The sequence below is a fragment of the Thioclava litoralis genome (assembly GCF_045278885.1).
In the GTDB taxonomy this organism is placed as follows: domain Bacteria; phylum Pseudomonadota; class Alphaproteobacteria; order Rhodobacterales; family Rhodobacteraceae; genus Thioclava; species Thioclava litoralis.
Genome location: NZ_CP135444.1, coordinates 245,001 through 302,671 on the forward strand (window position 1 = coordinate 245,001; position 57,671 = coordinate 302,671).

Consider the following 57,671-nt stretch of genomic DNA (forward strand, 5'->3'; position numbering starts at 1 on the left):
TCGAAGGCTAAGTACTCCTTACTGACCGATAGCGAACCAGTACCGTGAGGGAAAGGTGAAAAGCACCCCGACGAGGGGAGTGAAACAGTTTCTGAAACCGGACGCCTACAAGCAGTCGGAGGAGCCTCGAGCTCTGACGGCGTACCTTTTGTATAATGGGTCAACGACTTGGTCTTACGAGCAAGCTTAAGCCGATAGGTGTAGGCGCAGCGAAAGCGAGTCTTAAAAGGGCGACGAGTTCGTGGGATCAGACCCGAAACCGAGTGATCTAGCCATGTGCAGGATGAAGGTTGGGTAACACCAACTGGAGGTCCGAACCGACACCCGTTGAAAAGGGTCCGGATGACGTGTGGCTAGGGGTGAAAGGCCAATCAAACTCGGAGATAGCTGGTTCTCCGCGAAAGCTATTTAGGTAGCGCGTCGATTGTATTCTCCCGGGGGTAGAGCACTGCATGGATGATGGGGGCCCACAGCCTTACTGAGTCTAAGCAAACTCCGAATACCGGGAAGAACTGATCGGCAGACACACGGCGGGTGCTAACGTCCGTCGTGGAGAGGGAAACAACCCTGACCAACAGCTAAGGCCCCCAATTCGTGGCTAAGTGGGAAAGCATGTGGGACTTCCAAAACAACCAGGAGGTTGGCTTAGAAGCAGCCATCCTTTAAAGATAGCGTAACAGCTCACTGGTCTAGTCAAGAGGTCCTGCGGCGAAGATGTAACGGGGCTCAAGCCACGAGCCGAAGCTTTGGATGCACTGTGAAGTGCGTGGTAGCGGAGCGTTCTGTGATATAGAACGCTGCCTCCTTAGTATCCTCGGATACATTGGAGGCAATGTTCTGACTGTGAAGCCGGGCTGTAAGGCATCCGGTGGAGTGATCAGAAGTGAGAATGTTGACATGAGTAGCGACAAACAGGGTGAGAGACCCTGTCGCCGAAAGTCCAAGGGTTCCTGCTTAAAGCTAATCTGAGCAGGGTAAGCCGGCCCCTAAGGCGAGGCCGAAAGGCGTAGTCGATGGGAACCAGGTTAATATTCCTGGGCCGTGAGATGGTGACGGATCTGAACCGTTGTTCACACTTATCGGATTGTGTGGGCAGCCTACAGGTCCCTGGAAATAGCCTCTCTATAAGACCGTACCCGAAACCGACACAGGTGGACTGGTAGAGAATACCAAGGCGCTTGAGAGAACCACGTTTAAGGAACTCGGCAAAATGCCTCCGTAAGTTCGCGAGAAGGAGGCCCCATCGCTAGGCAACTAGTGGTGGGGGGCACAAACTAGGGGGTGGCGACTGTTTACTTAAAACACAGGGCTGTGCGAAGCCGTAAGGCGACGTATACAGTCTGACGCCTGCCCGGTGCCGGAAGGTTAAAAGGAGGGGTGCAAGCTCTGAATTGAAGCCCCGGTAAACGGCGGCCGTAACTATAACGGTCCTAAGGTAGCGAAATTCCTTGTCGGGTAAGTTCCGACCTGCACGAATGGCGTAACGATCTCCCCGCTGTCTCAAACGTGGACTCAGCGAAATTGAACTGTGTGTCAAGATGCACACTACCCGCGGTTAGACGGAAAGACCCCATGAACCTTTACTACAGCTTCACACTGGCATCAGGATTGTGATGTGCAGGATAGGTGGTAGCCTTTGAAACCAGAACGCCAGTTCCGGTGGAGGCATCCTTGAGATACCACCCTTCGCACTCTTGATGTCTAACCGCGGTCCGTTATCCGGATCCGGGACCCTGTGTGGCGGGTAGTTTGACTGGGGCGGTCGCCTCCCAAAGAGTAACGGAGGCGCGCGAAGGTGGGCTCAGACCGGTCGGAAATCGGTCGTTGAGTGCAATGGCAAAAGCCTGCCTGACTGCGAGACTGACAAGTCGAGCAGAGACGAAAGTCGGCCATAGTGATCCGGTGGTCCCAAGTGGGAGGGCCATCGCTCAACGGATAAAAGGTACTCTGGGGATAACAGGCTGATGGTGCCCAAGAGTCCATATCGACGGCACCGTTTGGCACCTCGATGTCGGCTCATCTCATCCTGGGGCTGGAGCAGGTCCCAAGGGTACGGCTGTTCGCCGTTTAAAGAGGTACGTGAGCTGGGTTTAGAACGTCGTGAGACAGTTCGGTCCCTATCTGCCGTGGGTGTAGGATACTTGAGAAGAGTTGCCCCTAGTACGAGAGGACCGGGGTGAACGGACCACTGGTGGACCAGTTATCGTGCCAACGGTAGTGCTGGGTAGCTATGTCCGGACAGGATAACCGCTGAAAGCATCTAAGCGGGAAGCCCCCTTCAAAACTAGGTATCCCTTGAGGGCCGTGGAAGACCACCACGTCGATAGGCTGGAGATGTAAGTGCAGCAATGCATTCAGTTGACCAGTACTAATTGCCCGATTGGCTTGATTTGATCCAGTAGTAGACAGACACTCCTGCAGATCAAAATCATGCATACAATTTGACTTGGACGCTCTTTATTCGGTTTGGTGGTCATAGCGCTGGCTATACACCCGGTCCCATTCCGAACCCGGCCGTTAAGGGCCAACACGCCAATGGTACTGCGTCTCAAGACGTGGGAGAGTAGGTCACCGCCAAACCTAATAAAGAGCGTCATTCATCTCTATAACGATAACATCCCCCAAATCAGACACAAAATAACGCGGGATGGAGCAGCCCGGTAGCTCGTCAGGCTCATAACCTGAAGGTCGTAGGTTCAAATCCTACTCCCGCAACCAGCTTTAGCGAACAAGCCGCGCCCGAAAGAGCTGCGGCTTTTTTGTTATCTGCAAAACTCAACATCTCCAACAACTTGCCCTCTATCTCGAGAGTGTGCCCAAGCTCTGCGTCGTGGCGGATCGTGATCCTCTCGATCAGTTCACCAAGGATCTCGGAGGCGCGATGCACGATAGAAGGGTCCGATAGTGTTTCCGCAAGGCTGTCAATTTGCGCGCGGTAAAGGTCGGCGATGTCGGGCGCGATCTCGGGTGCGGCGTTGCCGAGGGCTGCAGGCACAGCGTTACCAAGTTGGCGCATGCATTCCGACCAAGCTCCATGGAACTTATAAGTATCTGGAAAGGTCTGGATTCTCGCGCTTTCTCGGATAGTAAAATAGCGAACTGATCCATCCGCTCGACGCAACATGTTCTCACCACCTGGAACTCCATGCACTCCAGCCTTTAGTGTCTTGGAGGGATCATCGAGGTAGCTTCCAGTGTGTCCAGGATAGGTTCGAGCATTCGGCTGGAATCTATGGTTCGAGACGAAGTTTTCTGTTTCAGGATCTGGTAGATCGCCAATTGCGTCACGCGTGGTTCGCCAAGGGAGTGTGTCGGGCTTTTCTGTCACGGATAGGCGTTTTGATATCTGTAGCGAACGTCCTTCGTAAGCGTTGCATTTGAACCCTTCTGAGGGGCAGATCTCTCCCCTCGTCACTCTGCTAGGATCCTCGAAACACGAGGTATCATGCATGAATGACTTTCCAAAGATTCGGAACCACTATGGCTTTGCGATCGAGTTGCATCCAGGAGGCCGTCGCGTTTGGCCGCCGAGCTTCAAAAGGTTTATACGCGAGAAAATCGAAACAGGTCAACTGAGCGTCGAGGAAGTGCGAGAGGAATGCCGGGTTTCCAAATCCCTCGTGTACAAATGGCGCGATGATGTCGCGAAGGGGCGGGTTGCCGCTTCCGCGCCTGAATACGACTCTGACGAGCCGCTATTCTCGGAAATTTTGGTCCAGAATGACGAACCTCTACCGACAGGGGATGCGGCGCCCGAAAGCGTCATCACGCTCAGCGGAGAAGTCGTCAATCTGACGCTCCCAGCCAACTACCCTCTGAACGATCTGGTCGTTCTTATCCAGACGTTGGAGCGCGGATAGATGTTTGCGCCTGCTGGGAACTTCAAAATCTATCTCGCCAGCCAGCCTGTCGACTTCCGGAAAGGAATGGATGGTCTCGCAGGGATTATACAGGCGGAATTCGACCTCGACCCGTTCTCGGGCGCAATCTTCGTCTTCCGTTCGAAACGCAGCGATCGTCTCAAGCTGATCGTTTGGGACGGTACAGGGCTTGTGTTGGTGCACAAGCGCATCGAGGGGGCTGGTTTCCGCTGGCCGAAGAGCCAGAACGGGGCAGTCAGCCTGAGCAAGACCCAGTTCGAGGCGCTTTTCGAAGGTCTCGACTGGCAGCGTATCGTTCCACGCCATGCTAAACGTCCAAGCTTCCGATGAGCGCAGCTCGGACGTCAGGCGGCCAGCCCCTCATTCAATGCTCTGACGATCTGGATGATCTCGCGCGTCTGATCGCGGTCGAATATGCCCGCGATCCCCATGTCATCGAGGTCGGTAAAGGGGCTTTCGTAGAAGCATTCCGGATCAACATAACCCGTTTCCGTAAGGCTGTTGATGATGAGATCGAGAAACTCGGTCTGATCAGCGTTCAGCTGATGCAAACCAACGAAAGCGCTGAAGGCATCTTTGGCGGCTGCCTTGTCGAGACCGGTCAGTGACCGCAGGAACCGCGCGAGGCCGCCTTCCTCCTCCAACCCTGCCAGCAGGCTATCATCAGCGATCTGCTGTTCGATCAGGATACGCTGCAACTCGTCGAGATCCTGCTGCGTCAGAGCTTCCCCGCGTCTCACCTTGATGAGCGTGATGTGGTCGCGGTGTTCTTCGATGAAGCGGCGCACCTTCATCTTGAACCGTGCCTTATCCACGCCGCTGCCAACCTGGGGCATGGTCACTTCTGTGCCGACCCCGATCTCATCCTCGAAATCGGTAATGACGATCTTGCGTTCAAGGGGTTGGATCAGCCCGGTCAGATCGCGAAGCTTGCGCCGGATGGTCTCGAGCATCTCGGGCGTAATGTCTTCCCAGAAGAGATCGGTCTGGATCTCAAGGATCAGTTCCATCTCCTTGGCCACAAGAGGGACATTCTCCAACCCCTCAAGAGCTGCGGCAAAGCTGATGATCCGTGTCTGAAGCCTCAGGAAACCACCTGTTTGCCTCAGCAACTCCAATTGGGCGTTCAGCATCAGGAGATCGAACTGCTTGGCGGGCAGATTGCCATCTTCATAAGCCGTGGGCAGGCCCGCGACCTGTTCGATCAGCGCGAGGCGGTCATCCAGCGAAAGGCTGTTCCAGTTCTTGGGATCGCGGAATTGCTCCACGCTCCGGCGCTTGGCGCGAACGATGAAGTTGTCGAGCGGCATGCCAAGCACTTCGTCATGGAGCCGCGTTTTGATGTCCTGGATCAGTTGCTCATGCGGTTCTTCCGCCTCGGCCAATGCCTCGATCAGTTCCACGCGGTTGGTGAACAGGCGCTCGCCTAGCGGGCGAGCCGTCGGCCCATCCGTTTTGTTCGGGTTCTCTTGGAAGAACTCGAGGTTCTGGCAGAAATCGAAGATGACGAATTCACTCTTATCCTCGCCCGGGCCGAACAGTCCTGGGCTCAAACGCGTCCCACGCCCCACCATCTGCCAGAACTTGGTCTTGGAGCGGACGATCTTGAAGAACACCAGATTGACGACCTCTGGCACATCAATGCCCGTATCCAGCATATCGACCGATACCGCGATATGCGGCGCCTTTTCGGCCTCCGAGAAATCGTCGATCAGAGACTGCGCATAGGTCACGCTGTAATCGATGAGCTGCGCGAACTTGCCGTTGTAATGCGGATAGTTCTCGTTGAACCGCTCGACGATGAACTGGGCATGTTTGCTGTTCTTGGCAAAGATGATCGACTTGCCCAGACGGTCGCCGCCCAACACCTTGATGCCGTTACGCATCAGATGCTCGAGCACCTTATCGACGGTATCCTTGTTAAAGAGCCATTTGTTCAGATCAGCGCTTTCGACACGGTCTAGCTGGGTGCCCTCATCATCCCATTCGATCGCATCCCAGTCTTCCTTTTCTTCGTCGGTCAGCTGGCTATAGTCGATGCCTTCGCGCTGGAACTTCAGCGGCACCGAAATTGTCGTCGGCGGCACCAGATAGCCATCCGCCACCGCATCATCGAGATCATAGGCGTCGGTCGGCACGCCCTTCTCGAGCCCGAAAAGCGAATAGGTATCCTTGTCGATCTCGTCGCGGGGCGTCGCGGTCAACCCAACAAGCAGGCTGTCGAAATACTCGAAGATCGCGCGGTATTTACGATAAACCGAGCGGTGCGCCTCATCGATGACGATCAGGTCGAAATGGCCGGGGCCGAAGCGCTTCTCGCCGCCCTTCATCTCTTCGATCAGCCCCATCATCGTCGGATAGGTTGAAAGACATACCCGCGCACCGGCGTGATCATTCTTCTTGCTGTCATGCTTCTCGATCAGATTGGCCGAGGGCGTGGCAGGCAGGTGCTTTTTGAATGCCTCATTCGCCTGCCGCACCAGCGCAACCCGATCCGCCAGAAACAGCACGCGCTTCACACGGTTGGCCCGCATCAGCTGGTCGATCAGCGCAATCACCGTCCGCGTCTTGCCGCTGCCGGTCGCCATGACCAGAAGCGCGCGGCGCTGCTTGTCACGCTCGATCGCCTCGCCCACACGGCGTATTGCCCGCTGCTGGTAATGCCGCCCCGCAATCTCGGGGTCCACATCCACCTTCGCCAGCGCCCGCATATTCTCGCGCCGCTGCAACAGAAGCTGCAGCTCGTCCTTTTTCAGAAAGCCCGAGATCCGCCGCGGCGGATAGGCCAGATCATCCCAGATCCAATGCTCATAGCCATTGCTGGTGAAAATGACCGGCCGCCGCCCGTAACGCGCCTCGAGGCAATCCGCATAAAGCTTCGCCTGTTGCTGCCCGTTGCGGCTGTCCTTCTTGCTGCGCTTGGCCTCGACCAAGGCCAGCGGCTTGCCATCATCGCCCCAGAGCACATAATCGACATAGCCCTCGCCGCTCTGGCTCGGCATACCCACCACCGGAAACTCTCGGTCGCGGTCCTGATCCAAGGCCCAACCCGCCTCATGCAGCAACAGGTCGATGAACTTGTCGCGGGTCTCCGCCTCGCCATAATCATGGTCATCTTGCACCGCGCTATTGGCCTTGCGCAGCGCCAACACCTCGGCCCGCACCTTCGCCAGCTCGGCATCAAGCGCGGCGCGCCCCTCTTCCGACTCCTGCAGCGCCTTCTCGGCCTCATCCGCCCGCTTCCGCTCGGCCTTGATCTTCTCCTCGACCTTCTTGATCTCGGCCACAGTGCTGGCCGTAATGGTCAGGGATTTCTGCAGCTTGCCCGCGTCAAAGCTCAGCGCCGGATCGGGGCGCGTGGTCTTGGCATAGGTCCGCGCCAGCCAGTAGCAGACATGGAACAGCTCGCGCACCGTGGCGCTGGCATCATGGGCGGTCAGCGGCTTGCCGCTATCATGCGCCGCGCGATTGCCCTGATCCTTGATATAGCGCGCCTTCACGGTGATCGCGGGGCCGGTCAGCGTGGTCAGGCTTGGCTCGGCGATCATCGCGGCCAATGTCTCGGTATAGACTTTGCGCAGCGCGGGATCGCGGCGATAGAGCCATTTGAGCGCCATCTCCAGCGTCAGCCTTGCCCAGAAACACGCCCCGCGCGGATCGGAAAGCGCATGGGTCTCGGCCTTGCGGGCCGTCTGCAACAGATCGGGAAAATCACTCTCGAGAAAGGCGAATTGGGACATAAGCGCACCTATTGTAATGCGATCACTTTAAATCAGGAAACGCGGTTTGGAAGGCCCCTTTTGCCTCGGCCCATTTTGCGGCGCCGTCATCCGAGAGCGCCCATTTACAGCCCACGCTGTTCATCACCTCATAGCCGCCCGCCTTCATCCCGTCGCAAAGCAGCTTTTCCATAACCGCGACCTGATTGCGCAAAGGGATATGATGCGCCATCAGCGTGGCGCGATCCGCGCCCTCGATATGGATCTCGGGATAGATCGGCCCATGAGAATATAGCTCGAACCGGAGACAGTCTTCAGGGCGCAGGCCACGGGCCGCCAGTTGCCGCCGCAGGGCATTCTGGGTTTTGGCCTTTCCAAGATGCTGACCCATGCGGCTATAGGGGGCGGAGGCATGCGGGCTCGAATTATCCCCCGTTCGCCCGACATAATAAAGCGGCGGGGCATCAGGGCGCAGCACCTCCCAGATATAAAGCCAGAAACCGCGCTCGAGCATCTGCGCAGGAAGCGACAGGCGATGCAGCGCGGGGCCCATCTTACAGCTCGCCCCTGAAAGCGCAGTGTTGGAGGGAGGCGAAGAGCTTTTTTGCGCATTCTAAGCTTCGCCGAAGTCGGGATTCTTCAACGGTCAACGCGTTCACTGCGGCGTCAAATGCTTTCTGCCGAGCGATAGGTGGGACGCGAACCTCGAAAGATTGGCACGCCGGAAGGGGCAGATGTTTGACCGTCGAGCCGGAGCCCGATTGGCTGAACTGTAAACTAAAGTAAGGGGACATCATTTGGTATGATAGGAACTCTGGCGACATGATGTCAGGGTTGGGTCGATACAAGAACAAACGCTGCCCCAAAAATACACCGTTCTCACGAAGTACACCGACTTCACCAACGGGGGCCTCTCTCGTCAGCAGAACATCACCGGGCCGAGGCGTGAGTCTTCGGTTCCAACGTTCGAAAGTTACTTCCTCCACATACCGCACAGTGTCGAGGTTAACCACTCCGTGCCTCACGTTAGTGGTTCTAATCATCCGCCATGGGGTTGGGCCATCAACAACCGGCGCTGTTCGGTTGACGCAGTCAACCATAGCCTCGCAAACTTCGTCTATTGGCTTCGTCTTCCATTCCTCGGAATTGTCTCGCAGATCCCCGAACATCTCATGAAAGATGGCTTGGCCGAGGGTGTTGAGTTTTTCGAGGGCGCGGGTGCGGAGGCGGCAGAGCTCTGCCGCCTGATCCAATATCCCCGCAATCCGCTTCTGCTCCTCCAACGGCGGCAGGGGGATTTCGAGGCGGTTGATCATCTCTCTCGTAATAACGCCTTGGGCCATGCCCTGAGCTTCAGAACGCAGAGAAGCAGTTTGCAGCTGCATAAAGCGGTAGATGTAACCATGATCGAGTACGTCAGTATTTGGACGAACTGCGGCAACCGACCTCCCGATTGCGCAGTCTATGGCGTCATTCACTTTACCAGCGGTAGCCCCGACAACACAGACTAGGACATCGCCCTTCTTGGCATGTTTCTTTGGCGAAGTGGTCCACTCCCGAATAATTGGGAACCTCTCTGAAAACTCGCCTGCTTTGACGAAGGGCGTCCCTTGGCCCTCTTTGTTACAGTCTTTTCCGGCTGGCGCTTGTCCCATGACCAAAGTGGTTAGCTCGCCCAAGGGTACAGAGATCATCCCAACATCTCCTCAAGCCGATCCAGTCCCTCGGCGATATCGGCTTCCAGCGCGCGCAGCTCGGCGATGATATCGGCAGGGGCGGCATGGGCCACCTCCTCATGCTCGATCTCTTTGTAGCGGTTGAGCGACAGATCCCATGCGCCGGTGGCGATGATATCGGCGGCAGGCACCATGAAGCTTTGCGCGGTGCGCGGGCGCGCGTCCTCCCCCGCAAGATCCGCCCAGCGGGCCAGAATATCGGGGAGGTTGTTCTTGGCGTGCTCGTCCTCGGTCAGCGCGGCCTCTGGCGTGGCGCCCAGCTTTTCTGGGTCCAAAAGCGGGCTGCGCTTGTCATCAAGGCTGAAGCCATCCGCCGCCATGTCATAGAACCAGACATTTTCCGTCCCGCCGACGCCGGTCTTGGTGAAGACCACGATGGCGCAGGACACGCCCGCATAGGGGCGGAAGACGCCCGAGGGCAGCTTGATGATGGCGTCAAGCTTGTGCTCTTCGACCAGTAGGCGCCGGATTTCCTTATGCGCGGTGGACGAGCCAAAAAGCACCCCATCGGGCACAACCACCGCCGCACGCCCGCCAATGCGCAAAAGCCGCAGGAACAGCGCCATGAACAGGAGTTCGGTCTTCTTGGTTTTAACGATCTTCAACAGATCCTTGGCCGTGGTCTCGTAATCGAGCGATCCGGCGAAGGGCGGGTTGGCGAGGATCAGGGAATAGTCGCCCGCATCCTCGCCATGTTCCTGCGCGAGGCTGTCGCGATAGGAGACATCGGCATTCTCGACGCCGTGCAGGGTCATGTTCATCGCGCCGATCCGCAGCATGGTCGCGTCGAAATCAAAGCCGTGGAACATGTGGTTGTGGAAATGCTCGCGGCTGTCCTTGCTGCGCAGCATCTGAGGGTGATGGTCGCGCAGATATTCGCCCGCCGCGACAAGGAAGCCGCAGGTGCCCGCCGCCGGATCGCAGATCGTGTCACTGGGCTGCGGGGCCATGAGGTTGACCATCAGCTCGATGATATGGCGGGGAGTGCGGAACTGGCCGTTGGTGCCGGCGCTGGCGATCTTGCCCAGCATATATTCGTAGACATCGCCCTTGGTGTCGCGGTCGTCCATCGGGATGTCGTCAAGGAGCTGCACCACTTTGGCGAGGAGGTTGGCGTTGGAAAAGCCCAGCCGCGCGTCCTTCATATGGGTGCCATAGGAGGAGCCTTCCTCGCCCAGCTGGCGCAGGAAGGGGAAGACATGTTCGTCGACGATGCGCATCATCTCGCGGGCTTCGAAATGCTTGAAGCGGGACCAGCGGAGATTGTCGTAGGGCTCGCCTTTGTCGTTAGCGCCCTCGGGGAAGATGCGGCGGGCCATCGGGAGACCGAGGTCTTCGGCCTTACGCTCTTCGACCGTATGCAGATCGTCGAGCCGCTTGATGAACATCAGGAAGGTCAGTTGTTCGATCACGGAAAGCGGGTTCGAGACGCCTCCGGACCAGAATGCGTTCCAGATCTGATCGATCTGATTTTTGATTGTACCGGTAATCATTTAGGGGCCCGCCTTAGGTTTGGCGCGATGATAAACTGTGTAGTGATACGCGCAACCGGCAACCTTCAGGGCAGTCGCCTAGTGGGTGATGAAAGCGAGAAATGTGGAATTTCCAAGTAGCTTATGAGCGTTCAATGCTTGGCATAAGTAATTGAAAAATATGCACTTTAAACCGATTTTATCCTTGACCGGCTGGATTCAACGCTACAGAATCGAGTGGAATGACCCAACATGTGAGGCCAAGGCCCTATGACCACGATCGCTGAACGAGAGTTTGTCAAATCCCAGCTGCGGATTGCCGGATCATCGATGGCGGCCGTAGGGCGTGAGCTTGGTCTGACGCGGAGCACCGTAGCCGGAGTGGTTGCCGGCACATGCAGGTCGGCGAGGGTCGAGCGAGCGGTTGCCGAGAAGATCGGTATGCCACGCGAGCAGCTTTGGCCAAGCAGGTTTATGGATACTGGAGATGACGATGTCCTAGATATCAGATGACAGGGCTCTGAAATAGGTTGAGGCCCCGGACTGCAATCCAAAGGGCCTCGTAAAATCGCGCCGTGCGATACCTATACCATCCCCCCGCAGGTTCGAGAAGTCAAGCGCCGCGTTCGTCTGAACGCGCGGCTCGACTTATGCCGTTTGCGGCCATGTTGCCGCCCGATCGGGATGTTGAAATCCATGGACGCAATACAGGAGGCCTGCGAGCTGCTCGCGGGCCATCAGGACAGTTCTGTCCAAGAGGTTGCATCGGTCATATCCACGCATGATCTGGCGCGCGATCGCGAGATGGTCGTCCTTCAGGCGCGGCTTTCGACGGCGACTGCGCAGATCAAGACGTTGCGCGCCGAAGTCAGGCGCCAGGCAGAGATCATTGCAAAGTTAAAGGCCATGCATTTTGGTCAAGCTTCTGAAAAAACATCCAAACGGAAGCGGGATGTGCCCCCTGAAGACCAGCCTCAGGCGCCTGAATTTGATGAACCGGAGGACGACGCCGAGGATAGTGCGAATAATGATGCTCCCCAAGAAAACTCAGAACTCAAAAAGGCTCGTGGCAAGCGCGGGCGTCAGCAGGTATTAATCCCCGCGCATCTTCGGCGGGAGACGATCGTCATTGAGCCTAAAGACGGGCCGCCGTGCATGTGCGAGCGGGGCGCTTCTTTGGCTGGGGAGCAGAGGGTCGAAAGGCTCGCCTATAAGCCTGCAGAAGTGTATGTCATTGAAGAGGTTTACCCCAAATACTGCTGTCGAAAATGTAGCACGTTTTTTCAGGCGAAAGCGCCGGAGCGGGTGTTCGATTATTCCCGTTTCGACGACACGATGTCCCTTGCTGCCGTGATTTCGAAGTTTGCGGATTTTCTGCCACATTATCGGCTGCAAGAAATATTCGGACGGAGCGGATTAAAGATAAACCGCTCCACACTCTGGCGACTTGCCAAGCGGACGGGTGACGTTTTGCGGCCCCTGTACGACCTACTGATATCTGATCTACGGCAATCCGGAAAACTCTTCATGGATGAGACGAGGGCACCTTTGCAGGCCCCAGGATTGGGAAAGACGAAAACTGCCTATATGTGGGCGATGACCCGCGATGACCGACGCTGGAAAGGCAATCGGCCTCCAGCAGTGGCGTTCCGATTTGCCCAGACACGTGAGGGTGTTCATGGCGAGAGTTTCCTCGGAAATTTTGCCGGAACGCTGCAAGTTGACGGCTACGCTGGATACAAGCGCCTAACCGCAGCGGACCGAGTTGGTGCGCCGCTAGTCCTTGCTTATTGTTGGGCACATGTCCGCCGCAAATTCTTTGAGGCCTGGAAAAGCGGTAAATCGGAGAAGGCGTTCGAAATCGTGGAAACCATCGACGACTTGTTCGCAATCGAGCGAGGTTTAAAAGGTCAGCCGCATGTTGTGCGCCAAGCAGAGCGTGCCCGTCAAAGCGCCCCTATAGTCGATGCGCTATTCAAAGATCTCGAGGCTTTAAGCTCTGAGATCATGATGAACTCGCTGCTGGGCGAGGCCATCAACTATACCATGAAGCTGCGTGAAGGCCTGAAAGTATTCCTCACCGATGGCCGTGTCGAAATCGATAATAATCCAGTGGAGAACGTCATCCGGCCTCTGGCGCTCATCCGAAAAAACTCCCTGTTTGCAGGCTCGCTGATTGGCGGTGAGATCTGGGCCATTCTGTCGAGCCTACTGGGAACCTGTAAGCTGAACGGTCTCGAACCCTACGCTTATCTGCAATGGGTGTTCGAAAAGATTAGGGCCAAGACCCCATTGGCGGATTACCACAAGTTACTACCTTGGAACTGTCCGCTCGAGCGATATACGGATGATGCAGAAGAGCCCAAGTCTGAAGAAGCGGATGAGGATGCTGCTAACCCATAGATTTTGATTGCGTTATCGTTCTGACAGGGAAGACGAATAGCGACGGCTGGAGGCTGGCGCTCGGCCTCCAAATTCACGGATGAAAAATTTTGGGCACCAATGAAGCCGCGGTTGAAGACCGCCGGTCAGCATGTGATTGGCAGGGACCTGGCGCTCCAGATCGAAATCGTAAAACAGCTGCGCCGGTGCTTCTTGCCTGCCCATAACGCTGAAATCCTCCCGTCCTCTCATAGTCGAGTGAAACGAAAGACTTCCGGCAGCGCAACATAGACTTTTTCAACAGCATCGGCGGAAACCGGCCCTTCGCTGCGTGTCGCTTCAATGGCTGCTTTGGAAAAAGGTAGCCGCTTCGGAAGCTATTTACTTAACTCTGACACGTAAAAGGCCGCCATTAAAAATCTAAGGCCTGCAAACAGTGCCATCAATACTCTGTGGACCTATGTTCGACGCGTTTCATCGGGCTGCGTGATCTTCGTTCCGAACCTACTGAGACTATCCAGTATGGCGCAGTCAGGGTTGTCGTCGTCACGGCATCTGGCCATCATCTCCTCGAGCCGCATTTCCAGAGCCTTGAGATCGGCAATACGTTTCTGGACCTCAAGAAGACGGGTATGGGCCAGATCATGGACATCACGGCTGGCGCGCGATCTGTCGGCCAACAAATCCAAGAAGCTTCGGCATTCCTCGAGAGGAAACCCCATCGCGCGCGCTTGAGAAAGGAACTGGAGCTGTTCGAGCTCCTTTGCGTCATAGAGGCGATACCCGTTGGGCGCACGCGACGGGCTGATAAGGCCGATCTCCTCGTAATAGCGCAAGGTCTTTACTGGCAGGCCGGTTGCTTTGGATATCTCGCCGATATTCATTTTGTCCCTCCATGTGCAACAGATCACAATAGCGCATCGAGGCAGCGGGAACAGGGTGGGGACCAGCACGTTGGGCCAAAAGCCGATCTTTTCGTCCTTCATGCTTGACCCTCCAGCTACTGGAGGCCCTATCTGGAGAGGCGGACCAGCCAAAAGGACCCGCGATCATGAAAGACCACGCCCATTCCAGCCCTGTCACCCGCGATCCTGTTTGTGGAATGACTGTTGACCCCCATGCCGGAAAGCCCAGTGCCACGCATGATGGCCATAGCTATCATTTCTGCTCGCAGGGCTGTCACGACAAGTTCGTGGCCGCGCCCGAAGACTATATCGAGGCCAAGGATCCGGTCTGCGGCATGACGGTCAATCGCGGGACGGCGGTGCATTTCCACAAGCTGGAAGGCGAGAAGTTCTATTTCTGCTCCGAAAACTGCGAGAGCAAATTCAAGGCCGATCCCGAGGCCTATCTGGGCGATCGGCCCGCGCCGAAGGCAATGCCCGAGGGCACGCAATATACCTGTCCGATGCATCCCGAGATCGTCGAGGACCAGCCGGGTGACTGCCCGAAATGCGGGATGGCGCTGGAACCCATGACACCTTCTGCCGATCAGGGGCCGAACCCCGAGCTTGTCGATTTCCGCAAGCGGCTGTGGATCGCGGGGCCGCTGGCGGCGGCGGTGTTCATCCTCGAGATGGGGACGCATATAGGTGTCCCGTTCGAGGACTGGATCGGGGCGCGGCCCTTCCTGTGGCTGCAATTCGCCTTAGCGACGCCGGTTCTGTGGCTGTGTCGCCCGTTCTTCGTGCGGGGCTGGAAATCCGTCACCAACCGCTCACCCAATATGTGGACCCTGATCGCGCTGGGGACGGCGGCGGCCTACGGGTTCTCGCTGGTCTCGCTGCTGGCCCCCGGTATTTTCCCCGAGGCGCTGCGCGATATGCACGGCCAGCCGCCGGTCTATTTCGAGGCGGCGGCCGTCATTCTGGTGCTGGTGCTTCTGGGCCAGATCATGGAGCTGACCGCCCGCGAGAAGACGGGCGATGCGATCCGCGCGCTGATGGATCTGGCGCCCAAGACCGCGCGGCGGGTGAGTGACGCGGGCGAAGAAGACATGCCGCTTGATCAGGTGCAGGCAGGGGACCGGCTGCGGGTGCGCCCAGGCGAGACTGTGCCGGTGGATGGGGCCATCATCGAAGGCGGCTCGACCATCGACGAGAGCATGCTGACGGGCGAGCCGGTTCCGGTGGAAAAGGCTGAAGGCGATAGGGTGACCGGCGGCACGCTCAACAAAACCGGCAGCTTCGTGATGGAGGCGCAATCGGTGGGGGCGGAGACCACGCTCTCGCGCATCGTGTCGATGGTGGGTCAGGCACAGCGCTCGCGCGCGCCCATCCAGGGGCTGGCCGACCGTGTGGCGCTGTTCTTCGTGCCGGCGGTGGTGGCCTGTGCCGTATTGGCCTTTATCGCATGGATGGTCTTCGGGCCGTCTCCGGCGCTTGGCTATGCGGTGGTGGCCGCCGTTTCGGTGCTGATCATCGCCTGCCCCTGTGCGCTGGGGCTGGCCACCCCGATGTCGGTGATGGTGGGCACGGGGCGCGGCGCCTCCGAGGGGGTGCTGGTGCGCGATGCCGAGGCGTTGGAACGTTTTGCCAAGGTGGATGTGCTGGTGGTCGATAAGACCGGCACCCTGACCGAAGGTCGCCCGACGCTGACCGATGTCATGGCCCTCGAGGGCGAGAAGGAGCACATCCTGTCGCTGGTGGCAGCCCTTGAGCGCGGCTCGGAACATCCGCTGGCCGAAGCCATTCTGGCAGGGGCGAAGGACGCGCCGAAGCTCGAGGCCGAAGGGTTCGAGGCAATTACCGGCAAAGGCGTGATGGCGCGGATCGAGGGCCGTCAGGTGGCCTTTGGCAACGCCGCCCTCATGCGCGATTGCGGGGCCGATCCCGATCAGGTGGTAGACCGGATCGAGGCGCTGCAGGACGAGGGCAAAACGGCGATGATGCTGGCCGAGGCCGACCGGATCATCGGGGTGATCGCGGTGGCCGACCGGATCAAGGAGACGACCCCCGAGGCGATCAAGGCACTGCATGAAGCGGGGCTGCGCATCGTGATGGCCACCGGCGATAGCGAGCGCACCGCAGCGGCCGTGGCCCGCAAGCTGGGGATTGACGAGATCCGCGCCGGTGTCTCGCCCGAGGGCAAGGCCAAGCTGGTGGAGGAGTTGCGCAAAGGGGGCGCGTCCGTTGCCATGGCGGGCGACGGGGTCAATGACGCACCTGCGCTGGCGGCTGCCGATGTCGGCATCGCGATGGGCACGGGGGCCGATGTGGCTGTGGAAAGCGCGGGGCTGACGCTGGTGAAGGGCGACCTGCGCGGCATCGTCAAGGCGCGCAGGCTGGCGCAGGCGGTGATGCGCAATATCCGCCAGAACCTCTTCTTCGCCTTTGCCTATAATACTGCGGGCGTGCCGATCGCGGCGGGGATCCTTTATCCGCTCTTCGGGGTGCTCCTGTCGCCGGTGATCGCGGCGCTGGCCATGAGCCTGTCCTCGGTCTCGGTGATCGGTAATGCTTTGCGGCTGCGGGGACAGAAGCTCTGATCTCTGGAATGTGATCTGACGCCGGATCGGGCGCAGGATAGGTTGTAGGCATGGTCACGATGTTCCGGCTCCTGCGCCCCGTTCTGGTGATGACGCTCGTGCTCTGGTCCGTCTTCGGGCCGGGGACGAGCTTTGCATCCATGATCCAGCCCGCCGAGCGCTGCTGTGCCGCAATGGCCGAGCCTGACCATCACCATGAAGGCCATGCCCATAGCGCGTCCTGCACGATGGACTGCCTTCTGTCGCAGGCTACGCAGGACGAACATGCACCGCTCAGTGTCCGTCCGATTGCCCGCGATATGGATCGCTCGGGCTTCCAGCTCGATCTGGCCTCCCAGATCGTCGCTCCCCTGCGCCGCCCTCCACGTCTCTGATCTTCGCAAAAAACTCTTCCCCAACGGTTTTACGGAGATTTCCAATGATCACACTGACCCGTCGCGGCTTTCTGGCCGCAAGTGTTGCCACATCTGCTGGCCTGCTTCTTCCTGCCCGCGTGAAGGCGCAAAGTGCCGCGCATAGCCTCAAGGCGACCACCCGCACCCTTGAGGTAAACGGGCGCGCGGCCACCGTCATGGGCCTTGTGAATGCACAGGGCACCCAAGGGCTGACGCTTCCCCCCGATGAGCACTTCCGCGTCGATCTGACAAATGATCTCGATATGGAGACGATCATCCACTGGCATGGGCAGATCCCGCCCAATGCGCAGGATGGTGCGCCCAATACCAACCCGATGCTGGAGGTGGGCGAGACCCGCGCCTATGATTTCACGCCCCGTGCGGGCACGTTCTGGATGCATTCGCATGTGCCCCAGCACGAGCTTGGCCTGCTGGCGGCGCCTCTCATTGTCCGGAGCGCCGAGGAACAGGCGGAGGACCGGCAGGAGGTCGTGATGTTCCTCCATGATTTCAGCTTCCTCGCGCCAGAGGAGGTGCTCGACCAGCTGGCCGGTGGTCATATGGAAGGCCATGATATGTCGGGCCATCAGATGGGAGGCGGCTCTGCGCCCATGTCTCACCAAACTATGTCGCATGGGAATATGGCGGGCATGGATATGTCCGGTATGGCGATGGATCTGAACGATTTCGAGTTCGACGCCTATCTCGCCAATGACCGCACGCTCGACGATCCGGAGGTCGTGACGGTGGAAAAGGGCGGGCGTGTCCGTCTGCGCGTCATCAACGGCTCTTCGATGACCGCCTATTGGCTTGATCTAGGGGCACTCACAGGTGCGCTGGTTGCGGTGGATGGCGAGCAGGTCCAGCCCGTGGCGGGCAGCCGTTTCCCGATTTCTCCGGCTCAGCGGATGGATATCCTTGTGGATCTTCCTGCGCAAAGCGGGGCCTATCCGGTTCTTGCCAAGCGCGAGGGCAGCACCAAGCAGACCGGGCTTGTTCTGGCCAGTGCAGGGGCTACGGTCGCAAAGCTATCGGGCGATGCGGAGAACGAGACGCCGGCCGCCACACAGGATCTCGATTTGGAATACCGGTTGCGGGCAGTGCAAAGCCTTCCCGCGCGCGAGGTCAGCCGTCACCGCGATGTCATGCTGGGCGGCAGCATGGATCCCTATCGCTGGACGATCAACGGTCAGGTCTGGGCCGATCATGCGCCCATTCCGGTGATCCATGGCGAGCGGGTCGAGATGACCTTCCACAACATGTCGATGATGGCGCATCCGATGCATCTTCATGGCCATGTGTTCCAAGTCGTGGCAATCAACGGCCGCCGTTTTGCGGGGGCCAGACGCGATACGGTGGTGGTGCCGCCTATGACTATGGTCACCATCGCCTTCGATGCGGGCGAGGCCGCGCGCTGGATGCTACATTGTCACCATATGGGCCACCTCGCGACAGGAATGATGACTGAGTTGCAGGTTACTACGAGCGCCTAATAGAGTAGCCGAGCATGCGTGCTCAGTTGCGTCCGAAAAGCTTGTATCGAGAACCTTGGCTCTATGCGGACCTCCCTCATTTGGTTTCTAATGTCCGGATTGGGCCGAAAGTTTCACATCTTTCAGCATTTCCTATTGGCGCGTAGCGCCAAGATAGCCCCTCAGAACAATAGAGAAAAGTCCCCCCAAAAGGGAATAAAGCCCCTTTAGGAGGGTTCAGATGCAACGCTTACCGTCCTTCCAGAACACGATCTTTTAAAGCAACCTTATGTCTGTCCCAATAATCTCCGTAGAGTTGATCCCAAACCAAAGCTTCTTGGGTGTAATCTCCGGAATCAAACGACCAGCGCGTATCGACATCATCTCGAAAGCCCACGAAAAGAACACGTTCTCGTTTTTGAGGCACTCCGTAGTTTGCGGAGTTTAGGAGTTTAGTCACCACGCGATAGTGTATTTGCCATGCTGCACGAAGTGACGAACGGCCCCTTTGACGAAGCTGAGCTACAGCGAGGACTAACCTTGGAGATGTCCGGTCAGGGCCGAACATGTCGATAGGGTGGCGCGGCCCTCGTGATGGGGCGCCGCGCCGCCGCATGACCGCTTCGAGCCCATACTGCAACATGCCGCCCCGCAGCATCTCGCTGGTGCAGAAGGCGGTCTCGGTTATCGCGGCCCGAAGCGGGGCTAAACGCGATCACTATAGCCGCAGCGCAGCTTTCCCGAACCGGTCATTCATTTAGTCCGCAGCATTATGAAGGGCCGGGATTGGCCCTGTGGTATCCTCTACCATTTTCGTTAAAGGCGCTATCTGGAATATCATCGCGAGGTGGCCTGTCTAAGTAGAGAAAACCATAAAAATCAAGGCAGAACCAATCACGCGCTACCCGTTAGGTGGATTTTAGAGAATTGCGGAGGTGGGTGCGAAAGGGCAGAACATGAGGGGTCTGACATCGCTTGCGGACGGGCTCCGGAAAGCAAATGAACCAAAATCTGCAGTCACTTCCCAATACTGGTGGATATACCCGATAGAAATTTCGCGCCTTCCTTTGCCAGAACCGCCTTCTCAAGATCCAGCCCGTTATCATGCGTGAGCGTGCCTACCCAGATCCGGTCACCCGAGGATGTCGTGTAGGGACTTTGCCATAGACGGAGGTGGTCGGCGACTTCGCTGTCGGTCTCCGAGGCGCGGAAGAAGGATATATCATTGGGCATGGCTTTCCAGAACAAGGGTGCGAGGCTTTGCGGCTGGCCTGCATCGCGCAATACACCCCATCCCGTTTTCACCAGTCCCGCAACGGTCACCGGTTTTGCCGCCCTCCATCCGGTTTGGGCAAGGTTCTGCTCGAGCGTTCCGAGATCCGGCGCGACAAAGGCAAGCGTCATAGCAAAGCGGTGATCTCCGTCCAGTGTCTCGGCAAATTGCGGCTGTCCGAGCTGTGCCAATGCGTCCTGAACAGAAGAGACTTCAATCGTGGAGGCAGGCACTGGGCGCGGATTTTGTGTCTTGGCATAGGTCCAGTCCCGTAGACCAGCGCTCAGCGCCAGAAGCACTGTCAGCCCCAACGCAACGGCGCGGAGACCGCCCGACAGGGACGCCATCGCAGGTGCAGGCGCGCGCTGGAGCCATTCGGCGATCGTAACCCCGAGGATCAGGCACAACCCGCCCAGCGTCCAGCCTGCCAGCACATCGCTGAGATAATGCTCGACCAGAAACAACCGACTACCGCCAATCAGAAGGGCGATGAGCGCCGCGCCGAACATGGCGGTGAAGGCTCCCATGCGCCCGAGCCGCCAGAGCAGGTAAAAGAGCATCCCGTAAAATGCCACAGACAGCGTGGCATGGCCGGATGGGAAGCTGCCAGAAGTCTCGGTGAAATATCCCAAGGCCGAGCGCGGTCGTGCGAAGGACGATTTCAGCAAGATCACACTCACCAGATCGCTGCCAAGGGCTGTAAACAGCCCCGCAATCAGCGCCCCGCGGCGTAGAACAACCAGCCAGAGAAGGGCGATCGCAAGGAACAGCCCCACAACGAGCTTGTCGCCGAGAGCGGTAAAGAGCGTGAAAAAGCGGATCAGTCCCGGTGTCCAGAACAGCTGCATCAGTTGCGCAAGCCGTGCGTCGATCTGCACGATCGGGGCGGCATGGATAAAATCGAAGGCGAGGCCGATGCCGAGGGACAAGAGATAGAGTGCTATCATTGCCAGAATGCTTGATGGCAGGCCACCGAAATGGCTGCGATCCAGACGCTGTTGGATAAAGCGCGCAAAGCGGGGATGGCGCTGTGCCCAGCTGTTCAGAACCGGATGCTGGCCGAGCATATCCATCCAGCCACCGGCCATCGACATCAGATAGGGCAAGGCACGGTCGAGCCGCCGTAAGGTCCACCATAGCGCGGCTATCAGAACAATCGCGCCGCCTGCAAAAGCCGCGTCACGGGTCAGAACCGGATTGAGCTTGGTTAGACCCGCGCCAATCGCATAACCGATGCCCACATGGACAAAGGCGTAGGGAACGCCGCTGATCAGGTTCCACAGGCTGAATTTGCGCCGCTCCATACCGGCCATGGCGGCAGCGAAGGGCACGAAAGCGGCAACGGGGCCGAGGAAGCGCCCGATCACCAGCGCCATCCCGCCCCGTCTGTGAAACAGGGCTTCGGCGCGTTTGAAGACCGGCATCTCCTGCACATTCCAGCGCCCGAGCATCCCGCGCCGTGCATGACGGCCCAGCCAGTAGGTGGCCTCTCCGCCTAAAACCGATCCGATGGCCACGAACCAGACCAGATCGAAGAAATCGAGCACGCCCTGTTGCACCAGAACACCCCCCGCATTCACGACCAGCGTGCCCGGAAGGAAGATCCCTGTGAGGAAGAAGGCCTCAAGGGCGGCGGCGGACCCGATGACCCAATAGCCGATCATCCCGAGGGCGGCGATGGAGGGGAGAAGCTGCGAGATGGATGTCATGGAAGGCTCTTTTGATCGGCAGGAGGGCGCGAGGATCTTGCCCTCACGTCCCTCTTTTAGCTTTGCCAGATCATCGGTGGGCTGACCAAGTTCTTACAAAAATGTAAGAATTGCCCCGTCCAACTATGCTTTGGGCGGCACGGTCCGGCTGATGACCGCAACAAGATCGCGGCCGACCGCAACAAGATTTGCCCGAGGCGGCACTGCGATATAGACCGGCTCCCATCTGGGCGCGAATTTCTGCTTGAACGTGCGCAGCCCCTCGAAATTGTAGAACTGGCGCCCGTGTCGATAGAGGAAGGCGCCAAGATGCGTGCTCAGCCGCACACCGCGCCGCGCCTCGAGCCCCGAGAGCGGTGCATTGCCAAGCGAGAACTCGGCATGGCCATTCTCCTTGAACTCAAGAAGCAGCGCCGTGAACAGAAAATCCATCACGCCGTTCGGAATATCATCGCGGTGGCGCATGAGGTCGATGGCGGCGCGTTGTTTGCGCTCGGTCACCCAGAGATTGGCAAAGGCCACGATACGCCCTTCATGGCGGACAAGGGCGATGGGGGTGCGGTCGAGATAGGCAGGATCGAAACTGCCGACCGAAAACCCCTTTTCCTCACCGATCTTGGAGCGGAGCCATATGTCGGAAATGATCTTCAGCTCGGCCAGAAGCGCGGGATCATGCGGGCCGTCCACCAGCTCGAAGCTCATCTGGTCTCGCTGTGCGCGGGCATAAGCCGCGCGGATCTTCTTGCGCTCGGGGCCGTCAAGGCTGAAACTGCGCAGATCGACCACCGCCTCTTCGCCGAATTTATGCGCGACCATGCCCATATCGATCCATGTCGTGGCAGAGCCTGCCGAGACCGAATAGAAAACGGGGCGTGCATTGGCGGCATAGGCCGCATCATGGAACTCCCAGACCAGCGCCTGTAGCTCGTCCGCCCGCCCGATTGGATCATGTAGCGCGATCCAGCTACGGCCTTGCGTACGATACATCAGGAAGCTTTCGCCCGAGGGCGAGAACATCAGCGCCTTGTCGCCCGTCAACGCCACGGCAGCCTCAGGGCGGGATTGAGCGGCGATCACCTTGGCAGCCTGATCCAGCGTCTCGGCGTCGGGCAGCGCTTCGGCCACCCTGTCCGGACGCAGCGCATAAAACAGCACCGAAAGCCCCAGCACGACAAGCCCGACCAGCCCCGCCCGCATGGAACGCGGCGCGCTATGATCGGAGGCGAACTGCCACCAGAGGCTCGTCTCATAGGGCACGGCCTTATGCGCAAAGAAGAAGACCCCCGCGAGCGCCCCCGCCAGACAGGCTATCATCAGCGCCCATCGCAGGCTCATCACATTGCGGGTCAGACGAGTGGCACGGTAGAATTCGGAGCGCGCCGGATAGAGGATCAGCGCCGCAAGGCCCAGAAGGATTGCGCGGTCATAATCGATCCCGTTGAACAGGCTGACCGCCGCCCCCGCCGCCAGCACGCCCATGGCCAGCCACCATGCGCCCTCGACCCGCCGCAAAAGCCCATGCGCGACAAGCAGAAGAAACGCCCCCAGCGCGCTGGACAAAAGCGCACCGCCCTCAACCATGCTGAGCGGCACCAGAAGCTCCAGCTCTTCCGCCCAGTCGCTGGTGGCGGGCAGAAGCGAGGCCAGCATCATCACCGCCCCCGAGGCAAAGACCATTGCCGACATGGCGAGCGGCATCAGCGCCGAAATCGCCTTTTGCACCGGCACCAAGGTGGGGCTGATCCGGCGGCTGACAAAGCGCGCCTCGCCCAGTGCCATGAGGCAGAGCGCCAGCACGAAGGGCACAAGGTAATAGACCAGACGGAACAGCAAGAGCCCCGCCGCGATCTCGGTCACCGGCGCCCCGCTGGGCAGCGCGGCAATGATGATCGTCTCGAAAATACCAACCCCGCCCGGCACATGGCTGAGAACGCCCGCCATCACCGCGATGGCATAGATCGCCAGAAAGCTGCCAAAGCCGATCCCCTCGGAGGGGAGCAGGATATAGAGGGCAAGCGCGGCCATAAGGGTTTCCACCGCGACAAAGACGAATTGCCCCGCGATAATTCCCTTGGAGGGCGCGGCAAGGGTGATCCCGCGGACCGTCAGCGTTCCGCGCCGTGTGGCAAGCCCCGCCAGCACGATCAGGGCAAGCGCGCTCAGCCCCATCGCCCCCCAGCGGATGATTTCGGGCCGCCACGGGATCAGGCCGCCCAAGGCTTCGGGATGCCATGCCAGCGCCATAACGCCCACAAGCGTCGAGCCGATGCCGAAGGACACCGCCGAAAAGACCGAGATCCCCGCAATATCAAGGGCCGAAAGCCCGAGCGCCGAATAGATCCGGTAGCGCACCGCCCCGCCTGTTACGGCGGCCGCGCCCACCGTATTGCCGATCCCGTAGCCCAGAAACGACCCGATCATGGTCACCGAAAACGGTAGGCGCTGACCGATATAGCGCAGCGCGGACCAATCATAACCGACCAACGCCGCATAGCCGCCCGCCGTGCAAAGAAGCGCCGCAAAAAGCGTGGTGACAGGCGTTGCCCGCACCAAGGTCATGACATCGCGCAGATGGACGCCCTTTAGCAGATGATACAGCGCATAGCCGCCGGCTGCAAAAAGTGCGGCGGTGACAAGATAGGGCAGTAGCAGCCGGAGGCGGGCTTTGGGGTCGGTCATAGAGGCCTCTCCATAGTCGGGTCGAGGTGCGGCGGAACGGCGTGGGCCGCTCAAGGTTTCGTGAGGATTATTCCTGTTTCGGCCCGAATTGTGAAGACAATCGATGGCTTAGCGGCTTTACAAATTTGTAAGGCGACAGACAGGTAAAACCCCGACCAGATCCCCATATTAACCTTATGAACCGATTACGGGACAAAGGAGACCCTGATATGGAACGGATCAAAATGGCATTTGCGGCCATCCTCATGGGGGCCGTGGCTGTTGCGGGCTTGGGTTTTGGCCTGATGGCACTGCTGTTCGTAGACGTGATTGGCGCCGTGACCCTCTTGGCCGCGCGGGTGGCCGCGCCGGTAATCGTCAAGCGGATGGAGCGCCGCATGCAAGCGCAAGGCGCGCCGGTGATCTGGGACCATGTTCCGAACTGAGGCGCCCCGTTCTCTGATACCAGCCGGAGCCTCCGCTCCGGCTTTTTCCACGCGGGTCCTTCTTACAGAAATGTAAGATCGGCGTCAGAACTTCCGCCAATCCGCCCCCTATGAAAGGCCCGACGCGGCCAAGATGGGCTTTGCGTTCCCCCTGTCCCTCCCTTCGGAGTTATCTGATGACGCAGCCAAGCCTCTCTCCGGTGTCCTCGCCGGAATATACTGTCAACAAGATCGCGGAAGTCACGCTGGTCTTCTGGGTGCTGAAGATCCTCGCCACCACTCTGGGCGAAACCACGGGCGATCTGATCGCCCAGACCTTGGGCCTTGGTTATCTGGCGGGTCTCGGGATCACCGGTGCGGCGCTGGTCGTGCTGCTGGCGGTGCAGATCCGTGCGCAAAGCTTCCACCCCGCGCTGTTCTGGGCCGCCATCGTCGGCACCACCACCGCAGGCACCGAAATCTCGGATTTCATGGACCGCTCGCTGGGGCTTGGCTATATGTCCGGCTCGGTCGTGCTGACTTTGGGCCTTCTGGCCACACTCTGGGTCTGGCACCGCCGCGATGGCACGCTGTCGGTCGATCCGGTCACGCGCCGCGATACCGAACTGGCCTTCTGGGTGGCCGTTCTGTTCTCGAACAGCCTCGGCACCGCCTTTGGTGATTTCCTCGTGGATAATCTGGGCCTTGGCTATATGGTCTCGGCCGCAATCTGCACCGGCGTCATCGGGCTTGTCTATCTGGCCCATCGGGGCCGTGTCATGAATGAAATCGCGCTTTTCTGGCTGGCCTTCATCTTCACCCGCCCCTTCGGTGCGACCTTTGGCGATTTCCTGACGAAACCGCTGGAAAAGGGCGGGCTGGATCTGGGCACCTATAATGCCTCGGCGGTCTGTCTGGTGCTGATGGCGGGGCTGGTATTCATTGAGACCCGCCGGATGAAGACAAAAGCGATCCCCGCGCTTTAATTCCCCGATCCGGGCCAGAAAACTGGCCCGGATTTCGCGTTTTATGCTATGCCGTGACTACATCCCCAAAGGAAGACCGATGAAGATCCTGATCGCCGAAGATGATGCCGAAACCGGAGCCTATCTGCAAAAAGGGCTTCTGGCCGAAGGTCATAGCGCCGATCTGATCGCCAATGGCCGCGAGGCGCTGATCCAGGCCACCGCGCAGGAGTATGACCTGTTCATCTTCGACCGGATGATGCCGGGGCTCGATGGTCTGGCGCTCCTTAAGGCGCTGCGGGCGGCGCAGATCGCCACGCCCGTGATCCTTCTGACCGCGATGGGCAGCGTCGAGGACCGTGTGGCGGGACTGAAGGCAGGGGCCGATGATTATATGGTCAAGCCCTTCGCCTTTGTCGAACTTCTGGCGCGGATGGATACGATCGCCCGCCGTCCAAACCTGAAGCCCGAGGTGACAGAACTGATCGCCGGCGAGATCCGGCTTGATCTTCTGGCGCGCGAGGTCTGGCGGGCGGGCGAAAAGATCGACCTGCAGCCGCGCGAATTCATGCTGCTGCGGCATTTCATGGAGCGCCCCGGTCGGGTGCAGACCAAGACCATTCTTCTGGAAGCAGTCTGGGACATCCATTTCGACCCCAAAAGCAGCGTGGTTGAAACCCATATCTCGCGCCTGCGCGGCAAGATCGACAAGCCGTTTGCCAAGCCCTGCCTGACCACGATCCACGGCATCGGCTATGTGTTCGAGGCCCCATGAGGCTGCGCCCCTTAAGCTGGTCCATGCGCTTTGCGGCGATGATCTCGGGCGTTTTCGCGCTGGCAGCGGTCTCGGCGGGCGGGGTCTCTTATTACCTCCAATCGGGCGAGACCGCGCATAGACTTGAGGCCGATGTTGAGGCCACGACCGAGGCCTTGGCCTTTGTGGCGCAAAATGGCGACATGGATGATCTGACCGAGCAGATCGATGCCCAGATGGCGGTCATGCGCAACGCCTCGAACCTGATTGCCTTTATCCCGAAGGATGGCGGGGCGATTCTGGGCAATGCCTCTGTGCTGCCTGCATTTACCGGCGCGCGGCATCTGAAGGTCGGGATCGATATGCAGCTGCGCGCGGCGCTGGCCGACACGCCCGAGGGCTATGTGGCCTATGCGATCCGCATTCCCGAAGGGCTGATCGTCACAGGGCGCGATGATGAATGGCTGCGGGCGCAGGCCGAGATGATGCTGGGCAGTTTCGGCTGGGGTCTCGGGATCGCGCTGCTGCTTTCGACCGGCGTGGCGGTGGTGATCGCGCGGCGCAGCGAACGCCGCGTGCAGCGGATGGAAGACACGCTGACCGAGGTGGGCCATGGCGAACACGGTCTGCGCATCGCCGATACCGGCCGCGATGATATCGCGCGGCTGGCGCAAAGCGTGGACCGGACCTTGGATCAGCTTGAGGATGGGATTTCGGTGATCCGGCAGGTCTCGACCGATATCGCCCATGACCTGCGCGCGCCCCTTGCGCGGCTCAGGCTGCGACTGGAGCCTGTGGCGCTGGATGATCAGGCGCCGATGCCTGTGCGGCAGGAGATCGGGCGAGCACTGAGCGACCTCGATCAGGTGTCCGAGACTTTCGATGCAATCCTGCGGCTTGCGCGAATGCAGGCGGGGATGGTCGAGATTGCCCTGCAACCGGTGGATCTGTCAGCCCTTTGCGCCCAGATCCACGAGATGATGGAACCAATCGCCGAAGATCTGGGCCATCGGTTGGCGCTGGAAATGCCCGAGGGGCTGGTGATACAGGCGGATCGCGAACTCCTGACGCAGGCCATCGTCAACCTGATCGACAATGCCACCCGCCATTGCCCGACGGGCGCTGTGATTACACTGGCCGCCACGCAGGGGGAGATCACCGTGTCCGATACCGGCCCCGGCATCCCCGAACCCGATCTGGCCCGCGTGCGCGAACGTTTCGTGCGGCTTGACCGTGCGCGCAATACGCAAGGCTCGGGGTTGGGGCTCAGCCTTGTCGAGGCGATTGCCAGCTTGCATGGTGCGCGACTGGAGCTGGCAAACCTGCATCCGGGCTTGCAGGCGCGTATCGCCTTAGTGCAGTAAAGCCGAAAGAGGAGACAGGGCTTGCAAGAGAAACGGTTGCATCAGGCCTTCGAGATCAGCGTTGCGCTCAAGGGCATTCATGCGCTGATCGAGATTTTGGCAGGGCTATTCTTCTACGTCGTGAAATCCGACACGATCCTGCGCTGGATGAACTTCCTGACGCAGGACGAGCTGCGCGAGGACCCGCGGGATTTTGTGGCGAGCCATATCATGCATGCCGCACAGGGGTTTACCGGCTCGACCGAAGCTTTCTACGCCTTCTATCTTGCCAGCCACGGCGCAATTAAACTGGCGTTGGTCATCGGCCTTCTGAAGGAAAAATGGATCGCCTTTCCGCTATCGCTCATCGCGCTTGGCGGCTTCATGGCCTATCAGCTTTACCGCTATAGCTACACACATTCGACAGCGCTTCTTGTGCTGACAGTGTTCGATCTTCTGGTCTGCGGGCTTGTCTGGCATGAATGGCGGACACGGGCGCGGCAAATGCGGGGCTGAAGGCGGAAAAGGAAGGCCAGTGGCCTCCCTACCCATTAGTGTTCACGTCGCAGGGTCATAATGACTACTGTCAGCACGATCACCGACAGGAACATCAGGCTGGTCAGGATCGTCCCGAAGCCCATCCCGCCATAATCGACCGGCTGCGACAGAAGATCGCCAAAGCTCGCGCCCAGCGGGCGGGTCAGGATATAAACGAGCCAGAAGGCCAAAATCGCATCCAGCCCAAGCATCAGCCAACCGGCAAACAGGCTGAGGATGACCGACCCGAACAGCACCCCGCTGGCGAGATAGCCAAGCGCGAATTGTTCGGCCACCAGATCGCCCGCCGCTGTGCCAAGCGCGAAGGTGAACAGGATCGCCAGCCAGTAGAAGGCTTCGCGCGGCTTGGTATCGACCGCATGGATCGACAGCGTTCCCTCTCGCCGGAACCATGCCCAGAAGGTCAGGCCCAGAAGCCCAGAGAAGGCGATTGTGCAGGTGATCAGGCTGACGCCCATATTATCGACCAGATTATCGGTCAGAAGCGTGCCCACCACCGAGATCAGCACGACATTTAGCCAATAGGCCCAAGGAATATAGGTCGATCTGGTGAACTGGATCGCCAGGGTGCCGATCAGGATTGCACTCATCAAAATCGAGGTCGGCGTAAGTCCGAGCCCCAGATTGACATTGAGATAATCGGCCGCCGTCTCGCCCATGGTGACCGCCATCAGCTTGATCAGCCAGAAGGCGGGGGTGATCTCGGGCACCTTATTGGCGGGATTGACGGGCGCTTGATGCGCGGGTGTGAAGAGCATCGTGGTCATGGGTTCACCATTGCAAGGGCTTGGGCGGAAAAGGCATCGGCGCGGCGGTCGTCATCGGCATTGCAGCGCTCTATGGCGCGGGCTTGCAGATCGCGGATCTGGGCGCTGGCATCGGGAGCAAGGGCGGAGCCCGTCAATGCGGTCGAGAGCTCTTGCAACATGACCTCGCAGGCAATCGGGTGTCCGGTGGCATCGGTCACCGCGATCCCGCCTTGCGTCTGGGTGCCTGTCGCCGCCACCGGCTGCGGATTAGCCAGAGTATCCTGCAGGGAGGCCAGCGCCATGCTGACCGTAACACGGTCGGGGGTTTTGGCACGCAGCGCGGTGAAGGCCGCATCAGCCGCATCGTCAACCGCCGCCCATTCGGCAGGGGCCTGCGGGCGTAAGGTCGGCTCGGCCTTGTCCCATGCGGTTTCCAAATCTGTGATGCGGGTCTCGGCCTTGGCCAGATCGCCACTGGCGGCGATGGTCTGGGTGTCGGCCACGATGGTCGCATAGGGCGTCAGATCGCCAAGGCCTGCGGTCTGGGCTGCGGGTGCTGTCAGATAATGCTCGACGCCCGAGAACACGGCGACAGGCGCGGCAATCAGGGCGGTGGCAAGAAGGAGCTGTTTCATGTCAGAGCTTTCCGTTTTCTCGATAGGCTCTGTGTAGGGGGCGGGTTTGGCCCCCGCCTGTCCGGCTTCTTACGAATTTGTAAGGCGTGAAATTCCCCGATTACAGAATGGTAAGATCGCGGTCAGGCTAAGGTCAAACCCCCTCCCCAGATTGAGGTCATGGCAGGCAAGACCGCCTGACCCGAACCGAAAGGACCCAAGATGAAACGTATTCTGACCATGACCCTCGTGCCGCTGACCTTCGTGGGCGGATTTGCCGGTGCTGTCTGGGCCGCAGGGCCGCAAGCCGCCGATGCGCCCGATACCGCCGAGATCCAGGCTCTTGATCGAAGCGCCATGTCGATCACGCAGGCCATCGGCACGGTGTCGTCTCAGACCTCTGGCAATGTGATGTCCGCCGCGTGGGAGCAGGATGATGCAACAGGCGGCTGGGGCTATGAGGTCGAGATCGCCGGCACTTCCGGTCAGGTCGAGAACTGGTTTGTGAATGCCGCCGACGGTCAGGTGAAGAAAATGGCCGCAGAGGCCGATGACCATGAAAGCGCCGATGGCGAGTAGGAAGATGGTGAAGAGCAGGACGGCTGATCCAGACCCTCTGCCGATTGCGCAGCCCGGACATCATACGATGTCCGGGTTTTTCTTCTAGGGCGGGTGCTTATGCCCATAAGCATTTGCTTACGGGCCGCTCAATCAGCGTCTGTGCAATCGACCGGCTCTCCGCCCTGGGGCATCTCCAAGCCATCCGGACTGACCGGAGTTTTTGGAGGACTACCCTGATGACCAAAACGATCCTGCTTGCCACCGCCCTTATCGCAGCGCCCATGTTTGCTTCCGCTATGCCCGCCATCGGCGATCATGTTGGTAATACGCCGGAAACCGCAACCGCCGCGTTGGGTGATGCAGGCTGCACCGTCACCAAATTCGGTGCTGAAGACGGGATGATCGAGGCCAAATGCGACGATGCCAACAAAGCCCATTGGGAAGTTTATATCGACCCGACCTCGGGCGATGTCGTCAAGATCAAGGAAAACGACTGATGCCGCGGCATCGTCCCTTGGCACCCCAGAACCAGAAAAACTTGCACCAGACGGGGGGCGACATCGCGTCGCCCTCGCTCTGGGACCCGTTGATGCGGCTGACGCACTGGACCGTGGCCGTGGCGGTGATCGTCAACGGGCTGATCAGCGAGCCGGGCAAGACACTGCATGTCTGGATCGGCTGGATCGTTTTGGCAGTTCTGGCGGTCCGGCTGGTCTGGGGGCTCATGGGCCCCCCCGAAGCGCGGTTTACCAGCTTTCCGCCCGACCCGAAGGCCGCCACCGGCCATCTCTGGCAGGTCTTGCGTGGCCAGACACCCCGCGCCCATCCCTCGCATAATCCGGCAGGTGCGATCATGGTCTATACACTTTGGGGGCTTTTAACGCTGGTGATCGTGACCGGCCTTATCATGACGGGCGGTCAGACGCCAATGCAGGTAGCCGCCCAGAATGCCACCGTTGCGGCGGGCGACTGGTCTGCCCTTGCCAAAGCCTCCTCGGGCGCGGAAACTGCATGGATGGCGGGGCTCAAACACTGGTCCGGTCAGGTGCATGGGCTCGCCGCCAATCTGATCCTGATCCTTTCGCTCGTGCATGTGGCGGGCGTGATCGTGGAGGGGCGTGTGATGAGACGGAACCTGATAAAACCGATGCTGTTTGGATCACGCAAGGAATGAAAGATCTTTCGCCCAAGAACCGGCAGGCTGTGCTGGCGATCGTTATCCTGTTGCAGGGGGTGGCCGTGCTGTTCTTCGCGTCCGATGCCTTGGCCGATGCGGTCTCCGGATCAGCCTTCGTCGAGACGGCGATGGAGCTTTTCGTGGCCGTAATGCTGGTCGTTGGACTGTACATGGGGATCATCCAACTACGGGCGCTAATGGGCGATCTGGCTGAAAAGAACCGCGCGCTGGACATCGCCCGCGGCCATTTCTCGCGGGTGGTCGAGCGGCAGTTTGAGGACTGGGCGCTGACACCTGCCGAACGGGAGGTCGCGCTTTTTGCGCTCAAGGGTCTGGATGCTGCAGAAATTGCCGGCCTGAGAGGGGCGGCCAATGGAACGGTGCGCGCCCAACTGACCCGCATTTACGCCAAAGCTGGCGTCTCCAACCGCGCACAACTCGCGGCCTTCTTTGTCGAGGATCTTCTCACGGAGCCTGTGCCTGACGCTTAGGGGCCCGCTCCGTAAGTCGGATCAGAACCACGCCAAGATTAGTGGTGCTCTATGGAGCTGTAAGAGGCTGCCTGGCCGGCGTATTGTGAGAAGGAGGCCGCTCAAACTTGCATCAGCGTAGAACACATCTCGATCTGGTCCAGTTCCGAATGTCGGCTTCTGTTTCCCTTTGATCGAACGGTGCTCGCTACAGCGAAGTCCGGAGTCTATCCTCGCAGCAAAGACTCGCACAATCGTAACGCAGATCGTACCGTCGCAGCGAACGGCAGGAAAGTCCGCATTGCTGACCTTAGCGTGCCAAGCCTTGCTGCACGATGCCACGGATGGCCGGTTTGGGGAAGCTGCGCTGCAGCAGAGACAGCTTGACGAATGTCCGGAGAGGGCCGGTTGCGTTATGTGGCCCGCTGTAATGGTTCGGCGGGACACACTGCGGCGCGTCTGCAGCTGTTTCATGCCTAATGCCTGGTCGGCCATGCCGTAGAGATCCCCCTACCGGCAAGCACACAAGAATCTTCATCATATGCAACCGGCGGGCTTCTCGTAGAGTAAGGACCGAGGACATGTCGCATTTACTATTGGAAATTCCCGTTTGCCCCGAAAGATTTGTTGCTCAGGGTCTTGAAGCCGCCGGCTATGACGAAGATGGGGTTACGCGCCCCGACCGTATCGCGAGCAAGATAGTCAAGCCGAGCTTGTCAGCGGTTTGACTAACGGCTTTTTTGTATCTCGCAGGGACACAAATTTCAAAGGTTTTAAACCTTCATCTTCAATAGCCACCTTGCTCGATGATGTGGAGTTGGGCGATGGTGTCATAGCGCGCAATTGATAGTAGCTTGGCCGTCCTTCCTGCCGCAAGGAGTTCAGATGAAACACCAAATCGCTCGGCTGCGCGTGGAGCTTTTGCATATCAAGCCGACAATATGGCGTCAGGTGGAAGTCAACCTGACCACAAACTTACGCGCCCTCCACGAACTCATCCAAGCCATTATGCCTTGGGAAAACGCTCATCTCTATCAATTCACCATTGGAGAGCGCGTCTACGGGGAGCCCGATCCCGAGGACGCGGCAGGGGGCCAAAAAATTTATCAGGCCAAGAGCATGCGCTTGGAAACCCTCGTCGGGCGCGGTTTTACAGAGTTTGAATACACCTATGATTTCGGTGACAACTGGCAGCATCGCATTTCCATCGAGCATATCGGGGTCGCGATGCCAGGCGTCGATTACCCTCTATATCTGGATGGCGAGCGCACTGCGCCCCCAGAAGACGTCGGTGGCCCGCCCGGTTTCCTGGATTTCGTGGAAGCCATGGCTGATAACCGGCACCCAGCGCACAAAGACATGAGCCGCTGGTACGGGGGACCCTTCAATGCGGTTGATTTCGGCGAGCCAGTGGTTGCCGCGACCGTTCGCGATATTGCGGCCAAGAGGAAAGTGGCGATGTTGGCGTTCGAGCGGAGCCGCCAAGCGCGATAGTTAGCCCGCTGCGTTCAGGTCATCACATTGCTTGAAAGTGAACTAAGGCCGAACGCACCGAGCATTATAGACAAAAATTAATATTTGTCTATAAGCGGCGCGCGAGGCACTCCGTGGTGGTAGTTGCTGCAGATGTTATGCGCATGACCTTTCTAGATACGGCTGCCCAGCACCTCGGTTGATTCGAAGAATGGCCCCGTACTCCCGTCGAAAAGCGCTGAAATGTGCCGATCCTCCGTGCTGACGGCCAAAAATTTGCGAAAAACTTCGAGAAGCCGCCTCAGGAGAGTTTGCGAAAAATATTTTTTCAAGCCGGTTGCCGCCAGCGGGTTCTGGAGATCGGCCGCACTGCGGTCTTTGCGAAAAAATGGGGCGCTTCGCGAGGGGGTTGCACCGTCGAAAAGCCTGGCACAGACCTATAGAAATTCCGCGTGGATCAATCGCTTAATTGACCCGTCGGACATAACCGCGCCAGCACTTTCGCTGCCCGCGCGTAGGTCGTCAAGGAGGCGAAGTTGCCAGACCCCTCTGTTCTTGAAATCCCGGATAACGGCGGGCCCGTTGCGGTACTGGCCGACCTTCATCTCAAGTCCTACTTTTGGCTTGGAGGCAATCCTCTCAAATTCCACGGGCTGGAGGATCGCCTGTTTCAGCATGACCTCGATGCCCTGATCATTGCCGGAGATCTGTCAGATACTCTCGGTCCGTCCCTGCAGGACGCGCTTGCCTATCTGGCCCGTTACGTGCCCGCGGATCGCATCTACATCGTCCCGGGGAACCACGACTTTTACAGGGGCAGGCTCGACGATGACAGACGCCTGCGCGACATGGTCCGTGGCAACGGGAGTTGGTTTGCTCAGCAGACCTAACTCCGCCATCGCCGCGACCGCTACTTCTGCGCCACTCTCTGGATCGACTTCGACCTCATGGGCGTCAGAAAAGCAGCCATGCAATCCGCGCGCCGGTTCATGCGCGACTTTGATATGATTTCCACCAAAGCCCCTGATTATGAGAAGTACGATCCAGATGTGGTACAGCCGCTTCATCTTGTCCCGATCACGCCCGAGGATACCATCAGGCTGCATGGCGAGCATCGCGCCTGGCTGGAGGAGCGTTTGGCGACCCCACATTTTGCAGGCCAAGGCCGTACCTTCGTTGTCACCCATCATGGCCCGCACCCATCCGCCGCAGGCCCGCTGGATCTCCTGACGCCAGCTTTCCATTCGGATCTGACCGATGTGATAAAACAGGCAGATATCGACACATGGTTCTTCGGACATTCGCATCGACGGCTGTCCTCCACGGTTGCGGGTACACGCATTCAGAATATTTCGATCGGATACCCCGACGAGGATCATGGCCAAGACGAGGATGATCTGGCGGCGGCTTGCATCGTCAGCGAAGCTCCAGCCTTGCAGTCTCTGAACGAGCCGTGGGAGCAGCACGACATCCATCCGGCGCTTGAACGGGATTACGCATACGCGCTGCGGTGCCACGAAACCTACACGCCCGTTCTGCTGGATAAACTGTCAGCCGAAACATGCGTCATCCTGCGCTGTGAACTGGCGGGATGCGCCAGTCCCATCGTGCCGGAAGGAGACGCGTATTATGCAGCCGATATCATGCTCGCGCTCGGTCGAAGACTGGCAGGGTCACGATGATGTCGGTTAAGGCGATCATCGCGATCTCGGGAATACTGGTCTACCTGGTCGGTCTTGTCCATGTGATCATCGCCTATCGGGGAACAACGCGATCGGCTGAACCGGATCTGGAGCGGGTGAGAAGATTTGTCGAAAGCGCGCCCCCGCTCCCCAACCACTTGCCTCGCACCCCAAGCGATCCCAGCAACGAGACGCACAGCTATCGCTTGGAGGAAGGCGAGGCTGGAGCGGACACCGCAAAAGCCTATGAGGCACCGCGTTGACCGCCGCACTCATCGCGGATTTCCTGATTTCCACGGCTGGGCCCCCGAAAAACATGGGGGTCGCTTCGCAGAGCCATGATGGCGGGTTTGAAATCCGAACGAGACGCTAGCGCAATGAAGTTTCTGATCTTAACAAGGTAAATGGAGTCCTATCATGAGTGAACATCCTGACGCATGGATCATTCTGCGCGTCACAATCATCCAGCGCGGCGAGCCTGTCGAAGAATTGCGGGTGCTGGCAGGCTGGTTCGGCGGCTATATGAAGTCCGACCGGTGGCGGATCAACTCCGGTATTGTCAACGTTGAGGCCGATGAACATGAGTATCGCTTTCGCGGCCATTCGGGCTTTGTATATGTCTGCCAGCGAAACGCTTATGGCCTCTCGTCAATCATGAAGTCCGGGCTCAGATTGACCGAACGGTTGCCGCAATTCCGCAGCATCGAACTCCTTGAAGATCAGGATTGGACGGCAATCCAGCTTTAGGGCGGGTGAGGCTGGTAGGCGAGAGGGCTTTCAGCCTACTATAAAGCTTTACGCCGCCGCTTGGGAAACCTGACAGCTTTCCAGCCGCTGTACATCTCTGGCTCAGGCCGCGACCTTCCTGGCCGTCATCAAAGGAGAAGGTAATTGTAGCATCCATCGCGTTGAAAGGTCATATCCGCTCCCGAACATGACAGGGAGGAACCCTTGACCTGCAAACTTCCGTATTCATTCTCGATAACCTGAGCAAACCAAGAATATCCAGCTCGCGCGAACTTGCATAAAGCACTGATACATCTCATTCTATGGCTGATTTACACCAAGGTGCTTCATGTCGACTGCCGTTAATCAGAACCCCGAGCAATTGGCCCGAGACCGAATTGACGAATTGCTCCGCGCTGCGGGCTGGGTCGTGCAAGACAAGTCGGCCATCGACTTCGGTGCGGGCCTCGGCGTCGCCGTTCGAGAGTATCAGACGGATATAGGCCCTGCAGACTACGTCCTGTTCGTCGACCGTTCTGCCGTCGGTGTCATCGAGGCAAAGCCTGAGACATGGGGCGAGAAATTGACAACCGTCGAGGATCAGTCCTCCGGCTACGCGAACGCTCGGTTGAAATGGGTCAGCAACGCGGAGCCGTTGCCCTTCGTGTATGAAAGCACCGGCACGATCACAAGGTTCACCGATGGCCGGGATCCGTCGCCGCGGTCTCGCGAGGTCTTCACCTTCCACAGGCCGGAAACCCTGAAATCCTGGTCGAATGCGCCGTTTTCCTTCCGGACCGGGCTGAGCAAGCTCCCGGAACTCAACACCGACGGCCTCCGCGACTGCCAGATCACCGCGATCACCAACCTCGAGGCATCTCTCCAGGCCGGGAAGCCGCGCGCCCTCGTCCAGATGGCAACCGGATCTGGCAAGACCTTCACCGCCATCACCCAGGTCTACCGTCTGCTGAAACACACCGGCGCGCGCCGCATCCTGTTCCTGGTCGATACGAAGAACCTTGGCGAACAGGCTGAGCAGGAGTTCATGGCCTATGTCCCGAACGACGACAATCGCAAGTTCACCGAGCTTTACAACGTCCAGCGCCTGACATCGCCCTCGATGGCCGGTGATACCCAGGTCGTCATCTCCACCATTCAGCGGATGTATGCCACGCTGAAAGGCGAGGATCTCGATGAAAGCCTTGAGGACGAAAATCCGGCGGAACAGAAGTTCCGGCCAAAGACGCCCAAGCCCGTCGTCTACAATCCCAAGCTCCCGCCCGAGACCTTCGATGTCGTGGTGATCGATGAATGCCACCGCTCGATCTACAACCTGTGGCGTCAGGTCAGCGAATACTGGGATGCGTTCCTTGTCGGCCTGACCGCAACGCCGGACAACCGCACCTTCGGCTTCTTCAAGAAGAACGTCGTCAGCGAATACACCCATGAGAAGGCCGTCGCCGACAAGGTCAATGTCGGCAATGAGGTCTATATCATCGAGACCAAGGTCACCAAAGGCGGCGGCAAGGTGCAAGCCCAACAGCTGGTCGAGAAACGCGAACGGGCGACCCGCGCAAAGCGATGGGAAACCCAGGACGTGGACGAAGCTTATGCCGCCACGCAGCTCGACCGCTCCGTCGTGGCACCCGACCAGATCCGCACCGTCATCCGCACCTTCCACGATCAGTGGCCCGAGATCTTCCCCGGCCGCAAGGAACTCCCCAAGACCCTCATCTTCGCCAAGACCGACAGCCACGCCGACGACATCATCCAGACCGTCCGGGAGGAATTCGGCGAAGGCAACGAATTCTGCCGCAAGATCACCAATGGCGCAAAGAACCCCAAATCTTCGCTCACCGCGTTCCGCAACGAATATTACCCGCGCATCGCCGTCACCGTGGACATGATCGCCACCGGCACCGATGTGAAGCCGCTCGAATGACCGATCTCGACAGTTTGCCGGAACCTGACATCCTGCTCGAGGAAATCCTCGAGAACCTCGGCGCAGCGATGGAGAATTTCGCAGCGATCCGGCAGGCGAATTGAGGCTGAAGCGGCTATTCTGCCGCAGAAGCACCTCGCAGATTCCGCTATCCCAGAAATAGTACGGGCGCCCAGTGGGCGCCCTATATCTTGATCGAAACTTGGCTTCGCGGGATCCTTGCCCCGATTTCGCGACAACTTTGCCCCGATTTACACCCTCAATGTGTCCAGTTGCCGCGGCGGTCGGAAGAGAAGTTTTCGCCATAGCCGCGATTGCGGATGTTGGCGGCGCGTTTGTGGGGTTCGGTGACGGTGTATTCCAGACCTTTGTCCTTGGCATAGGCTTCGGCCTCGGCACGGGTCTCGAAGCGCAGGCGCACCTGCGACTGGGTGTCCGAGGAGCTGGTCCAGCCCATCAGCGGATCGAGGTCGCGCGCGCCTTCATGCGTGAAGTCCAAAACCCATTGCTTGGTTTTCGCTACGCCGGATTGCATCGCGGTTTTCGCGGGTTGGTAGATACGTGCGCGCATGAACGTCCTCCGAAATACTCTGCCTTGTCTTAGCCCATCACAGCGAAATCGCAAGAGATTCCGGCCATAAATCGCGACATTCCGTCACAGGATTTCTATAGGCCGGTTCTTTGGGGCCTTGCGCAAAGGCGGGCGGGGGCTATCGAAAATCGCTGCTACGGATGCCGTGTTTGGCCAGTTTATCGTAAAAAGTCTTTCGGGGAAGTTGCAAACGTGCCATCGCGGCGGTGGCATTTCCGCGTTCGGCGCGCAGCGCATTGCGCAAAAGAGCGGCCTCGTATCGCGTGACCATCTCGGAAAGGGACATGTCGCCGCCGGTTTCGGGGGCGGGGCCATTTTCCAGCCCAAGGCAAAAGGTTTCGGCAAACTGTTCCAGTTCGCGCAGGTTGCCGGGCCAGTCATGCACGTCCAGATGCGCCTGATCGACTTCGGTCAGGGGGGGCACCGTTTTCCCGCGACGTGCCGCGGCACTGGTGGCGAAATGGCGAAACAGCGGCCCGATATCCTCGCGGCGCGCCCGCAAAGGGGGGAGCGTCAGGCTGAGGCCACTCAGCCGGTAATAGAGGTCGTCGCGGAACCGGCCTGCCGCAACCTCGGCTCCAAGATCGATACGGGTGCCCGCGATGACCCAAAGATCGACCGCACGCGCCGAGGTGGCACCGACCGGCCAGAGCTGGCCGGTTTCGATGACCTCCAGAATGCGGGCCTGCATCTCGGGGCCGAGCGCCTCGATCCCGTTGAGATAGAGCAACCCGCGCGAGGCGCTTTCGATCCGCCCGAAGCTGCGCATATGGGGGCCGGAGCCACCCACGCGCCCCAGAAATTCGGCATCGAAACGTTCGGGCGAGATCGCGGCGCAATTGACCGAGACGAAGGGGCGGGTCCGTCTTGTGCTGAGGGCATGGATATGGCGGGCAAGTCGCTCTTTGCCCACACCGGCCTCCCCCAGAAACAGGGCGTTGACGCCGGAGGCCGCCACATGTCGGGCGGCATCGCGCAGATGCCGCATGGCGGCACTTTCGCCAATCAGATCGGGGGCTTGGCCGCTTTCATCGCGGGCGGCGCGTAATTCGCGGTTTTCCAGTACCAGCCGTCTTGCGGCAAGCGCACGATGCAGCGTCGCTTCCAGTGTCGCGCGGCTGACCGGCTTGGTCAGGAAATCATAGACCCCGTCGCGCAAGGCCCCGACCGCCATTTCCACATCGCCATGTCCGGTGATCAGGATGACGGGCAGATCGGGGTCGATCTCGCGCAGCCTGCGGGCCAGTGTGATACCGTCCATGCCGGGCATGCGCACATCCGACAGGATGACACCGGGCCAGTCCTCGGTCAGGCCCGCCAGCCCCTCGAAGGGGTCGGCAAACCCCTCGACCTCGAACCCCGCCATTTGCAGCCCTTGCCGCTGTGCGGCCAGCAGGGGGGCGTCATCCTCGATCAGGCGTATCAGGCCGTGGGTCATCGGGCCTCCCAGAGGGTAAGATCCATGCGCCAGCGCGCCCCCGTCCGGTCTGCTGCCGGATCATAGCTGAGATCGCCACCGAAATCGCGCAGGATGGATTGACAGATGACCAGACCCAGCCCCAGTCCTGTGGCCTTGGTGGTCTGGAACGGCGTGAAGGGCGCGCGTGCCACCATAGGCGCCAACCCCGGCCCGTTATCGCAGATATAGAGCGAGATCTGTGTCTCGTGGCGGACGATCTCCAGCCAGATCCGCCCATCCGACCGCCCCGAAAGCGCCTCTTGGGCATTTTGGATAAGGTTGACCAGAACCTGTTCCAGACGCACGGATTCCGCATCGATAAGCAGGTCTTCCGGGATTTCGGGCGCGCTGATCCCGACGGCTTCGGTGGCGCGGCGGCTGGCCGCCAGCCTGAGCGAGGCCTGCCATGCCGCGCGCAGCGAAACCGGCTCGCGATTGCCGCGCGATTTGCGCGCAAAGCCCCGCAGGTCGGAAGTGATGGTGCCGATCCGGTGCGACATCTCCACGATCTGGCGCAGATTGTCGCGCAGCGGGTCATGCTGCTGGCCTGCGGGAACCGCATCCTGCCCGTATTCCGCCAGCAGCCGGATTGTCGAAAGCGGCTGGTTGATCTCATGTGCCACCCCGGCCGAGATCTGCCCCAGCGAGGCCAGCTTGTTGGCCTGTACCAGCGCCGCCTGCATGCCCGCCAGCTGCGCTTCGGCCTCTTCGCGCTCGCGGATCTGGCGGGTCAGCGCCAGCGTGCGGGTCTCGACATCGCGTTCGAGCCGGTCGCGATATTGCGCGGCGACCCGCTGCCTGCGGCGGAACGTCCGGTGTGCAAGCCACAGCGCGGCCATCACAAGGGCGCCCCCCGCGGTGATCGCGCCTGCCAGCAGATGCGCGGGCCAAGGCGCGACATGCAGATGCAGCTGCCACCCCGATCCGGGCACTGCCTCGGAGACAGTGACCGGCCCCCTTACGGGCGAGGGGCCGAAGCGCAGGGCAGGGTCGGAGGTCAGCGTCACCCGCCCGTCGCGGTCCGTGATCCACGCCAGATGATCGGACCCGCGCCAGCCATTTTCGAGCACATCGAAGGTCAGCTTGACCACCACCACGCCCAAAGGGGCCTGTGCCCCGCCGATCCGGCGCGACAGATACAGACCCGGCTGGTGACTGACCGAGCCAAGCGCATATTCGCGGCCCTCTCCGGTCTGCAAGGCGTCGCGGATATAGCTGCGATACCCGTAGGAGGTGCCCACAAAAGACGCCTCGTCGCGCCAGTTCGAGGCCGCCACCGCCACCCCTTGGACATTGGTGACATAGATGACGGAGGCGTTGATATCGGCATTCAGCTCCTCGAGACGTTCCGAAAGGCGTTGCCATTGCGCGGGGGTGGCATCCTGCTGTGTGCCGATAATGCCCTGATCGGTTGCCAGCACCGCGCCGACAGATTTCTGGCGTGCCAGTTCCGAGGCAATCGCCAGAACCCGCATATGGGCATCTGTGGCGGCGTCTGCGGCAAGCCTCTTGGAAAGCTGGTGGTCGGCCACCAGATATAGGGCCAGCAGACAGAGCGTGCAGCCCGCCCCAAGCAGGGCAGGCCCCCAGCGCCACCACGAAGCCGAGTCTGTCTGTGTCATGTGGCGCGTATATCCGTCATGAATGTTTCACTTTCCACATTATGTGATTTTCAACTGTGTGGAAAGCGAAACAGTTTTGCGCGCCGAAAAATGTGAATTTTCATGATTTATAAAGAGTTAACAAAATTTCCGTGAAAATGGGACTCCCCGCTGGGTTTTCATATGCTCGCTGCAATCTCAAAGCATGTGGAGGAGCAGATGCAGTTCGAGAGCAGCGGCACGACCGCCCATCGGCATATTCCGTTCTATCGTCATCTCTATTTCCAGGTTCTGGTCGCCATCGCGTGTGGTGCCGTTCTTGGCCATTTCTATCCCAGCGTCGGCGAGGCGATGAAGCCGATCGGGGACGCCTTTATCAAACTGGTGAAAATGATCATCGCTCCGGTGATCTTCCTGACTATCGTGACCGGTCTCTCCGGCATGGGGTCGCTCAAGCATGTGGGGTCGGTTGCCGCCAAGGCGCTTGGCTATTTCCTCTTCTTCTCGACGCTGGCGCTGATCGTTGGCCTGATCGTGGCCAATGTGGTGCATCCGGGGGCGGGGATGAATATCGACCCTGCCACCCTCGATACCAGCAAGGTCAGCAGCTATGCCGAAAAGGCACATGAGACCTCGCTGCAGGGCTTCCTTATGGGCATTATCCCCACAACGCTGGTTTCGGCCTTTGTGGATGGCAATATCCTGCAGGTTCTTCTGGTTGCGATCCTGTTCGGGGTAAGCTGTATTCTGGTCGGCGAACCCGCCCAGCCGGTTGTGAAATTCTGCGAGAAACTGTCGCTTGTCGTGTTCCGTCTGGTGGCAATCCTGATGAAAGCGGCCCCCTTGGGCGCGTTCGGAGCCTTCGCCTTTACCATCGGCAAATATGGCATCGGCTCCATCGCCAATCTCGCGATGCTGGTCGGCACGTTCTATCTGACCGCCGCGATCTTCATCTTCGGCGTGCTGGGAGTGGTGGGCTGGCTCTGCGGCTTCTCGATCTTCAAGCTGGTCGCCTATCTCAAGGCCGAGCTGCTGCTGGTGCTGGGCACGTCCTCATCGGAATCGGCCCTGCCGGCCCTGATGGAAAAGATGGAGCGCGCAGGCTGTGCCCGTCCTGTTGTGGGTCTGGTGATCCCGACCGGCTATTCCTTCAATCTGGATGGCACCAATATCTACATGACCTTGGCCGCGCTGTTCATTGCCCAGTCGATGAATATCGATATTTCCTTGGGCGACCAGATCCTGCTCTTGCTCGTGGCGATGCTGTCCTCGAAAGGTGCGGCAGGTGTGACGGGGGCGGGCTTCATCACACTGGCGGCAACGCTTTCGGTGGTGCCGACTGTGCCTGTGGCAGGGATGGCGCTGATTCTGGGGGTCGACCGTTTCATGTCCGAATGCCGTTCGCTGACCAACTTTATCGGCAATGCCGTGGCAACCATCGTGGTCAGCCGCTGGGAAGGCAAGCTGGATAAAGAGCAGCTACACCGCGCGCTTAATGGAGAGTTGCCGCCGTTGCCGCAAAGCACGATCCATTCCAGCGAGGCCGCCGAGCCCAGTCAGGCCTGAGCCTTTCCCCCCGAGCCTTTCCCCAAGTCCGGTCCTCCCATAAACCGGCAAAGCACGAAAACCGGAGCGTCCCTGACGCTCCGGTTTTTTCGTGGTCCGGCATTTGCTGGCATGTGCGGAAGACGCGCCCGACCGGCCTCCGTCTGGCCCTATTGGTCTGGCTCCATAGGACTTGGCAGGGCGGGCAACCAGAGGCGCCGCGCTCCCGCCAGAAGGGTTGCAGGGTCTGGCCCGGGCAATGATGCCGCCTTGGGCCGCGCCTTGGCCCGCTCAGGCTTTGGTCTTCTTCAGGCTTTGGTCTTCGACAGCAGCCAGTCCCGCGCGGCGGAGATATAGAAGAACTTGCGGGCCGAGGCCATGTGATCGACACCCTCGAAGGTCAGGAAGGTGATATTGCCGCCCTCATCCAGATAGCCGTTCACCTGATCGTCCAGCGCCTTCTGATCGGTGACAGGGAAGATCAGATCGGGATCGAGCGTGGTATCGGGGCGGGTGATCTTGGCCCCCGCATCACGCCAGACCGGCAGGCAGGCTTCGGTCCAGGGGGTGGATTTCTGGTCTTCCGTGCCGGTGATGATCAGCAGGTTCTGATCGGCCAGCCCCACGACATCCTGTGGCCGTTGCTGACCGGCAATGATCAGACCCGCCGCGAAGGTTTCGGGATGGTGCGCCATCAGCCAGAGCGAGGTCATCGCCCCCATTGACCAGCCCGTGCAATAGACGCGGGCGGGGTCGATTTTCAGCACCTTGTCGCGCCGGTCGGACAGGTTGGGATTGCCGTAATTCCAGGTGTTGGACAAAAGCGACTGCACCAGCCGATAGGTGTTTTCCACATCGGCGGTATGCTCCCAGTAATCGTTCATCGTGGTCCGTTCGTAGCGGGGGGTGATGACGACGCATTCCTCCTTGGCCTGCTGTTCTGGCATCCCCCAGATGCTGGCGATGCAGGTTTCGGTCAGCGTCTCCTTACAGGTGCCATCATAGCTTGTGCCGGAATGGGTGATCGCAAGGATCAGGGGATAGGACTTTTCTTCCCCGCCCTCGGCAAGGAAGGATTTGGGCAGGTAGATACTATATTCCAGCCACGCCGAGCGGCTGTCATCCCACCACCAATGGTTCTGCTCCCATGCATCCACGCCACGAATGGCCACGGAGGTTCCGTGACCGGAGACATTGCTCCACTGCTTGTCCGCCGCCGGATAGCTGGCCCCTGCGAGAGTGCGGATCTCTGCCGTCTGGGTCAGGCGGACCTTCTCGCTATCGGTGGTGGGCTGGCTGAGATCGTCCGCATGGGCGAATTCGGCAATCACATAGCGGCCCTTGACCGAGCTCTGGTCCAGCCGCCGCATCGCGGTGTCGTTGGTATAGATCGCGACAATCTCGCGGGCGACAGGCGTTTTCTCGGTGTCGTTATTGCTGGGGCCTGCGGGCATGCCGGGGTAATAGCCATCGGCTGTGGGCACCACAGCGGCGCTATAGCTGCTGGTCGACAGGCTTTCGGGGTCGATCTCGGTGTCATATTCGACGGCGATGGCATAGACTTTCTCGCCGCCCCCCGTCACCTCGCATATCGCGGTGATGCCCTGCAGGCCGGGGGTCATCGGGGCGGAGTTTTGCGACATGGCAGAAGCCGCCGCCTGAAATCCGTTGGCATCCTGTGCCAGAAGCGGTGTCCCGCTGGTCATGCAAACACCCGTTGCCACGCCGGAAAGAAGAAAAGACCGTCTGGAAAGAAAAACCATGAGGATACCTGTGCTGTGATTGCGCGTGCCGGTTGGCCGCCATTACTGGAACCAATATGGTTCCTATATTGGAAAGGTCCAGCGCGACCTGTGTTTCTGTCCAATTCTTGAAGAGGGGTCTTGAATGGTGGGGCGCTCTGGCCTGGGTGCTGCGGCCCCGTGCGGCTTAGGGTAAACCCTAACCGCCTGCGGGTTGCCCCCAAATTGCCGGAGCGGTTGACGGGCGGTAGGCTCTGGGAACCCAGCAGCATATCCGCGAGGACACACATATGGCACGGCAGGCAGCGGTATCAGTCAGGAAACGGCTCGCATATGGGGCCGGTGCAGTGGCGCTTGTGATCGGGGGAGGGGTGCTTTGGGCGCTCCAGCCCCCCGCGCTGGATCCGGAACTTTCGCCGGGCTTTGTGGGCGAGGCGCCTACGGCGCTGGTCGCGCAGGGGCGCTACATTGCCGAGTTGGGCGATTGTGTGGCCTGTCACACGGCCAGAGGCGGGGCCGAAATGGCGGGCGGGCTGGCCTTGGAAAGCCCGATGGGGACGATCTATTCGACCAATATCACCCCCGATCCGGAGGCCGGTATCGGGGCATGGAGTTTTGCCGAATTCGATCGTGCGATGCGTAAGGGGGTGGCAAAGGACGGGCATAATCTCTATCCGGCCATGCCTTATCCGTCCTATGCGAAAATGAGCGCGGCGGATATGGGGGCGCTGTGGGCCTATCTCCGGCAAGGGCTGGAACCGGTGAAGGACACCCCGCCGCGTACCGCGCTCGGCTTTCCGTTCAACCAGCGCTGGGGCTTGGGGTTATGGAATACGGCTTTCCTGCAAAAGACCCCCTTTGCCGCTGATCCGGCGCAGAGTGCGCAATGGAACCGCGGGGCCTATCTCGTGCAGGGGCTGGGGCATTGCGGAGCCTGCCACACGCCGCGTGGCATAGGTTTTCAGGAAGTCACTATGGATGGCACGGGGCCCAAGGGGGACAGGTTTCTGGCCGGTGCCGAGGTGGAACACTGGAACGCGGTCTCGCTGCGCAACCTGTGGAGCGTGCCCGATATGGTCGAGCTACTGAAAACGGGGCAGAACCGTTTCGGCACGGTGTCGGGCAGCATGGTCGATGTGATCTCGCATTCGACCCAGCATATCAGCGACGCCGATCTGACAGCGATGGCCGTCTATATGGACAGCCTTCCCTCTGGCGCGGCTGTGCGGCAGGCCGATGAGGTGCCCACTGGCGCGCCCGTGCCGCTGACGACCTATACCACGGCGGGGGGGTTGGGCTATATGCAGTTCTGCTCGGATTGCCACAGACCGAACGGGGCCGGCGTGCCCGGCGTGTTCCCGCCCTTTGCCGGCAATCACACCATTGCCGCGCGCGATCCTGCCACGCTTTTGCACATCACCCTGACCGGCGGGGCCAGCGCACAGACCCAGACCCATCCGCGCGCCTTCCATATGCCGTCCTTCGCACGGCTGGGAGATGACGAGATTGCCGAGATCCTCAGCTTCCTGCGCGAGAACTGGGGGGCGGGCGCTCCGCCGGTCACAACGGCGCAGGTGGCGCAAGCCCGCAAGGCGCTGGACCCGTCGGTGGATGCGTCAAGCTTTGTCACGCCGCGCCTGCGGGGGCTGCTGGATGCGCCCAATGCCGAAGAACTGGTCTATGGGATGCGGCTCAATGCCGAAACCCGCGATCTGCTTCCCGACCATGTGGGTGACAAGCTGAACTGCACATCGTGCCACCTCAATGCGGGGACCGTGGCCGATGGCTCGCCCTATGTCGGTGTCACCGCCTTCTTTCCCACCTATATGACGCGGCCCGGCAAGGTGATCGATATGCAGGAGCGTATCAATGGCTGTTTCCAGCGGTCGATGAATGGCAAGCCTCTGGCCAGAGACAGTGCCGAAATGGCGGCATTCCTTGCCTATTACGACTGGATGCGCGGCAAAACCCGCCCCGAGGACAAGGTCGAGGGGCGCGGGATCGGCAAGATCGACACCTCGCTGACCCCTGATCCCGAACGCGGCGCGCAGATCTATACCGCGCAATGTGCCGCCTGCCACGGCGCGCAGGGCGAGGGGGTGAAGGATGCCGAGGGGCGGGTGGTCTATCCGCCGCTCTGGGGGGCGGAATCCTTCAATATCGGGGCGGGCATGGCACGGACCTTCAAAGCGGCAGCTTTCGTCAAACATAATATGCCGATTGCGATGCATGACGGTTTCCCGCTGGGGCAAGGGGGGCTGAGCGATCAGGACGCGGTCGATGTGGCGGAGTATTTCACCCACATGCCGCGGCCCGATTTTGCCGGTAAGGTCAATGACTGGCTCAAAGATCCCAAGCCCTTCGATGCGCGGTACTGACGCTATGTCCGGGTCCAAAGCCGTCCGCTAGGGCGGCTTTGGAGCGGCAGGCCTCCGGTCACGACCGCTGTAACACCCCCGTTACGGCAAGAGGTTTGCCGACCGGATATTGACACAGAGCAAAGTGCGATCTGCCCGATTGCGGCATTCTGTGGGCATGCTTACTGTGCATTCCGCCCTGCGCGGCCTTCTGGCGGCGCTTTTTCTTGTCGTGGCTTTGCCTGCGGCGGCGCAGGATATTCGTGTGGGGGTGCTGGCCTTTCAGGGGGCTGCGCGGGCGCGGCAGGATTTTGCGCCGACCGTGGCGAGACTGGCAAAGGCTTTGCCGCAGGCGGATGTCGTGCTTGTGCCGCTTGATCTGGGGGGGCTGACCAAGGCGGTTGCAGCGGGCCAGCTTGATTTCGTCATCACCAATCCCGGCCATTATCTCACGCTGGAAGCGCGGTTCGGGGTCACCCGTATCGCGACCTTGCAAAGCTTCGACCGCGCTTATCCTACCGATACGGTCGGGTCTGCGGTGATTGTGCGAAACCGTCCCGGACATGCCACCCGTCTGTCCGATCTTGCCTCGGCGCGGCTTGCCGTGGTCAGTACGGAGGCGTTTGGCGGCTGGCAGGTTGCCGCGCAGGAACTGCGCCGCGCAGGCGTCCCCTCTGACCGTCTTGCCGCATTGGTCGAGACAGGCTTTCCGATGGACCATGTGATCACGGCCCTGCGCGAGGGGCGCGCAGATGCTGCGGTGCTGCGGGCCTGTATGCTCGAGGATGAAATCGCGCGGGGGCATGTCGGTCGGGCGGAGTTTGCGGTTGTGGGCGCGCGCCAGAGTGCCGGTTTTCCCTGTCAGCTTTCCTCGCGCCTTTATCCCGACTGGCCCTTTGCACGGCTGGCGGGCAGCGATGAACGTCTTGCCAAGACCGTGGCCACCGCCTTGCTGGCCATGCCCGAAACCGCCGGGCAGGCATGGGCGGCACCGGAGGATTATACGCCTGTCCATACCCTGTTGCGGGCGCTGCATATCGGCCCCTATGCCTCGCTCGATCCGCCGGGGGTGCGGCAGTATCTTCTGGCCCATTGGCAATGGGTGCTTGCGGCAAGTCTGGCGCTGGCGCTGTGGGCGATACACGGGGCACGGGTCGAGATTCTGGTGCGTCGCCGCACGGCGGAACTCCGGCGTGAAAGCGCCGAGCGGGAGAAGGCCGAGCGGAGCGCGCAAAAGCACCTTGAGGAACGCAACCAGTATGCGCGGCTGGGGATCGTGGGCGAAATGGCCTCGTCTATCGCGCATGAGTTGAACCAGCCGCTGGCCGCGATTGCCAATTATGCCGAAGGGCTGACCCGCGTCCTCGACCGTGGTCAGCCCGATCCCGCCTTCTTGCGCCACGGCACGCGCGGGATTGCCGGTCAGGCCGAACGCGCGGGGGCCATTCTGCGACGGGTCCGTGGCTTCCTGCATCGTCGTGATGCGCAACGCGGCCCGCTCGACCTGAATGTGGTCCTGCGTGAGGTGGTCGAGTTTTTCACCGTGGCCACGGCACGACACGATATTCCGCTCCGTCTGGAACTGGCCGCGGATCTGCCTGCCGTTCTGGCGGATCGGGTCGAGGTCGAACAGGTGCTGCTCAACCTGTTACAGAACGCGCTGGAGGCCACAGAGGCCGCGCCGCAGGCGACGGGGCCGCGCGATATTGTTCTGGCCACCTGTGTCAGGGGGGGCAAGGTCGTGGTCACGCTCCGCGATCACGGCACGGGGCTGACAGAGGCCGCCGCCGCACAGCTTTTCGACCCGTTTTTCACCACCAAGGCGACAGGGCTCGGGCTTGGTTTGCCGATCTGTCGCACGATTATCGAAAGTCATGGCGGGCGGCTTTGGGCCGAGACCGCAGCGGGAGGGGGCGTGAGGATGTGCTTTGTCCTGCCCGCCAGTCTGGCATCACAGGAGGGTCGGCCATGTGCCAGTGCGACAGGGATCCGCTGATCTGGAGTATCGATGATGACGAGGGGTTCCGGCAATCGCTGCGCTTTCTCTTTGCGTCGGTGGGCCATGAGGTGCGGCTTTGGGACAGTGGGCAGGCCTTTCTGGAGGCGCTGCCGGACCTGTTACCGCTGCCGCCTGCGGTGCTGGTGATGGATATACGCATGCCGGGAATGAGCGGGCTGGAACTGCTGCGTCATCTCCGTGCCAGATCCTTCGTGCTGCCGATCCTGATCGTGACGGGGCATGGCGATGTGCAGATGGCGGTCGAGGCGTTGAAGGCGGGCGCGGATGACTTTATCGAAAAGCCTTTCAAAGAACAGCATCTGCTGGATGTGACCGAACGCGCGTTACGGCTGGCACCCGCGCGACTGGATGTTCTGGCCGGACAACAGCGGCTGGAGGCGCGGCTGGCCCGCCTGAGCGGGCGGGAACGCGAGGTGCTGGAGGGCATATTGGAGGGCAAGCCCAACAAGGTCATGGCCAGCGACATGGAGCTGTCGATCAAGACGATAGAGGTTCATCGCGCGGCCGTCATGAGCAAGATGGCCGCAAGCTCTGTGGCGGGGCTGGCCCATGCAATGGCAAGCCGCCACCGCCCGCATCCCTACGGATGTTTCTCCGCCGCAGAGTAGCCCCCTTCCAGCGGGATCCGGCATTTTGCGCGGGTCATGATGCCCATCCGGCACCGCGCGGCACGATGGAGGCTTTCGGCCGCAATCAGGGGCGCGTGCCTGCAATGCACGGTTTTGTCTGGCCGGAGAGGCTTTAATGCATCCCGATAAAGCTACGCAATTCCGGTGTCTTGGGGTTTGCGAACACCTCCTCGGGGGCACCGATCTCGTGGATGCGGCCCTCATGCATGAAGACCAGCCGCGAACAGACATCACGGGCGAAGGCCATCTCGTGGGTGACCATGACAAGGGTCATCCCTTCGGCGGCCAGATCGCGCACCACCTGCAGCACCTCGGCCACCAGTTCGGGATCCAGCGCCGAGGTGACCTCGTCACATAGCAGGGCCATCGGCTCCATTGCCAGCGCCCGTGCAATCGCCACACGCTGTTGCTGTCCGCCGGAAAGCTGGTCGGGATAGGCGTCGAATTTCGCCCCGAGCCCGACGCGCTCCAGCATCCGGCGGGCCATAGCCTCGGCCTCGCTGCGGGACCGTTTTTTCACGACCTGCTGGGCCAGCATCACGTTTTCGCCTGCGGTCTTGTGGGGAAAGAGGTTGAACTGCTGGAAGATCATTCCGACCTTCTGGCGTAGCGCTCTCAGGTGCAGGTCGTCCTGCAGAAGCTGCTCGCCTGCGACGGAAATCGCGCCCTCATTGATGGTTTCAAGCCCGTTGATGCAGCGCAAGAGCGTGGATTTCCCCGACCCCGATTTGCCGATCAGGGCAATGACCTCGCCTTTCTCGATATGCAGGTCGATCCCCTTGAGCACTTCGTTGGTGCCGTAGCTTTTGCGCAGGGCGTCAATGTCGATGAGAGACATTCATCTTCCTTTCAAGGATGCGGGCGCTGAACGAGAGCGGGAAACACAGCGCGAAGTAGATCAGCGCCACCAGACCATAGACGGTAAAGGGCATATAGGTTGCATTGGTCAGCACGGTGCCGGCCTTGGTGACCTCGACAAAGCCGATGATCGAGGTCAGCGCCGTGCCCTTGATCACCTGTACCGAAAAGCCGACGGTCGGCGGGATGGAGATGCGCAATGCCTGCGGCAGGATGATATGGCGCATCTGTTCGACATAGGTCATGCCCAGAGACGCGGAGGCCTCCCACTGTCCTTTCGGGATGGCCTCGACGCAACCGCGCCAGATTTCCACCAGAAAGGCGGCGGTCCATAAGATCAGGGCTGTGGCCGCCGCAACCCAGGGCGAGACCTCGATGCCGACGAGACCCAGACCGAAAAAGGCCAGAAAGAGCTGCATCAGCAGCGGTGTGCCCTGAAACAGTTCCGTATACAGGTGGATCATCCGGCGCAGCATGGCGAATTTGCCGATGCGGCCGAACAGCAGGATAACCCCCAACAGGCCGCCACCGATAAAGGACACAAGCGACAGCAGGATCGTCCAGCGGGTGGCAAGAAGAAGCTGCCAGAAAATATCCGTGAGGGTGAACTGGATCATCGGGCGGCCCTCCGGCGGGTGGCGAAGATGCGATGGCCGATCTGCATCAGGATCAGGCGTAAGGTTATGGCCAGCGCCAGATAGATGGCGGTGGATACGAAATAGGCCTCGAAGGCACGGAAGCTGCGTGATTGGGCGAAATTCGCGGCATAGGTCAGGTCTTCGACAGCAATCTGGCTGACCACGGAAGAGCCCAGCATCACGATCACCACCTGACTTGCCAGTGCGGGCCAGATCTTCTGCAATGCGGGTACCAGAACGATATGGCGGAAGGTCTGGACAGGGCTCATGGCCAGCGAGGCCCCTGCCTCGAACTGCCCCTTGGCCACGCCATTGATCCCGGCACGGATGATTTCGGCGCTATAGGCACCCAGATTGATCACCATCGCCAGCATTGCGGCCACAACCTCGTTCATCTGTATGCCGATCGCAGGCAGGCCGAAGAAGATGAAAAACAGCTGGATCAGGAAGGGTGTGTTGCGGATCAGTTCGACATAGATGGCAACACAGGCCCCAAGGCCGCGCGGCCCCGAACTGCGGGCCCATGCGCAAAAGATGCCGAGCGCGATGCCGACCGTGCCGCCCACGGCAATCAGCTGGACGGTCATCCAGACGCCCGACACGAAGACCGGCCAATAGGTGGCCAGCCAGTCGAAGTTGAAGTGATAGGTCATGAGGAGGTCCGTCAGCGGAAGGGGGCCTCCGCGCAAGAGGCGCGCGGAGGGGCGGTCTGTGCGTTACAGATCGGCAGGCAGATCCATGCCCAGCCATTTCTCGCTGATCGCGTTCAGCGAGCCGTCGGTCTTGGCGGCGGCGATGATATCATCGACCTTGGCCAGAAGCGCAGGCTCGTTCTTGTTCAGACCGATATAGCAGGGCGAATTCTTGATGAGGAATTTCATCTCGGGCTTTTTCGGCGGATTGCGCTCCAGAATAGCGGCAGCCACGACATTGCCGGTGGCAATCGCGTCGACCTGTCCCGACAGGAAGGCCGAGATTGTGCCGTTATTGTCCTCGTAGCGCTTGATCGTGGCCTCCGGGGGCGCGATCTTCGACAGCTCGAGATCCTCGATGGCACCACGGGTGACGCCGACAACCTTGCCCGAAAGATCATCGGCAGAGGCAATCGCCAGATCGGCAGGGGCAAAGACACCGTTATAGAACGGGGCATAGGCGGTCGAGAAATCGATCACGGCCTCGCGCTCGGCGTTTTTGCCCATGGAGGAGATCACCAGATCGACCTTGCCGGTCTGGAGATAGGGGATACGGTTGGCCGAGGTGACCGGCACCAACTCCAGTTTGACGCCCAGCTTTTGGGCGATCAGCGCGGCCATATCGATATCATAGCCCGCCGGTTTCATATCCAGCCCGACCGACCCGAAGGGCGGGAAATCCTGCGGCACGGCCACGCGCAGCGTTCCGGCTTTTTCAATATCGGCAAGCCCGTCGGCGCTGGCAAGTTGCGGGGCGGTGGCCAGTGTCAGGCAGGCGGTAACGGCCAGTAGGAGGCGTCTGGTAATCATAACTTTGGGTTCCCTATTGGAGGATGCCGATTGGTTGATTGTTCCCATCGTCTCCGGCATCGAGACGTAGGGTAGAGCGGAGCGCCGCCAGCGGCGTGGGCGCGATGTCGATGGCCAGCCCTTTCTCGACATCTTCGAGATGCTCGAAGGACAGACGGGCGGCGTCTTTCATCCGGCCCGCACAAAGGGCGTCATGGATGGCGACATGGTCATCATGGCTGGCCAGCGCATTTTGCGAGGACTGGTAGCGCAGCGAGATCAGGATGGTACGGGCCGTAAGGTCACGCATGATTTCGGTCAGCGCCTCGTTGCCGGATTGCGCGATGATGCGGACATGGAAATCGCCCATCAGATAGGTCAGTTGTGCCTTGTCGCCTGCGGCGATGGCTTGGCGTTCCTCGGCGATATGGGCGCGGATGGGAGCCAGTTGTTCGGGGGTGAAGCTGGGGGCCGTGTCGAGATAGCCATATTCCAGACAGCGCCGCGCCGCAAAGACCTGCGCGGCCTCCTCCGCGTCGGGAATATTGACAAACCACCCCTTGCGCGGGCGGGAGGCGATGATGTGGCGCGCTTCCAGACGTTGCAGAGCTTCACGGATTTTGGTGCGCGAAACGGCAAAAGCTTCGGCCAGCTCGTTTTCGGAGAGGCGGCTTCCGGGGGGCAGGCGCCCCTCGATGATAGCGGTCAGGATTGTGGTTTCTATTCCCGTCGGCACGCTGGTCGATCACCTTGTTGTCCAATCTTGTATACCACAGAGGACGACCGGAACCGGGAGGCAACCGAAAGAGGCCCGTAGCCTGTGGTTTTGCAAGGCGGGGCGGGAGACGCCTAAATTATCATCATTATTGCGCCCCATCTGCCGTCCCTAGGAGCGAAAAGGAAAGGCGCTGAGACGCGGGGGAGGGCCGCAGGGCTGATTGGAAAAGCGGCAGGTGCGGAGGGCGAATGCGATGGGGGCGTTCTTCGTTCCGAAACAGGGATGAGCGGGGAGCGCGAAGAATCCGGCCTTATGCGGCCATGTCAGAGGCCGCCTTGGCCGCGCATTCTGGGGCATTAAACAACGACAGAAGGCGCCCCGTCGCGGGAAGGGGGCGAGATGCGGCGCACAGGAGCGCCGCATCTTGAGGGATGCGAAGATGCTCCGCCCGTAGGGGCCTGTGCATCCTTGAGGTGCGAAGGGGGTTACTCTGCCAGCACTGTGTCGACATTCTCGCGGGTGACGGGCAGCCAGGGGACATAGTAGTGCTGGCTGGTGCCGTCTTCCCACGCAAGGCTGCCGCCATTGACATCCCACACCTTCGCCGCGGGGGTGTAGGAGGCGCCCGACAGCTTGCGCAGCGCAAGATCCACCGCGCCCTGCGCCTGACCATGCGCGTCTTGCAGGATCGACATTGCCTGATCGCCGTTCTTCACCGCCTGAAGCGCATCATGAATCCCGTCGACCCCGGCGACCGGCAGGCTTTGGGGATCAAGGCCATAGCTGCGGATGGCTTCGATCGCCCCGACAGCCATCTCGTCATTTTCGGCCAGCACCCCTTGGATATCACTGCCATGCGATGTCAGCAGGTTTTCCATAAGGGTGATCGCCTCGGCGCGCGACCAATTCGCGGAATTCTGCCCGATGACCGTCACACCGGGGTTTGCGGCCAGAACATTCTGGATCCCCTGAAGGCGCTGGACCTGTGCCGATTGTCCGATCATGCCTTCCAGTATGACCACTTTCGCCTCGGGGCCTGCCCGCGCGATGATCGCCTTCGCGAGCAGCTCTCCCGCCTCGACATCGTTCGAATTGATGTAGGCATCATAAAGGGACGTATTCGACACGACGGTGTTCGAGCCGAAAACAGGAATACCTGCCGCCTTGGCGCGCTCGATCGGATCATTGCCCGCATCGATATCCACCGGAATGAAGATGATGGCATCGTATTTTTCGGTGATCACGGTATCGAAGAGGTTCGATTGTGTCAGCATGTCCTGCCGCCCGTCGAGGATCGTCAGTTCGGCCTGACCTGCCTTGAAGGCGGGATGCGCCTTGGCCGCATCCGCCCAGAGCACGTTATATTCCGTGTTCAGGCTCTGGACGATGGCGGCAATCCGCAGCGGTTTGGTCTGGGCCATGACCCGACCCCCCATCGCGCCCATCGCCAGTAGCCCGACGCCTGATGCCAGAAGCTGGCGTTTGTTCATTTTCATGGGATTTTCCTCCTCCCTTGCGGCCGTGGCCGCGCTCCTTGGTAAGATGCAAGATCGGGGCCGCTCTCAGCTATGGCGGGACCGTGACCGGTCGATCATGACGGAGAGAACAATGATCGAGCCCTTGATGATTTGCTGGTAGTAGGACGACACCCCCAGCAGATCGAGGCCGTTGCTGATCACCCCGATCATCAGGACACCGATCAATGTATAGCCAATCCGGCCAACCCCTCCGGTCAGGCTGGTGCCGCCGATGACGACGGCTGCGATGGCGTCCAGCTCGTATCCCAGACCGGCTTGGGGCAGGGCCGCCGTCGTGCGCGCGGTCAGCATGACCCCCGCAAGACCGGCAAGCGCGCCCATGATCACATAGACGGAAAATACGATACGCGCCGGATTGATGCCGCTGGTTCGCGCGCTTTTGGGGTTGCCCCCGACCGCATAGATCCGGCGTCCGTAGACCGTATATCGCAGTACGAAAGCCGCGATGGCAAAGACGATCGCGAAAAGGATGACCGGCACCGGAATGCCGGCAACCACGCCTTGCCCCAGCCAGCGGAACTCTCCGCTGAGATTGGCGACGGGGCGTCCGCCACTATAAAGCAGTGTCGCACCACGCGCGACGCTCAGCATCCCGAGTGTCACCACAAAAGCCGGAACCGCAAAACGGGCGATGAGCACGCCATTGAGTGCACCGCAGGCCATGCCGGTGGCGGTGCCCGCAAGAACTGCGAGGACGGGGTTCATGGGGGCGCTTCCTGTCACCAGGCTGGCGGCCACCGCGCCGCTGAGAGCCAAGATCGCCCCGATCGAGAGGTCGATCCCCGCGGTCAGGATGACGAATGTCATACCGACCGCGAGCACCCCGTTGATCGAGACCTGACGCAAGACATTGAAAAGATTGTTCGGCGAAAGGAAGTTTGGCGAAATGATCGCCAAGGTGACGAGCAGTATGATGAACGAGAGTACGATCCCGTAACGGGTCAGAATGCTGCCCAGACTGACGGTCTGCGTTGGACTTTGTGACATCCTCATGATCTTCTCCTCCTAGAGATTAGGTCAGCTCACGAGGCCAGATGGACGAGGGTTTCCTGCGTGGCGTCCTGTGCCCGCACCTCTCCGGCGATCCGGCCCTTGCGAAAAACAACGATCCGGTCGGCATTGGCCAGAATCTCGGGGATTTCGGACGAGATCATCAGGACGCATTTTCCCGCCTTCACGAACGCGTCGAGAAACGCATAGATCTCGCGCTTGGCCCCTTCATCCACGCCTCGGGTGGGTTCGTCGCAGATCAGGATACGCGGGTCTGTTTCAAGACAGCGCGCAAGAACCACCTTTTGCTGGTTGCCGCCGCTCAGGAACTGTACGGGGATTTCAGGCGAGGCGGCTTTGATGGAAAAACGCGCCATATGCGCCTTGACGCTCTGCGTCTCGCGCGCCTCATCCATGACCCCGGCTTTCGCATATGCGTCAAGGTTGGCGACGGTGATGTTATGGGCAACCGACGCTGTCAGGGAAAGACCTGTCTGTTTGCGGTCTTCGGTGACAAGAGAGATCCCTGCCGCGATAGACCGCGCGGGCGCGTTTGCGGCAATGGGTATGCCACCGACACAGACCTCGCCCGTGTCACGCGGTTCGGTCCCATAAAGCGCATTGACAAATTCCGACCGTCCCGAGCCAAGCAGGCCATAGATGCCCACGATCTCGCCCGGATGGACCTGAAGGCTGATGTCTTCGAATTTTCCCGCAGAACTCATGTTTTTGGCATCCAGCAGAGCGGGAGAAGTGTCGAAATCGCGCGGGCTACGACGATGCTCCAGCAGGTCGCGCCCGACGATATGGCGTATCAGCGCCTGCCGGTCGATATCGGCTATGGCACCGCTTTCGACAAAAGCCCCATCACGGAAGACGGTGTAATCGTCGGAAATCTCGAAGATTTCTGTCAGCCTGTGGGATACGTAGATAATGCCGACGCCGTCTGTCGTCAGCCCTCTGATCGCGTCGAACAGCATCTGGGTTTCGCGCTCGCCAATGGCAGAGGTCGGCTCGTCCATGATCAGGATCTTGCTGCGGCGGCTGATCGCTTTGGCGATTTCGACAAGTTGGGCCTGTGCGACCGACAGATCACGCAGTCGGGCGGTTGGCGGAATGTCGAACCGGAGACGTGTCATCAGCGCCTCTGCATCCTCGATCATGCGCCGATCATCTACCAAGAGACCCGCGCGGCGCGGCTCGCGACCAAGATAGAGGTTCTCGGCGACGGTCATGTCCTGAAAGGGGCTGAGTTCCTGTGTGATGATGGCAATTCCGGCCTCCAGCGCCTCGGAGGGCGCATGGAAATCCACCGGTTTCCCGTCCACATGGATCTGTCCCGTGTCGCGGCGCAACTGCCCCGTCAGGATGTTGAGAAAGGTTGATTTCCCCGCGCCATTGCCGCCGCAGAGCGCGTTTACCGTGCCTGCGCGAAGCTGGATCGCCCCGTTGCGCAGCGCGGTGACATGACCAAAACTCTTCGCGACGTCTTGCGCCGAAAGTAGGGCGGCTTGTGAGCCCACCATTGCAATCTCCTCCTCCATTTGCGCCATCTGCTATGCGGCGCTCTCCTCCGACAGGTCGCCTCCTCCAAGGCGTGACAGGTCTGGTCGATCTCCGTGTCCGATACAGACGCGCATCGAGAGGCGTGACGGGCCTTGATGCGGGATCAGGAGCTTGTGCGTGCTCCTCCATCTGAATATTTGTTGCATTTAGATGCGAATATTCGGTTTTATTGCAGGATCGCGTGTCGAAAAGCGGTTTTCGGGCCGCTGCCTACCGGATGCGTCGGGGGTGATTGCCCGTTGAGACATCCGCATATCTCCGGCTGCCTGTCCGATTATGCGAAAGGCTTGTTGTGTGAGCGGCTGGCTGTCACA

48 protein-coding genes, 1 tRNA gene, 2 rRNA genes and 1 pseudogene (1 of these 52 only partly in view) are annotated in these 57,671 nt (G+C 60.1%); 29 read left to right on the plus strand and 23 right to left on the minus strand.

All coding sequences use genetic code 11. The annotated features are described in order from the left end of the window. From RPE78_RS14735 to RPE78_RS14745, 3 genes are all read left to right on the plus strand, one after another. Positions 1-2,393 (plus strand): 23S ribosomal RNA (locus RPE78_RS14735); it begins 438 nt to the left of the window's first position. 72 nt (positions 2,394-2,465) lie between these two features. Then, a 5S ribosomal RNA gene (gene rrf, locus RPE78_RS14740) occupies positions 2,466-2,580 on the plus strand. Positions 2,581-2,641: 61 nt separating this feature from the next. Beyond that, positions 2,642-2,718 (plus strand) — tRNA-Met (locus RPE78_RS14745). A 261-nt stretch (positions 2,719-2,979) separates the two neighbouring features. Here the strand turns inward: RPE78_RS14745 and RPE78_RS14750 are convergent. Continuing rightward, positions 2,980-3,319, minus strand: a pseudogene (locus RPE78_RS14750) (DNA cytosine methyltransferase); the annotation flags it as partial. Between the two features lie 130 nt (positions 3,320-3,449). Between RPE78_RS14750 and RPE78_RS14755 the strand changes: the two are divergent. Both RPE78_RS14755 and tnpB read left to right on the plus strand, forming a co-directional pair. Further along, positions 3,450-3,860, plus strand: a complete 411-nt coding sequence (locus tag RPE78_RS14755; protein WP_330647270.1) for a hypothetical protein — start codon at positions 3,450-3,452, stop codon at positions 3,858-3,860. Further along, positions 3,861-4,211, plus strand: a complete 351-nt coding sequence (tnpB, locus tag RPE78_RS14760; protein WP_330647271.1) for an IS66 family insertion sequence element accessory protein TnpB — start codon at positions 3,861-3,863, stop codon at positions 4,209-4,211. It begins immediately after the preceding gene. Between the two features lie 14 nt (positions 4,212-4,225). On the opposite strand, the gene RPE78_RS14765 is transcribed toward tnpB, so the two are convergent. The 4 genes from RPE78_RS14765 to RPE78_RS14780 are packed head-to-tail and all read right to left on the minus strand — an operon-like array spanning position 4,226 to position 10,829. Further along, complete coding sequence (locus RPE78_RS14765; RefSeq protein WP_330647272.1) at positions 4,226-7,621, minus strand: DEAD/DEAH box helicase family protein; 3,396 nt, start codon at positions 7,619-7,621, stop codon at positions 4,226-4,228. Between the two features lie 22 nt (positions 7,622-7,643). Then, a complete protein-coding gene (locus RPE78_RS14770; protein ID WP_330646838.1) occupies positions 7,644-8,153 on the minus strand; it encodes a hypothetical protein in 510 nt (169 codons plus the stop codon). 1 nt (position 8,154) lies between these two features. Next, positions 8,155-9,294: a restriction endonuclease subunit S gene (locus tag RPE78_RS14775; RefSeq protein ID WP_330646839.1), complete on the minus strand. Its 1,140-nt coding sequence runs from the start codon at positions 9,292-9,294 to the stop codon at positions 8,155-8,157. Then, the gene (locus tag RPE78_RS14780; RefSeq protein ID WP_330646840.1) at positions 9,291-10,829 is read right to left on the minus strand and encodes a class I SAM-dependent DNA methyltransferase; all 1,539 of its coding nucleotides are present in this window, start codon (positions 10,827-10,829) and stop codon (positions 9,291-9,293) included. The genes RPE78_RS14775 and RPE78_RS14780 overlap by 4 nt, the downstream gene beginning before the upstream one ends. A gap of 249 nt (positions 10,830-11,078) precedes the next feature. On the opposite strand from RPE78_RS14780, the gene RPE78_RS14785 reads away from it, so the two are divergent. Together RPE78_RS14785 and tnpC are read left to right on the plus strand one after the other, a co-directional pair. Beyond that, complete coding sequence (locus tag RPE78_RS14785) at positions 11,079-11,321, plus strand: helix-turn-helix domain-containing protein (protein WP_353963113.1); 243 nt, start codon at positions 11,079-11,081, stop codon at positions 11,319-11,321. Positions 11,322-11,504: 183 nt separating this feature from the next. Further along, the gene (gene tnpC, locus RPE78_RS14790; RefSeq protein WP_330646841.1) at positions 11,505-13,211 is read left to right on the plus strand and encodes an IS66 family transposase; all 1,707 of its coding nucleotides are present in this window, start codon (positions 11,505-11,507) and stop codon (positions 13,209-13,211) included. 437 nt (positions 13,212-13,648) lie between these two features. Here tnpC and RPE78_RS14795 read toward each other — a convergent pair whose 3' ends face one another. Beyond that, positions 13,649-14,176 carry a MerR family transcriptional regulator gene (locus tag RPE78_RS14795; protein ID WP_330646842.1) on the minus strand — a complete coding sequence of 176 codons (528 nt, stop codon included), beginning with the start codon at positions 14,174-14,176 and terminating at the stop codon, positions 13,649-13,651. Between the two features lie 65 nt (positions 14,177-14,241). On the opposite strand from RPE78_RS14795, the gene RPE78_RS14800 reads away from it, so the two are divergent. Genes RPE78_RS14800 through RPE78_RS14810 form a run of 3 tightly spaced genes read left to right on the plus strand, consistent with a single transcriptional unit; the run spans position 14,242 to position 18,565 of the window. After that, on the plus strand, positions 14,242-16,677 hold the full coding sequence (locus tag RPE78_RS14800; RefSeq protein WP_330646843.1) for a heavy metal translocating P-type ATPase: 2,436 nt from the start codon (positions 14,242-14,244) through the stop codon (positions 16,675-16,677). A 50-nt stretch (positions 16,678-16,727) separates the two neighbouring features. Further along, a complete protein-coding gene (locus RPE78_RS14805) occupies positions 16,728-17,051 on the plus strand; it encodes a hypothetical protein (protein ID WP_330646844.1) in 324 nt (107 codons plus the stop codon). A 44-nt stretch (positions 17,052-17,095) separates the two neighbouring features. Continuing rightward, positions 17,096-18,565 carry a multicopper oxidase domain-containing protein gene (locus RPE78_RS14810; protein ID WP_330646845.1) on the plus strand — a complete coding sequence of 490 codons (1,470 nt, stop codon included), beginning with the start codon at positions 17,096-17,098 and terminating at the stop codon, positions 18,563-18,565. 229 nt (positions 18,566-18,794) lie between these two features. Here the strand turns inward: RPE78_RS14810 and RPE78_RS14815 are convergent, their stop codons facing one another. The 3 genes from RPE78_RS14815 to mprF form a co-directional block, all read right to left on the minus strand. After that, complete coding sequence (locus RPE78_RS14815; RefSeq protein ID WP_330646846.1) at positions 18,795-19,202, minus strand: DNA cytosine methyltransferase; 408 nt, start codon at positions 19,200-19,202, stop codon at positions 18,795-18,797. A gap of 359 nt (positions 19,203-19,561) precedes the next feature. After that, entirely contained in the window at positions 19,562-21,526 is a 1,965-nt protein-coding gene (locus RPE78_RS14820; protein WP_330646847.1) for a VTT domain-containing protein, read from the minus strand. 123 nt (positions 21,527-21,649) lie between these two features. Then, positions 21,650-24,205 (minus strand): bifunctional lysylphosphatidylglycerol flippase/synthetase MprF, encoded by a 2,556-nt coding sequence (mprF, locus tag RPE78_RS14825; RefSeq protein WP_330646848.1) that lies wholly within the window; start codon positions 24,203-24,205, stop codon positions 21,650-21,652. Positions 24,206-24,414: 209 nt separating this feature from the next. On the opposite strand from mprF, the gene RPE78_RS14830 reads away from it, so the two are divergent. From RPE78_RS14830 to RPE78_RS14850, 5 genes are all read left to right on the plus strand, one after another. Continuing rightward, positions 24,415-24,630, plus strand: coding sequence for a hypothetical protein (locus RPE78_RS14830; protein WP_330646849.1), 216 nt, complete (start codon positions 24,415-24,417; stop codon positions 24,628-24,630). 176 nt (positions 24,631-24,806) lie between these two features. Next, on the plus strand, positions 24,807-25,595 hold the full coding sequence (locus RPE78_RS14835; RefSeq protein WP_330646850.1) for a hypothetical protein: 789 nt from the start codon (positions 24,807-24,809) through the stop codon (positions 25,593-25,595). A 79-nt stretch (positions 25,596-25,674) separates the two neighbouring features. Beyond that, entirely contained in the window at positions 25,675-26,349 is a 675-nt protein-coding gene (locus RPE78_RS14840) for a response regulator transcription factor (RefSeq protein WP_330646851.1), read from the plus strand. Further along, positions 26,346-27,692 (plus strand): HAMP domain-containing sensor histidine kinase, encoded by a 1,347-nt coding sequence (locus tag RPE78_RS14845; protein WP_330646852.1) that lies wholly within the window; start codon positions 26,346-26,348, stop codon positions 27,690-27,692. Before RPE78_RS14840 ends, RPE78_RS14845 begins: the two co-directional genes overlap by 4 nt. Before the next feature lie 21 nt (positions 27,693-27,713). After that, on the plus strand, positions 27,714-28,187 hold the full coding sequence (locus tag RPE78_RS14850; protein ID WP_330646853.1) for a DUF2127 domain-containing protein: 474 nt from the start codon (positions 27,714-27,716) through the stop codon (positions 28,185-28,187). Positions 28,188-28,222: 35 nt separating this feature from the next. On the opposite strand, the gene RPE78_RS14855 is transcribed toward RPE78_RS14850, so the two are convergent. After that, positions 28,223-28,996: a hypothetical protein gene (locus RPE78_RS14855; RefSeq protein WP_330646854.1), complete on the minus strand. Its 774-nt coding sequence runs from the start codon at positions 28,994-28,996 to the stop codon at positions 28,223-28,225. Further along, a complete protein-coding gene (locus RPE78_RS14860; protein ID WP_330646855.1) occupies positions 28,993-29,613 on the minus strand; it encodes a hypothetical protein in 621 nt (206 codons plus the stop codon). The genes RPE78_RS14855 and RPE78_RS14860 overlap by 4 nt, the downstream gene beginning before the upstream one ends. Before the next feature lie 201 nt (positions 29,614-29,814). On the opposite strand from RPE78_RS14860, the gene RPE78_RS14865 reads away from it, so the two are divergent. The 10 genes from RPE78_RS14865 to RPE78_RS14910 all read left to right on the plus strand — a co-directional run bounded on the left by RPE78_RS14865 (position 29,815) and on the right by RPE78_RS14910 (position 37,623). Then, complete coding sequence (locus RPE78_RS14865; protein ID WP_330646856.1) at positions 29,815-30,171, plus strand: hypothetical protein; 357 nt, start codon at positions 29,815-29,817, stop codon at positions 30,169-30,171. A 218-nt stretch (positions 30,172-30,389) separates the two neighbouring features. Continuing rightward, positions 30,390-30,650, plus strand: coding sequence for a PepSY domain-containing protein (locus tag RPE78_RS14870; protein ID WP_330646857.1), 261 nt, complete (start codon positions 30,390-30,392; stop codon positions 30,648-30,650). After that, on the plus strand, positions 30,650-31,327 hold the full coding sequence (locus RPE78_RS14875) for a cytochrome b/b6 domain-containing protein (protein ID WP_330646858.1): 678 nt from the start codon (positions 30,650-30,652) through the stop codon (positions 31,325-31,327). Before RPE78_RS14870 ends, RPE78_RS14875 begins: the two co-directional genes overlap by 1 nt. Beyond that, on the plus strand, positions 31,324-31,821 hold the full coding sequence (locus RPE78_RS14880; RefSeq protein WP_330646859.1) for a helix-turn-helix transcriptional regulator: 498 nt from the start codon (positions 31,324-31,326) through the stop codon (positions 31,819-31,821). The genes RPE78_RS14875 and RPE78_RS14880 overlap by 4 nt, the downstream gene beginning before the upstream one ends. A gap of 864 nt (positions 31,822-32,685) precedes the next feature. Beyond that, positions 32,686-33,294: a plasmid pRiA4b ORF-3 family protein gene (locus tag RPE78_RS14885; protein ID WP_330646860.1), complete on the plus strand. Its 609-nt coding sequence runs from the start codon at positions 32,686-32,688 to the stop codon at positions 33,292-33,294. A gap of 515 nt (positions 33,295-33,809) precedes the next feature. Further along, the gene (locus RPE78_RS14890) at positions 33,810-34,163 is read left to right on the plus strand and encodes a metallophosphoesterase (RefSeq protein WP_330646861.1); all 354 of its coding nucleotides are present in this window, start codon (positions 33,810-33,812) and stop codon (positions 34,161-34,163) included. 78 nt (positions 34,164-34,241) lie between these two features. Further along, positions 34,242-34,955, plus strand: coding sequence for a metallophosphoesterase family protein (locus tag RPE78_RS14895; RefSeq protein WP_406721685.1), 714 nt, complete (start codon positions 34,242-34,244; stop codon positions 34,953-34,955). Continuing rightward, positions 34,952-35,218 carry a hypothetical protein gene (locus tag RPE78_RS14900; RefSeq protein ID WP_330646863.1) on the plus strand — a complete coding sequence of 89 codons (267 nt, stop codon included), beginning with the start codon at positions 34,952-34,954 and terminating at the stop codon, positions 35,216-35,218. Before RPE78_RS14895 ends, RPE78_RS14900 begins: the two co-directional genes overlap by 4 nt. 154 nt (positions 35,219-35,372) lie before the next feature. Then, positions 35,373-35,702, plus strand: a complete 330-nt coding sequence (locus RPE78_RS14905) for a hypothetical protein (RefSeq protein WP_330646864.1) — start codon at positions 35,373-35,375, stop codon at positions 35,700-35,702. Between the two features lie 328 nt (positions 35,703-36,030). Beyond that, positions 36,031-37,623: a DEAD/DEAH box helicase family protein gene (locus tag RPE78_RS14910; RefSeq protein WP_330646865.1), complete on the plus strand. Its 1,593-nt coding sequence runs from the start codon at positions 36,031-36,033 to the stop codon at positions 37,621-37,623. A gap of 259 nt (positions 37,624-37,882) precedes the next feature. Here the strand turns inward: RPE78_RS14910 and RPE78_RS14915 are convergent, their stop codons facing one another. The 3 genes from RPE78_RS14915 to RPE78_RS14925 all read right to left on the minus strand — a co-directional run bounded on the left by RPE78_RS14915 (position 37,883) and on the right by RPE78_RS14925 (position 41,296). After that, positions 37,883-38,194 (minus strand): ETC complex I subunit, encoded by a 312-nt coding sequence (locus RPE78_RS14915; RefSeq protein WP_330646866.1) that lies wholly within the window; start codon positions 38,192-38,194, stop codon positions 37,883-37,885. A 139-nt stretch (positions 38,195-38,333) separates the two neighbouring features. After that, positions 38,334-39,653 (minus strand): sigma-54 dependent transcriptional regulator, encoded by a 1,320-nt coding sequence (locus tag RPE78_RS14920; protein ID WP_330646867.1) that lies wholly within the window; start codon positions 39,651-39,653, stop codon positions 38,334-38,336. Beyond that, positions 39,650-41,296 carry an ATP-binding protein gene (locus RPE78_RS14925; RefSeq protein ID WP_330646868.1) on the minus strand — a complete coding sequence of 549 codons (1,647 nt, stop codon included), beginning with the start codon at positions 41,294-41,296 and terminating at the stop codon, positions 39,650-39,652. Before RPE78_RS14925 ends, RPE78_RS14920 begins: the two co-directional genes overlap by 4 nt. Before the next feature lie 198 nt (positions 41,297-41,494). Here RPE78_RS14925 and RPE78_RS14930 point away from each other — a divergent pair, with 198 nt between their 5' ends. Further along, positions 41,495-42,841, plus strand: coding sequence for a dicarboxylate/amino acid:cation symporter (locus tag RPE78_RS14930; RefSeq protein WP_330647273.1), 1,347 nt, complete (start codon positions 41,495-41,497; stop codon positions 42,839-42,841). Positions 42,842-43,128: 287 nt separating this feature from the next. On the opposite strand, the gene RPE78_RS14935 is transcribed toward RPE78_RS14930, so the two are convergent. Next, complete coding sequence (locus RPE78_RS14935) at positions 43,129-44,583, minus strand: alpha/beta hydrolase-fold protein (protein ID WP_330646869.1); 1,455 nt, start codon at positions 44,581-44,583, stop codon at positions 43,129-43,131. A gap of 269 nt (positions 44,584-44,852) precedes the next feature. Between RPE78_RS14935 and RPE78_RS14940 the strand changes: the two genes are divergently transcribed. From RPE78_RS14940 to RPE78_RS14950, 3 genes are all read left to right on the plus strand, one after another. Continuing rightward, positions 44,853-46,940, plus strand: a complete 2,088-nt coding sequence (locus RPE78_RS14940) for a c-type cytochrome (protein WP_330646870.1) — start codon at positions 44,853-44,855, stop codon at positions 46,938-46,940. 157 nt (positions 46,941-47,097) lie between these two features. Beyond that, complete coding sequence (locus RPE78_RS14945) at positions 47,098-48,915, plus strand: PhnD/SsuA/transferrin family substrate-binding protein (RefSeq protein WP_330646871.1); 1,818 nt, start codon at positions 47,098-47,100, stop codon at positions 48,913-48,915. Further along, positions 48,888-49,547, plus strand: a complete 660-nt coding sequence (locus RPE78_RS14950) for a response regulator (protein ID WP_330646872.1) — start codon at positions 48,888-48,890, stop codon at positions 49,545-49,547. Before RPE78_RS14945 ends, RPE78_RS14950 begins: the two co-directional genes overlap by 28 nt. Before the next feature lie 133 nt (positions 49,548-49,680). On the opposite strand, the gene RPE78_RS14955 is transcribed toward RPE78_RS14950, so the two are convergent. From RPE78_RS14955 to RPE78_RS14990, 8 genes are all read right to left on the minus strand, one after another. Further along, entirely contained in the window at positions 49,681-50,406 is a 726-nt protein-coding gene (locus tag RPE78_RS14955; protein WP_330646873.1) for an amino acid ABC transporter ATP-binding protein, read from the minus strand. After that, positions 50,387-51,043, minus strand: a complete 657-nt coding sequence (locus RPE78_RS14960; protein WP_330646875.1) for an amino acid ABC transporter permease — start codon at positions 51,041-51,043, stop codon at positions 50,387-50,389. The genes RPE78_RS14955 and RPE78_RS14960 overlap by 20 nt, the downstream gene beginning before the upstream one ends. Next, positions 51,040-51,717 carry an amino acid ABC transporter permease gene (locus RPE78_RS14965; protein WP_330646876.1) on the minus strand — a complete coding sequence of 226 codons (678 nt, stop codon included), beginning with the start codon at positions 51,715-51,717 and terminating at the stop codon, positions 51,040-51,042. The genes RPE78_RS14960 and RPE78_RS14965 overlap by 4 nt, the downstream gene beginning before the upstream one ends. A gap of 63 nt (positions 51,718-51,780) precedes the next feature. Beyond that, positions 51,781-52,566 carry a transporter substrate-binding domain-containing protein gene (locus tag RPE78_RS14970; RefSeq protein ID WP_330646877.1) on the minus strand — a complete coding sequence of 262 codons (786 nt, stop codon included), beginning with the start codon at positions 52,564-52,566 and terminating at the stop codon, positions 51,781-51,783. Positions 52,567-52,579: 13 nt separating this feature from the next. Continuing rightward, the gene (locus RPE78_RS14975) at positions 52,580-53,281 is read right to left on the minus strand and encodes a GntR family transcriptional regulator (RefSeq protein ID WP_330646878.1); all 702 of its coding nucleotides are present in this window, start codon (positions 53,279-53,281) and stop codon (positions 52,580-52,582) included. A gap of 467 nt (positions 53,282-53,748) precedes the next feature. Continuing rightward, positions 53,749-54,759: a substrate-binding domain-containing protein gene (locus RPE78_RS14980; protein WP_330646879.1), complete on the minus strand. Its 1,011-nt coding sequence runs from the start codon at positions 54,757-54,759 to the stop codon at positions 53,749-53,751. Between the two features lie 66 nt (positions 54,760-54,825). Continuing rightward, positions 54,826-55,794 (minus strand): ABC transporter permease subunit, encoded by a 969-nt coding sequence (locus RPE78_RS14985; protein ID WP_330646880.1) that lies wholly within the window; start codon positions 55,792-55,794, stop codon positions 54,826-54,828. Between the two features lie 29 nt (positions 55,795-55,823). Then, positions 55,824-57,317 (minus strand): sugar ABC transporter ATP-binding protein, encoded by a 1,494-nt coding sequence (locus RPE78_RS14990; protein WP_330646881.1) that lies wholly within the window; start codon positions 57,315-57,317, stop codon positions 55,824-55,826. Positions 57,318-57,671: the final 354 nt, after the last annotated feature.

Bases quoted from the DNA above. Each gene is read 5' to 3' on its own strand.
- RPE78_RS14895 (WP_406721685.1), top strand. From the start codon at position 34,242: ATGCAATCCGCGCGCCGGTTCATGCGCGACTTTGATATGATTTCCACC.
- mprF (WP_330646848.1), bottom strand. From the start codon at position 24,205: ATGACCGACCCCAAAGCCCGCCTCCGGCTGCTACTGCCCTATCTTGTC.
- RPE78_RS14860 (WP_330646855.1), bottom strand. From the start codon at position 29,613: ATGAAACAGCTCCTTCTTGCCACCGCCCTGATTGCCGCGCCTGTCGCC.
- RPE78_RS14815 (WP_330646846.1), bottom strand. From the start codon at position 19,202: ATGCTGCGGGGCGGCATGTTGCAGTATGGGCTCGAAGCGGTCATGCGG.
- RPE78_RS14775 (WP_330646839.1), bottom strand. From the start codon at position 9,294: ATGATCTCTGTACCCTTGGGCGAGCTAACCACTTTGGTCATGGGACAA.
- RPE78_RS14770 (WP_330646838.1), bottom strand. From the start codon at position 8,153: ATGGGCCCCGCGCTGCATCGCCTGTCGCTTCCTGCGCAGATGCTCGAG.
- RPE78_RS14970 (WP_330646877.1), bottom strand. From the start codon at position 52,566: ATGATTACCAGACGCCTCCTACTGGCCGTTACCGCCTGCCTGACACTG.
- RPE78_RS14960 (WP_330646875.1), bottom strand. From the start codon at position 51,043: ATGATCCAGTTCACCCTCACGGATATTTTCTGGCAGCTTCTTCTTGCC.
- RPE78_RS14800 (WP_330646843.1), top strand. From the start codon at position 14,242: ATGAAAGACCACGCCCATTCCAGCCCTGTCACCCGCGATCCTGTTTGT.
- RPE78_RS14990 (WP_330646881.1), bottom strand. From the start codon at position 57,317: ATGGTGGGCTCACAAGCCGCCCTACTTTCGGCGCAAGACGTCGCGAAG.
- RPE78_RS14945 (WP_330646871.1), top strand. From the start codon at position 47,098: ATGCTTACTGTGCATTCCGCCCTGCGCGGCCTTCTGGCGGCGCTTTTT.
- RPE78_RS14885 (WP_330646860.1), top strand. From the start codon at position 32,686: ATGAAACACCAAATCGCTCGGCTGCGCGTGGAGCTTTTGCATATCAAG.
- RPE78_RS14840 (WP_330646851.1), top strand. From the start codon at position 25,675: ATGAAGATCCTGATCGCCGAAGATGATGCCGAAACCGGAGCCTATCTG.
- RPE78_RS14920 (WP_330646867.1), bottom strand. From the start codon at position 39,653: ATGACCCACGGCCTGATACGCCTGATCGAGGATGACGCCCCCCTGCTG.
- RPE78_RS14870 (WP_330646857.1), top strand. From the start codon at position 30,390: ATGACCAAAACGATCCTGCTTGCCACCGCCCTTATCGCAGCGCCCATG.
- RPE78_RS14955 (WP_330646873.1), bottom strand. From the start codon at position 50,406: ATGTCTCTCATCGACATTGACGCCCTGCGCAAAAGCTACGGCACCAAC.
- RPE78_RS14905 (WP_330646864.1), top strand. From the start codon at position 35,373: ATGAGTGAACATCCTGACGCATGGATCATTCTGCGCGTCACAATCATC.
- RPE78_RS14965 (WP_330646876.1), bottom strand. From the start codon at position 51,717: ATGACCTATCACTTCAACTTCGACTGGCTGGCCACCTATTGGCCGGTC.
- RPE78_RS14810 (WP_330646845.1), top strand. From the start codon at position 17,096: ATGATCACACTGACCCGTCGCGGCTTTCTGGCCGCAAGTGTTGCCACA.
- RPE78_RS14835 (WP_330646850.1), top strand. From the start codon at position 24,807: ATGACGCAGCCAAGCCTCTCTCCGGTGTCCTCGCCGGAATATACTGTC.
- RPE78_RS14910 (WP_330646865.1), top strand. From the start codon at position 36,031: ATGTCGACTGCCGTTAATCAGAACCCCGAGCAATTGGCCCGAGACCGA.
- RPE78_RS14865 (WP_330646856.1), top strand. From the start codon at position 29,815: ATGAAACGTATTCTGACCATGACCCTCGTGCCGCTGACCTTCGTGGGC.
- RPE78_RS14805 (WP_330646844.1), top strand. From the start codon at position 16,728: ATGGTCACGATGTTCCGGCTCCTGCGCCCCGTTCTGGTGATGACGCTC.
- RPE78_RS14925 (WP_330646868.1), bottom strand. From the start codon at position 41,296: ATGACACAGACAGACTCGGCTTCGTGGTGGCGCTGGGGGCCTGCCCTG.
- RPE78_RS14785 (WP_353963113.1), top strand. From the start codon at position 11,079: ATGACCACGATCGCTGAACGAGAGTTTGTCAAATCCCAGCTGCGGATT.
- RPE78_RS14880 (WP_330646859.1), top strand. From the start codon at position 31,324: ATGAAAGATCTTTCGCCCAAGAACCGGCAGGCTGTGCTGGCGATCGTT.
- RPE78_RS14820 (WP_330646847.1), bottom strand. From the start codon at position 21,526: ATGACATCCATCTCGCAGCTTCTCCCCTCCATCGCCGCCCTCGGGATG.
- RPE78_RS14875 (WP_330646858.1), top strand. From the start codon at position 30,650: ATGCCGCGGCATCGTCCCTTGGCACCCCAGAACCAGAAAAACTTGCAC.
- RPE78_RS14985 (WP_330646880.1), bottom strand. From the start codon at position 55,794: ATGAGGATGTCACAAAGTCCAACGCAGACCGTCAGTCTGGGCAGCATT.
- RPE78_RS14765 (WP_330647272.1), bottom strand. From the start codon at position 7,621: ATGTCCCAATTCGCCTTTCTCGAGAGTGATTTTCCCGATCTGTTGCAG.
- tnpB (WP_330647271.1), top strand. From the start codon at position 3,861: ATGTTTGCGCCTGCTGGGAACTTCAAAATCTATCTCGCCAGCCAGCCT.
- RPE78_RS14980 (WP_330646879.1), bottom strand. From the start codon at position 54,759: ATGAAAATGAACAAACGCCAGCTTCTGGCATCAGGCGTCGGGCTACTG.
- RPE78_RS14935 (WP_330646869.1), bottom strand. From the start codon at position 44,583: ATGGTTTTTCTTTCCAGACGGTCTTTTCTTCTTTCCGGCGTGGCAACG.
- RPE78_RS14855 (WP_330646854.1), bottom strand. From the start codon at position 28,996: ATGACCACGATGCTCTTCACACCCGCGCATCAAGCGCCCGTCAATCCC.
- RPE78_RS14755 (WP_330647270.1), top strand. From the start codon at position 3,450: ATGAATGACTTTCCAAAGATTCGGAACCACTATGGCTTTGCGATCGAG.
- RPE78_RS14930 (WP_330647273.1), top strand. From the start codon at position 41,495: ATGCAGTTCGAGAGCAGCGGCACGACCGCCCATCGGCATATTCCGTTC.
- RPE78_RS14915 (WP_330646866.1), bottom strand. From the start codon at position 38,194: ATGCGCGCACGTATCTACCAACCCGCGAAAACCGCGATGCAATCCGGC.
- RPE78_RS14845 (WP_330646852.1), top strand. From the start codon at position 26,346: ATGAGGCTGCGCCCCTTAAGCTGGTCCATGCGCTTTGCGGCGATGATC.
- RPE78_RS14940 (WP_330646870.1), top strand. From the start codon at position 44,853: ATGGCACGGCAGGCAGCGGTATCAGTCAGGAAACGGCTCGCATATGGG.
- tnpC (WP_330646841.1), top strand. From the start codon at position 11,505: ATGGACGCAATACAGGAGGCCTGCGAGCTGCTCGCGGGCCATCAGGAC.
- RPE78_RS14950 (WP_330646872.1), top strand. From the start codon at position 48,888: ATGTGCCAGTGCGACAGGGATCCGCTGATCTGGAGTATCGATGATGAC.
- RPE78_RS14795 (WP_330646842.1), bottom strand. From the start codon at position 14,176: ATGAAGGACGAAAAGATCGGCTTTTGGCCCAACGTGCTGGTCCCCACC.
- RPE78_RS14830 (WP_330646849.1), top strand. From the start codon at position 24,415: ATGGAACGGATCAAAATGGCATTTGCGGCCATCCTCATGGGGGCCGTG.
- RPE78_RS14900 (WP_330646863.1), top strand. From the start codon at position 34,952: ATGATGTCGGTTAAGGCGATCATCGCGATCTCGGGAATACTGGTCTAC.
- RPE78_RS14780 (WP_330646840.1), bottom strand. From the start codon at position 10,829: ATGATTACCGGTACAATCAAAAATCAGATCGATCAGATCTGGAACGCA.